Origin of the sequence: Sphingobium lactosutens DS20, from assembly GCF_000445105.1 — a bacterium.
GTDB lineage: Bacteria > Pseudomonadota > Alphaproteobacteria > Sphingomonadales > Sphingomonadaceae > Sphingobium > Sphingobium lactosutens.
This window is the reverse complement of record NZ_ATDP01000104.1, coordinates 1-54,795: the sequence shown is the minus strand read 5'-3', so window position 1 is coordinate 54,795 and position 54,795 is coordinate 1. Positions and strand designations below refer to the sequence as shown.

The window sequence follows — 54,795 nt, the reverse complement described above, 5'->3', positions numbered from 1 at the left end:
CCGGGCGATGATGCGAAGGGACTGCCGGTGATCGTGCTGGTCGACGCGGGTTCGGCATCAGCCTCGGAAATCGTCGCGGGCGCCTTGCAGGACCAGCATCGCGCGCTGGTGATGGGCGAGCGCAGCTTTGGCAAGGGCAGCGTGCAGACCATGCTGCCGCTGAGCAACACCACGGCGCTCAAGCTGACGACCGCGCGTTATTATACGCCATCGGGCCGCAGCGTGCAGGAAGGCGGCATCCAGCCGGATATTCGCGTGCCGCAATTGTCGGATCCCGATTACAAGAACCGGCCCAAATTCCGCGAAAGCGACCTGCGCCGTCACCTGATCAATGAGATCAAGACCGACGATGCGGCGCTGGAGGAGGATGTGAAGGATGATCCGCGCTTTGCCCTATCGGCCGAAGAGCTGAAAAAGCAGGGCATCGAGGATTTCCAGATGGACTATGCGCTCAAGACGATCGCGCGGCTCGCAAAAGCGCCTAGCGCGGTCGTGGCCCAGGCCGCGGCCCGCAAGCCGGGCGCAAAATAAGCGCGGACGCGGCAGGGCAAGTTCAGCATGACGAAAGGGCATGAAGGCTTTAAGCCCAAGGCATGAAGAGCCTGTCCCTCGCCCGCGCGCTTGCGCTCATTGTCCCGCTTCTCCTGCTCGCGGGAGCTTATGGCTTCCAATATCTGGGTGGGCTGCACCCCTGCGAGATGTGCTGGTGGCAACGTTATGCCCATTTCGCTGCCGTGCCACTGGCTCTGGTCGCCTTTGTCGCGCGCGCCCGCCCGTGCGTCAGCGCGCTGTTCGTGGGGCTTGCCGGGCTGGCAGTCGGCGTCAGCGGCCTTATCGGACTATTTCACGCCGGGGTCGAATATGGCTGGTGGGAGGGGCTGACCACCTGTTCAACGACGCCAGCGGCAGGCAATGCGGCCGATTTGCTCAGCCAGATCATGGCCAGCCCCATCACACGCTGCGACGTGGCGCCATGGAGCCTGATGGGCATATCCATGGCGGGCTATAACGGCCTCTTGTCGAGCGCGGCGGCGCTTGCCATCTTGGCGCTGCTGCTGAAAGCGAGGAAGTCATGAGCGCAAGTCCCGATTATCCGCGCCCCACAAAGCGGCTGACCGACCCGGATCGCGCAGCAATGCTGCGGGTGGATCAGGCGGGCGAATTCGGCGCGACCCGTATCTACGCCGGCCAGCTGGCGGTGATGGGCGATCGTCATCCCTATGGCCGGGTGATCGCGGGCATGGCCAGCCAGGAAGAGCGGCATCGCCAGCTGTTCGACGCGATGATTGTGCGGCGCGGGGTGCGGCCGACGGCGCTGAGCCCGCTCTGGAATGTCGCTGGATATGCGCTGGGCGCGGTGACCGCCGCATTGGGTCCAAAGGCGGCGATGGCCTGCACGGCAGCCGTCGAAACCGAGATTGATCGCCATTATGCCGAACAGCTGGAGAGGATCGGCGGTGACGATCCGGAACTCTCCACCGCCATCGCGGATTTTCAGGCGGAGGAGGTGGAGCATCGCGACGCCGCGATCGCCCACGGCGCGGAGCAGGCGCCGGCCTACCCCATTTTGTCGGGCGCCATTCGCTTGGGCTGTCGCGCCGCCATCGCCTTGTCCAAGCGTATCTGACGCCGTGGCGCGTCTGCAAGAGGATCGACCGATGAAGAACAAGCTTATGATCGCCGCCATTGCGCTGACTGGCGCCATGACGCCCGCGCTGGCGCAGCAACCGGCCGCCGAAACGGGAAGCGCGGGATCGGAAAAGGTGAATATCGTCATCGTCTACGGCGATGATTCCTGTCCGCAGAGCCAGGGCGACGATATCGTCGTGTGCGCGCGCAAGGGCGAGGAGGAACGCTATCGCATTCCCGAACCGCTGAGAGGTGATCCCAACAAGCCCAGCAATCAGGCCTGGGGCGAGCGTGTACGATCCATGGAATATGTCGGCCGGTCCGGCACCGAAAGCTGTTCGCCTTCGGGCGCGGGCGGGGCGACCGGTTGTTTCGCGCAGCTGGCGCGGCTGGCCAAGGCGGAGCGGCAGCAGGCCGACAATGCCAGCTGGAAGGATCTGGTCGCGGCCGAACGCGAAAAGCGGCTGTCCACGATCGACGCCGACAGCGAGGCCATCGAGGCGCGGGTAAAGGCCGAGGAAGCGGCTGAGGCCAAGGCGCAGCAGCAGCCCGCGGCACAGGATACGACGTCGCCGCCGCAGCGATGATGCAGGGCCGTGACGGATCGGGCGGCGGGGCGTCGTCCTGATCCTGGCCAGCCATGCACTGCGCCAAGTCCGGGGTGGACGTTCACAGGGGATGGAAGAAGGATCACTGCCATGCGCCACGGCGCCATTCCCCTGATCGGCCTGATGCTGATGCCTTTGCTACCCGTCCCCGCCCTGGCGCAGGCGGAGCCGCCGCCAGAGCGGATCATCAACCTGCTGGTCTATGGTGACGATCCGTGCCCGCAGAGCCAGGGCGACGAGATCGTCGTGTGCGCAAGGCGACCGGAGGCGGAGCGCTATCGCATTCCCAAGAAACTGCGCGAAAAGCCCGCCCCGTCCGGCGGACCGGGCTGGGGCAGCCAGGTCGCGACGATGGAGCAGGTTCAACGGTCCACTCTGCCCAACAGCTGTTCGGTCAATGGCAGCAACGGCTTTACCGGCTGCACCGCCAAGATGCTGGAACAATGGTTTGCCGAGCGCCGCATGAACCAGAGCGCCGGCATTCCTTAAAGCAATGGCGCGGCCGGCTCGCGGTCGGCACCGTTTTCCCCTTCAGCGACAGGCGCGTCGCGCTCGGTCGCCTGGCGCGCCCACATGGTCGCGTAGAGCCCGTCGGCGCGCACGAGGTCGGCATGGGCGCCACGTTCGACGATGCGCCCCTGATCCAGCACGATGATTTCATCGGCATCGACCACGGTCGAGAGGCGATGCGCGACGACCAGAGTGGTGCGCTTGCGGCTGATGTCGCGCAGCACGGTCTGGATTTCGGTTTCGGTGCGGCTGTCGAGCGCGCTGGTCGCTTCGTCGAGCACCAGCACCGGCGGGTCCTTGAGCAGGGTGCGGGCGATCGCGACCCGCTGTTTTTCCCCGCCCGACAATTTAAGGCCGCGTTCGCCCACCCGCGTGTCATAGCCCTGGGGCATGCCGAGGATGAAGTCGTGAATCTGCGCCGCGCGGGCCGTCGCCTCGATCTCCGCCTGGCTCGCGCCTTCGCGGCCATAGGCGATATTATAGCCGATCGTGTCGTTGAAGAGGACCATGTCCTGCGGCACGATGCCGATGGCGGCGCGCAACGATTGCTGGGTCACGGCCGCTATGTCCTGCCCGTCGATCGTCACCGATCCCGACTGAATGTCGTAGAAGCGGAAGAGGATGCGCGCGATGGTCGACTTGCCCGCGCCTGACGGGCCGACGATCGCCAAAGTGCGACCGGCGGGCACGGTGAAGCTGATACCGTGCAATATCTCGCGCTGGGGATCATAGCCGAAATGCACCTGATCGAACTGAACCGTTCCGCCGGTCACGGCCAGCGTGGGGGCACCGGCGCGGTCGGCGACTTCGGTCGGCGTGTCGATCAGCGCATACATCGCCTCCATGTCGATAAGGCCCTGGCGGATGGTGCGATAGACCATGCCGAGCAGGTCGAGCGGACGGAAAAGCTGGGCCAGCAGGGTGTTGACCAGCACCACGTCGCCGGTGGTGAAGCGCCCCACGCTCCAGCCCCAGACGGTATAGGCCATGGCCCCGGCCATCATGAGGTTGGTGATGAGCGACTGGCCGATATTGAGCCAGGCCAGGCTGTTTTCACTCTTGATCGCGGCGCGCGCATAGTTGCGCATCGCGGTGCCATAGCGGTCGGCTTCGCGCTGTTCCGCGCCGAAATATTTGACGGTTTCGAAATTGAGCAGGCTGTCGACCGCATGGGCGACGGCGCTGGTGTCCATGTCCACCATGTCGCGGCGCAGCTGGTTGCGCCATTCGGTAATGGTGCGGGTGAACCAGATATAGGCCGCGACCATCGCCAGCGTGGCGGCGACCAGGCCGGGCCCGAATTTCACGAGGAAGATGACGCAGACCGCCAGCAGTTCGATCACGGTCGGCGCGATGTTGAACAGCAGGAAATAGAGCATCGTGTCGATGCTCTTGGTCCCGCGCTCGACGATCTTCGTGACCGCGCCGGTGCGCCGGTCGAGATGGAAGCGCAGCGACAGACGGTGCAGATGGACGAAGACGTCGTCGGACAGACGCCGGCCCGCTTCCTGCCCTACCCCTTCGAACACGGCGTTGCGCAGATTGTCGAACAGCACGCCGGCAAAGCGTGCGCCGGCATAGGCGACCACCAGGGCGAGGGCGAGGCCGACCGCCGGCTCCAGCCCCGGCGCCATCCGGTCGATCGCGCCTTTATAGGCAAAGGGCATGATGAGCGTCACCGCCTTGGCCAGGGCCACGAGCAGCATGGCTATGACGACGCGGCGGCGCAGCGCGGGCGCGTCGGCCGGCCAGAGATAGGGCAGGAACCGGCGGAATGTCGCCCAGACGGGCGGGAGCGGCGCTGTAACGGGATTTTCGGGAGGCATCCCATGCTATTTAGGCAATCTGGCGCGGCAATCCAGTGCCCGCGCCGCCCGCCGCCAGGGCCGCGCAGCCGCAAAACGCAATATCCCCCCTTTAACTTTGCCGCGCGTATGGGCATGTTGACCCCATGCAACGCGACGCAGGAGGCAGGACGGCGCATGTTCGAGGCTTTGTGGAAACGGATTTTCGGGACCAGAGCAGCGAAAGCGGAGCCGCAACGGCCCGCCCCCACGGCGGAGACGCCCTATGATCCCGTGACGGCGCTGCGCGACCAGATGCGGCGCGACGTGCTGGGCGGCTATTTCGACGATGACGCGATCCTGACCAACGCGCACGATCTGTTCGAGGAAGAATTGCCGCGGCCGACGCTGCGCCGCGAAGCGTCGGCGGCGCTGCGCGAGGCGCTGGCCGAGCATCGCGCCGCCGAGCAGGGATGGACGCAGATGACCGATTGCGACCGGCTGGAGCTGGCCTTCGCCGCACTGGAGGCCGAGGGCATCATCGCGCGGCAGAACTTCACCTGCTGCGCCAATTGCGGCGCGAGCGAAATCTGGGAAGAGATAGAGGCGGCGCAGGCCGAGGATATCGCGGTCCAGGGCTATGTCTTTTTCCATATGCAGGACACCGAGGCGGCAGTCGAAGGCCATGGCCTCTATATGAGCTATGGCGCGTGCGAACAGGGTGAGGCAGCGGCGATCGCGGTCGGTTATCGCATTGTCGCGCAGCTGGAGGCGCATGGCCTGGAAACCCGGTGGGACGGCAGCTGGAGCCAGCGGATCGGCGTGCCGATGAACTGGCAGAAGCGCCGCAGCGCGGTGCTGCTGGAAGAGTGATCCGGCGCGCCGGCCCTGCCTGTCGAAGTTCAATCGATATGCGTTTTTTCGGCCTGAAGCGACCGTGAGACGACCATAAGGCGACCGCGAAGCGACCACGAAGCGACAGGTGGTCGACCGGTGAAACCGGCCGGATTTGCCGGTTGGCGCGGGCGATCGCCATCAGCGCCCGGCGGTATCCATGGAGGCGCGGGCGGCGGTCCAGACCATCGGGTCCGCCGTCAATCCGGCATGCATTGCCAGCGCCTCTTCCCATTGCCGATCGAAGGCAGTGCCGGCGAGCCGGTGGCGCAGGCGATGCGCGCTGGAGCGCGACATGCCGACCGCGCGCGCCGCGCGCGCGACGCTGCCGCTTTCCATCAGGGCAGCAAGGAACTGGCATTGGCGCGCGGGCGTCCAATAGGCGCGGCGGCGGCGCGCGGTCGCGCGCGAGTGGTCAGGCATCTGGTCCATCGACAAGGATGAACCAGAAGGAGGCGCAATAGGAAAGAGATTTCCGGCCCTGCCCATGCCCTTGCCGACTTGCCGACTTGCCGGCGGCCCTAGACCACCGGCGTCGGCAGGGCTTCGCCCGCAAACCAGGCATCGAGATTGGCGATCACCAGATCCGCCATCGCCGCGCGCGTGTGCACGGTCGCGCTTCCCTGATGGGGTTGCAGCACGACATGGTCCATCGCCAGCAGGGCGGGCGGCACATGAGGTTCGTGCGCGAACACGTCCAGCCCCGCGCCAGCGATGCGCCCGTCCGCCAGCGCGGCGACCAGCGCATCTTCATCAATCACGCTGCCCCGGCTGATATTGACGATGACGCCCTGCGGCCCGAGCGCGTCCAGCATGGCGGCGTCGACCAGGCCGGCGGCTTCCGGCCCGCCGGAGGTCGCGACGATCAGCATGTCGCTTTGCCGGGCGAGGTCGATCGCGTCGGCGACATAGCGATAGGGCGCGTCCTGCGCCTGGCTGCGATTATGATAGAGAATCTCGCCGGCCTGCCGCTCCAGCCGCCAGGCGATGGCGCGGCCGATACGGCCCAGGCCCAATATGCCGATGCGTGATCCGGTGACGCGCGCGGACAAGGGCGGCTTTTTGCCACGGGCCCAGCCGCCGGACCGCACCAGCCGGTCATTGGCGGGGATGTTGCGCACGGCGGCATAGAGGAGCCCCACGGCAAGGTCGGCGACATCGTCGGTCAGCACATCGGGCGTGTTGGTGACGCGAATGCCCCTGGCGCGCGCATGATCGACATCCACCTTGTCATAGCCGACCGAAAAGAGCGCAACGATTTCCAGCGCGGGCAGCGCGTCCATGATCGCGGCCGGCGCGCCGACGGAGCCGAAGCTGACCAAAGCGCGCGCGTCCCGCACCCCGGCCGGCAGAGCGTCAAGATCGGCGTCGGCGGCCACGGCATGGACGGTGAAGCGGCTTTCAAGCTGCTGCGTCAGATAGGGGTAAAGCGGGCCATAGGCGACGATGGCGGGGCGTTGGGTGTCGGTCATGGTCATCCATCCAGGCAGTGTCGCGCCGCCATGCCAGATTGACAGGCCATCGCGCCAGCCCTAGCGCGGGCCAACCATGGCCAGCCTTCCCCGATCCGATGACAGCCGTTTCGGCCTGCGCCGGCAGGTTCGCCTGGCAGGGCCGATCGCCCTGTCGAGCGGCGCCAGCCTTGGCCCGGTCGACATCGCCTATGAAACCTATGGCGCGATGAATGCCGACGCGTCGAACGTCATCCTGATCTGCCACGCGCTGACCGGCGACCAATATGTCGCATCCGACCATCCCGTGACCGGCAAGCCGGGCTGGTGGTGGCGGATGGTGGGCGCGGGCAAGCCCGTCGACCCGGCGCGCCATTTCATCATCTGTTCCAACGTCATCGGCAGCTGCATGGGATCGTCCGGCCCGGCGAGCGTCGATCCGGCGACGGGCGAGCCGCATGCGATGCGCTTTCCGGTGCTGACCATCGCCGACATGGTGCGCGCGCAGGCAGCGTTGCTGGATCATCTGGGCGTCAAGCGGCTGGCCGCGGTGATCGGTGGGTCGATGGGCGGCATGCAGGCGCTGACCTGGCCGACGCTGTTCCCCGACCGGGTCGAAAGTTGCGTCGTCATTGCGTCGACCGCGCGGCACAGCGCGCAGAATATCGCCTTTCACGAAGTCGGGCGGCAGGCGATCATGGCGGACCCGAACTGGCGCGGGGGCGATTATTATGCCGACGGGCTGGTGCCGAGCGCGGGGCTGGCGGTCGCGCGCATGGCGGCGCACATCACCTATTTGTCCGAAGCGGGCCTCACGGAAAAATTCGGGCGGCGATTGCAGGGGCGTGACGCCAAGACATTCGGGTTCGACGCGGATTTCCAAGTCGAATCCTATCTGCGCCACCAGGGGTTGAGCTTTGTCGACCGGTTCGACGCCAACAGCTATCTCTACATCACCCGGGCGATGGACTATTATGACATTGCCGAGGACCATGGCGGATCGCTGGCGCGCGCCTTTGCCGCGACGCGGGCGCGGTTTTGCCTGGTGAGTTTCGACACCGACTGGCTGTACCCCACCGCCGAATCGCGCGCCATCGTCCATGCCCTCAACGCCGGGGGCGCGCAGGCGAGCTTCGTCGAATTGTCGAGCCCGTTCGGGCATGACGCCTTCCTGCTGGAATGTCCCGAACTCAACCGGGTGGTGGACGGATTCCTGCGCGGGGGCCGGGCGTGAGCGCGCTGCGCCCCGACCTGGCGCTGATCGCGCGAACGGTGCGGCCGGGGGCGCGGGTGCTGGATGTGGGCTGCGGCGACGGCGCGCTGATGGCCGAATTGCGCGACCGGGCGCAGGTGGATGCGCGCGGGCTGGAGATCGACGCGTCCAACGTTGCCGCCGCCGTCGGACGCGGCCTGTCGGTGGTGCAGGGCGACGCGGACACCGACCTCATCTATTATCCCGACGCCAGTTTCGACTATGCGATCCTGAGCCAGACGCTCCAGACGACGCGCCGCCCCGACCTGGTGGTGGAGGAATTGCTGCGCATCGCCACCCAGGCGTTCGTGTCCTTCCCCAATTTCGCGCATTGGCGCGGGCGGCTGTCGCTGATGTGGGGGGGGCGGATGCCGGTGACGCGGCTGCTGCCCGATAGCTGGTATGATACGCTCAACATCCACCATGTGACGGTGGATGACTTTCGCGCGCTGGTGAAGGAGCGCGGCTGGCATATCGACGGCCAGTGGTTTTTGAAGGGCGACCGCGAAACCACCCATGCGAACGCCAACCTGTTCGCCGAACATGCGGTGTTCCTGCTGCGGCGATAGGGGCATGCGACACCCGGCTCCTCTGCTGGGGAACCGGGCGTTTCAGAGGCGATTAGCTGCCGTTGGGGCCGCCACCCGCGCCGCCGCCGCTACCACCGCCCATGCCGGCCGCACCGACCGCGCCGATATTGCCGAAGATTTCGTCGAACAGGCTGCGATGGCGGCCAAGCGTCGGCGTCGTGGCGCCCATGGGCGAGATGTTGGCGACCTTTTCCAGGCCCATGCGATCGACCGCGACGACATTGCCGGCGGGATCGAAGCGGACGCGCAAGATGGTCTGATCGACCGGCTTGGGGCTGGAAAAGGCAAGGGCGCGCATGTCGCGCGACACATAATACCAGTCCTTTTCTCCGAACTGCGACACGAAGCTGGGGCGACCCAGCGTTCCTTCGACCGAGGCGCGATTGTCGATGCCGGGTTGAACCGAATCGACCAGCAGCTTGTCGACCTGATAACCCTGATGCGTGCGGATGCGGGTGCAGGCCGATGTGCCGACCAGCAACGCGCCAAGCCCGATGGCGATCAGGATGCGCCCGCGGCGGGAATGGCGGCTGAACTGGGGCATGAACGTCTCCTGCGGGGGCATGGCCCGCGAACCCGATAAAAGTGACGCCGCCATTGCATTGGGCGGCGCTGCGATCAATATGGAAATGCGCGGGGTCCGGCAAGGGGCGAGCGCACACCGGTCGCCGCGCGCGCCCATTCCATCCGTCACGAAAAGCCGATCGCCATGCCCAATGCCCCCTCCTTCCTCCAACGCCTGCTGGGCCGGTCCGACCCGCGCGAGGGGTTGGCGCCGCTCTACCGCGCCATCGTGGACGAAGGACGGCGGCCGCACTGGTATCTGGACGGCGCGGTGCCCGACACGATCGACGGGCGATTCGACATGATCGTGGCGATTTTGGCGCAGGTGCTCATCCGGCTGGAGCAGCAGGGCGCCGCGCAGGACAGCGCCTGGCTGACCGAATTGTTCGTCGACGATATGGATGGGCAGTTGCGGCAGGAAGGGATTGGCGACGTGGTCGTGGGCAAGCATGTCGGCCGGATGATGAGCGCGCTGGGCGGCCGGATCAGCGCCTATCGCGCGGCGTTGACCGGCGGGGCCGATCTGGGCGAGGCGCTGCGCCGCAATCTGTATCGCGGCGCGGAGGTGCCCGATGCTGCGGTGGCCCATGTGGAGGGCGCGTTGCGCGAACGCTGGGTGCGGCTGGGCTGCCTGTCGCGCGACGCGCTGCTGGCAGGAGACATAGGATGACGACACCCGAATTTTCGCGCCCGGTGCGCGCCGAACAGATTCGCCGCATGACCGGCGAGGTCCATATCGAGGCCGACGCCGAAGAGCGGGCGGCGCTGGCGAAGCGCTTTGGCCTGGTGACGCTCGACCGGCTGGAGGCGGACTATGCGCTGAGCGAGGAGGACGGCATCATCCTGGCGCGCGGCCGCGTGCGCGCCAGCCTGGCCCAGCCTTGCGTCGCCACCGCCGAGCCGGTTCCCGAGCAGATCGACAGCGATTTCGCGCTGCGCTTTGTCGTCGAAGACAACAGCGCCGCCGACGGCGAGGAACTGGAGTTGGACGCGGAGGATGTCGACACGATCGGCTATGACGGGCAGCAGATCGACATGGGCGAAGCGGTGGCCGAAACCATGGCGCTGGCGATGACGCCCTATCCCCGATCGCCGCAGGCCGACGTCGCTCTCAAAGAAGCAGGCGTGCTGAGCGAGGAGCAGGCCGGTCCCTTCGCCGCTCTGCTGGCGCTGAAAGGCGACAATTAAGGAACTTTGCCGCCCGTCCCTGCGTCGATGGGCCATGCAACGCGCGCTCGCCCTTATCATGCTGATCGCTGTTGGCGGATGCCATGACGGGCCTGCGCGCCATCAGGATGGCGCGACGGTCGCGCGGATGACGGCGGCGTCTGCGGTTCCACCATTGCCAGCGTCGCAGCCCGTGCAAGCGCCGCCCGCGCCTGCGCCCGCACTTGCGCCTGAGCTGGTCGGCGCGGACGTGGCGCGCGCGCAATGGGCGCGGTCGGACGATGGCAAGAGCGGGAAGACGCCGCGTTGCGCGCCGCTGGCGCTGGCGAGCGCGGCCGGGGCCGATGGCGTGCCCCGCGCCGCCGATTTCAGCGGCGGCTGGGGCGTGGCGTTCGACCTGCCCAATCTGCGCAGCGCCTATGGCTTTGCCGGCCCTGGTGTCCTGCCCGACGACGAGACCCCGCCCGAGGCGCAGCGCATTCGGCTGGCGCGGCAATGGCCCTATATGCAGGAGCTGGACCAGCTGCCCGCCCCCTCCTTTGCCGGATATGGCCTGTCGGGCGCGGAGCCGTATCCGGAAGACAATCCCGAAGGCCATGGGCTGCAATCCATCGCCTATGTCCATGTCGGCGGCCAGACCTGCACCTATAATGTCTGGAGCCGGATCAGCCGCGCGCATTTGCAGGCGCTGCTCGGCAATCTGCGCCTGCTGGACTGACGTTTCCCTTTCGTTCCTGTCTGTGGCATGAGATGGGCCATGGACTCGCCTGCGCCGCGCAAGATCATCCATGTCGACATGGACGCCTATTATGCGTCGGTCGAACAGCGCGACGACCCGTCGCTGCGCGGCCTGCCGATCGCGGTGGGCGGCGGCGGTCCGCGCGGCGTGGTGGCGACATGCAGTTATGAGGCGCGCGCATTTGGCGTGCGATCGGCCATGCCGGGCGCGCGGGCGCGGCGGCTGTGCCCCGACCTGCTGTTCGTCAAACCCCGGTTCGAGGTATATCGCGCCGTATCGGGCCAGATTCGCGAGATTTTCGCGCGCTTCACCGACATCATCCAGCCCTTGTCGCTCGACGAAGCCTATCTGGACGTGACGGTGAACAAGCCGGGCATCGCGTCGGCCACGCGGGTCGCGCAGGAGATACGGCGGATGATTCGCGCGGAAACCGGGCTGACCGCATCGGCCGGCGTGTCCTACAACAAGCTGATCGCCAAGCTGGCGTCGGACCAGAACAAGCCCGACGGCATCTGCGTCGTCCCCCCGGCCGAGGGCGCCGCCTTCATCGCCGCCATGCCGGTGCGGCGCATCCATGGCGTGGGGCCGGTAACGGCGCGGCGGATGCAGGCGCTGGGCATCGAAACCGGCGCGGACCTGCGCGCGCGCGACCTGGCGTTCCTGCAGGCGCATTTCGGCAGCGCGGCGGATTTCTACTATCGCGCGGCGCGGGGCGAGGATGATCGGCCGGTGCGCGAACGCCAGTCGCGCAAGTCGGTGAGCGTGGAGGACACATTTTTCGACGATCTCATCGATCGCGATGCGCTGGTGACGGAGCTGGACCGGATCGCGGCCAGCCTGTGGACCCGGATCGAAAAGGCGCAGGCGTGGGGCCGCACCGTGGTGCTGAAGGTCAAGTTCGCCGATTTCCGCATCATCACCCGCTCGCGCAGCTTCGCCGCGCCGGTGCGATCAGCCGAGCAGCTGGCGCAGGCGGGGCGCGAATTGCTGCTGGCGCAATTGCCGCTGCCGCTGGGCGCGCGGCTGCTGGGGCTGGGCGTGCATAATCTGGAGGCGGAGGAGGAGAGCGAAGACGGCGCGCAGTTCGCCCTCGCCCTCTAACCCACGCCCTGTAATCCGCGCCCCATAACCCGCGCGTCAGAAAGGCAGCCAGTTCCGCTTTTCGCTGAACTTCATATAGCCGGCGTTGACGCCAAGCCGATAGCCGACACCCAGACGGATCGGGATGAGCACCACATCGCCCCAGCGCAGATAGGAGGCGGTGAAGCCGCCGACCAGATAGGCGGTGCCCTCCGCCGCCGGGAAGCGATGATAAAGGTCCTGCGTGTCGTAGAGATTATAGACGAGGACGAAGGTGTTGGAGGCATTGCCGCCAACGTCGAAGCCGATCGACGGGCCGGTCCAATAGACTTCGCGCTTGCCCTCCACCTTGTGATTGAGCGTGCCCGATCCGTAGCGCAGGCCGACGACGAACGCGCCCGACGCTTCGCGCCCGGCGATATAGGCGTTGGGCCGGCCCTGATCCTTCAGGATTTTTTCGATGATGCCGGCCAGTCCTTCCGCGCCCTTGCCGAACACGCCCTCGGCCGCGCCGATGAGGTCGTCTTCCTGATAGGATTCGCTGGGCGAAGGAGCTGCGGGCGGCGACGCCTGCGTCACCGGCGCGCCGGTGGCGGTGGTGCCTTGCGATGGCGGCGGCGCGCTGCTGACCGGCGGAGGCGCACCGGCGGGCGCATTATAGGTCGCGCCTGTGCCCTGATTGACCGTGGGGTCGACGCCAGGATCGGTCGGCGTGCTGCTGGCCGCAGGCGGCGGCGCCAGGTCCGCGTCGATGGCGGTGTTGGGGTCGATCGTGCGCACCTGCGCCGAGGCGGCGAGCGGCGTCAGCGCCATGCCGGCGACCGCCGCCACCAGTCCCGCCGCGCGCGCGAAGCGGGCGCCCATGCGCCCAGAAATGCCGATCATGCCCGAAGCTCCCCGAAAATCCGCTCTCACTATCATCCTGTAGAGTATCAGCCGCCAAGCTGAAACGACAATGAACGAACGGCCAATCGAGTCGATTCCGGGCCGGATCGAATCCCCGCCGGCGGGGGCTGCAAAAATCGTCATGCGGACCCGTTGCCATGGCGCAAACCGCTCGCTATAGGCCCTTCCCTAGCCACTGCCCGCCTTTCCCGGTGGGCAAATTCGTGCGGAGACGTGGGTGAGTGGCTGAAACCAGCGGTTTGCTAAACCGTCGTAGCCTTAAGGGGCTACCGAGGGTTCGAATCCCTCCGTCTCCGCCATTTTTCCCTGACATCCTGTCGGGGTGACAGGTTCATTGCTGTATTGTGCGAGCGGAAGTTGAGGCAGCGGGGCGCTGCTCAAGCCGAAATCCCGATCACCCCTCGCCGGCGCGGCAGACGGGGCCAGCCCCCCCTTGTCCCACCATGGCTGGCTGAAACGGAGACGCCGCCTCCGTTATGGAAACAAAGGCGGCGCAGCCAATCAGGCTCCCTTGAACACGGGTTTTCTCTTTTCCAGGAAAGCGGCGATCGCGCCTTTGGAATCAGCGTCATTTGCGCTGTTCATGATGCCCCGCACCTCCTGTTCAAGATGTGATTCCAGACCGTCGGCATAGCTGTCCAACAGGAGGTCCCGGACGCGACCAAATGCCCTTGTGGGGCCGGATGCCAGCTGCTGTACGACCCGCTGCGCCTCTTCCTTGAGCTCCAGGTCCGGAACCACGCGTGTGATCAAGCCGGACTCAAGCGCCTGCTGTGCGCTGAGCCGGGGGTTGAGGAGGATCATTTCCTGCGCCTTCCGCAGGCCTACCAGCTTTGGCAAGAGCCAGCTCGCACCGCCATCCGGCGTCAGGCCGATGCCGGTATAGGCCAGGGTGAATTGCGCGCCCTGGGCCGCGATCACAATGTCGCCGAGCATCGCCAGACTGAAACCCGCCCCCGCCGCGAAACCCTGAACCGCGACCACCAGAGGCTTGTTCATCCGCGCCAGGCGCGACACCGCTCCATGAAGATAGGCGGTTTCCATCGACACCAGTTGGGCGACCCTGTCCCCGGCCGACGCGAACCCGGAAATATCCCCTCCGGCACAGAACAACTTGCCTTCCGACGCCAGGAGCACGGCCCTGACCGTGTCATCGCAGTCGACGGCAACGGCGGCATCCAGCAATTCCCTGCTGGTATCCAGATCAAGCGCATTGCCCGCATCGGGCCGATTCATCAATATGGTCGCGACGGCGCCGTCGCGCAGGATCTGGACGCCGCTCTTGTAATCCTGGGTCATGAAAAACTCTCCGCTGTCAGGCGTGAACATATCTGTTTACGTCAGGAAGGCCGGGACGCGCTGGCGATCTGCCATCCCAGTTCGGCCAAGGGCTTGGCTCTTGCGCCCACCACAAGGCCATCGTCACTGCTGCCCTGGCCATCCAGGGCGCGTTTCCAGACCCCTTGCAGGATCGCCGCCACGCGAAAAAGGCTGAAGGCGAGATAGAAATTCCAGTGTGGCGCGGCGTCCAGTCCGGTGCGTTCACAATAAGTGCGGACATAATCCGCCTCTTCGGGAATGCCCAAGGCGGCCCGGTCAAGGTCGGCAAAGCCGCGAAACACGTCCGCGCCGACGCGCCACGACATTGCGTGATAGGCGAAGTCGGCCAAGGGATCGCCCAGGGTCGACAATTCCCAGTCCAGTAGCGCGATCACCCGAGGCTCTGTCGGATGAAAAATCATGTTGTCGAGCCGAAAATCGCCGTGGAAGATACGGGTCGGCTGTTCGGGCGGAATATGATCGGGCAGCCAGGCGATCAACCGCTCCATCGCATCGGACCTTTCGACCTCGCTGGCGCGATATTGCCGGGTCCATAGGGCGATCTGCCGCGAGAGGAAGCCGTCGCTACGGCCATATCCTTCCAGTCCGATGGCAGCTGGATCAATTGTGTGCAGGCCCGCCACGGTCCTGTTCATCGCGTCGAAAATGCCCGCACGTTCCTCTTTCGTCATTGATGGCAGGCGATGGTCATAGAAAATGCGGCCGGCCACAAACGCCATCACATAAAATTCTGCTCCGATCACATCCGCATCAGCGCAATAGGCAAGCGCTTGCGGCACCGGCACGTCGGTATCCTGCAGGGCCCGGATGATCCGATATTCCCGATCAATCGCATGCGCCTTGGGAAGCAGCGCGCCAAATGGCTTTCGTCGTAGGACATATTCGCCCGATTTTGCCGACAGACGAAATGTCGGATTCGATTGACCAAAACCGAATTTGTCGAGGCGCGCCGGACCTTCATATCCGGCTACATTCGCCTGAAGCCACGTATCAAGGCGTTCGGACACATGGCTTTCGTCGGTGGAATCAGGCCTTTTCCCAGCGATTTCGTCTTGTGCGGACATTGCTGACACATACTCCCCTACAGTTAGCCTGGCCCATCGCCTGAATTTTCCCCAAGCCATTTTGCCAGCTTGCCGGTTGCATTTTACCTGCCAGATTGTAGGACAATCCACAACGAGAAATCACGGGAGTCGGATTATGCTTCAGCCCAGCAAACGCAGCGCCGCATTGGCCGAGCGCATCAAGGCCTTCATGGCTGAGCATATTTATCCCAATGAGCGGCAAATCTATCTGGATGCGGAGCGGCTTGGCCCCTGGGCAAGCTATCCCCAGATTGAAACGCTCAAAGCCAAGGCGCGGGAGGCCGGGCTGTGGAACCTGTTCCTGCCAGCGCATGAGACACCCGATGGTCTTTCCAATGTCGATTATGCGCCCTTGTGCGAAATCATGGGCCGCAGCCTGCTGGCGGCGGAAGCCTTCAACTGCTCGGCGCCCGACACGGGCAATATGGAAACGCTGCTCCGTTACGGGTCGGAAGAACAGAAGGAACAATGGTTAAAGCCGTTGTTGAACGGCGAAATCCGTTCCGGCTTCGCCATGACCGAACCGGAGGAAGCATCGTCCGACGCGACCCGGATCGCCAGTTCGATCGTGCGCGATGGCAATGATTACATCGTGAACGGGCGCAAATGGTATACGACCAATGCCACCAACCCCGCCTGCAAGATTTTCATCTTCATGGGCCGCGTGCAGCCGGAAAGCGACGATCCCTATCGCCGCCAGTCGATGATCCTCATCCCGCGCGACACGCCTGGCGTCAGGGTGGTCCGCGCTTTGCCCGTCATGGGCTTCTATGGCGTACCCGATCGCGCGGCCGAAGTCGTGTTCGACAATGTCAGGGTGCCGGCGACGAACATGCTGCTGGGTGAAGGGCGCGGGTTTGAAATCGCGCAGGGACGGCTTGGGCCGGGGCGCATTCATCACTGCATGCGGCTTATCGGGCTGTCCGAGCGCGTGTTGGAGCGGATGTGCCGCCGGGCGGAATTGCGCACACCTTTCGGACGCCCCCTCATCGAACAGACGGTGACGCTGGAACGGATAGCCGAAGCCCGCATCATGATTGAGCAGGCACGCCTGCTGACCATGAAAGCTGCCTATATGATGGACACGGTAGGCAACAAGGAAGCCCGGCAGGAAATCGCCATGATCAAGGTGGCGGCCCCGCGGATGGCGCAGCAGATCATCGACTGGGCGATACAGATGTTCGGCGGCGGCGGGACCAGCAACGACCATTTCCTGGCCGCCGCTTTTGCCAATGCCCGACTGCTTCGGCTGGCGGACGGCCCGGACGAGGTCCATCGCAACCAGATTGCCAAGATGGAATTAAAGCGCCTCAACGGGACGGATCCCGCGCTTACCGGTGGCGATGCCACGGTGCTGACCCTCGCCGAAGCTGAACATATGAACCGCGACAGCCTCTGGCCCAAGCCGGCTGGCTTTGATGCATGACGATGGCGCTGGCAGGTCGTCGCGTCAGCGCATCGGCCGTGTCATTGTCCAGCCGCCGCGCTTGTTAGAGGACCGTTACCCCTATGCCATCTCTCACCCCTGATCTGGCCGGAAAAGGCGCCATCGTCACCGGTTCATCCCGCGGTATCGGCAAGGCGATTGCGCAAACCCTTGCGGCCAACGGAGCGAATGTCATCATTTCGTCCCGGACGCAGGAGGCCTGTGATGCGGTAGCGCAGGAGATCAACGGCCGGGAAGGCGGGCGCGCTACGGCCATTGCCGCCTCGATCGGGTCGAAGGAGGATATCGAATCCCTGGTTGCCGCTGCCCGCGAGGCATTGGGCACGATCGACATTCTGGTCTGCAACGCCGCGTCGAACCCCTATTACGGACCGATGCGGTCCATATCCGACGGGCAATTCGAGAAGATATTGCGCAACAACCTTCTGTCGACGCATTGGCTGTCGGCGATGGTTTCCGAGGAGATGATGGACCGGGGTTGGGGGTCGATCATCGTCGTTTCCTCCATCGGCGGGTTGCGCAGTTCAACCACCATCGGGGCGTATAATATTTCCAAGGCCGCTGATTTCCAGCTGGTCCGCAATCTTGCGGCGGAATATGGGCCGCACGGCGTCCGCGTCAACGCCATCGCACCGGGCCTTATCCGCACCGATTTTGCCAAAGCCCTGTGGGAAGACGAGGACAATCTCGCGCGGGCGCTTTCGGGCACGCCGCTGGGGCGGATCGGCGAACCCGATGATGTTGCCGGCGCGGCCCTGTTTCTTGCCAGCGACATGGCGCGTTATATCACCGGGCAGACGATCATTGTTGATGGCGGGGCGACTGTGACGGTAGGCGGCCTTTGAAACCGGGATTTCATCATTGGCACCAGCGGAGCAGAATGTGATCGACGCCCCTGACGGCAGCCAGACCCTGTCCCGGATCGCGGCTGACGAGCAAGGCAGGGCGCAAAGTGGCAGCGCGCGCGACTGGGTCGTCCGGGACATTATCCAGGGATTATATGACGGTCGCTACGAGCCGGGGCAGCGGCTGCAGGAATCGCAGTTGACAGCGGCTTACGGACTGAGCCGCGGGCCGGTGCGCGAAGCGCTCAACATGTTGACGGCCATGGGCGTCGTCGAACTGACGCCCCAGCGTGGGGCGCAGGTGCGAGTGCTGCGTATCGACGAAGCGATCGATACGCTGGTCGTCGCACAAAATCTGTTGGGATTATCGGCTCGGCTTGCTGCGTCCAGATCCGCCGGACATCAGGGGCGGGGCCGGCTTGAACATTGTCTCAATACGCTTTTGTCCTTCAGCGGCACCATCAGCCAGGCTGAATTCGCCGTTGCCCGTGACAGTTTCTATGGCGCCATCACTGCGATCGCCGGCAATAGCGAATTGAGCCGGGTTCTGCCGACGGTGCGCATCCATCTTATTCGCGTGCAGTTCGGGTCCGTGCTCAATGCGCAAGGCCCCAGTTGGCGCAACGACTATTGCCGGATTGCGCGGGAAATTCTGGATGGCCGCGCCAGGCAGGCGGAGGCCGCCATCCAGGCGCATCTTGGGCGGGCCATAGATGGTCTGGCGTTCCTGAAGGAAGACAGCGCCCCGCTGCCATGACGATGGCGGGGATGGCGGATTGTGGCCGCCCCCCCCACAGCGTTATACCGATGCGGCGCAGACCGTCTGGTCGATCACGCCAAACAGCGCCTCGTCATCATTTGCCAGCATCCGGACGCGGTCGCCGAACCGGAGGAAGCCGGTGGAGGGCTTCCCATCCGCGATCATCTCGATCGCGCGGCGCTCGGCAATGCAGGTCGACCCGACGCTGGCATAATCGCTGTTCGATACGGTTCCCGACCCGATGATTGTGCCCGCGCACAGGGAGCGCGTGCGCGCCGCATGGGCGATCAATTCATGAAATCCATATGCCATCGCCGCGCCGTTGGGATGACCGAACCACGCGCCGTTCACCTCCACCCGCAGCGGCAGGCAGACGCGGCCATCGCGCCAGCCATCCCCCAATTCGTCGGGGGTCAGGGCGAAAGGCGCGATCGAACAGGCGGGTTTGGCCTGAATCCAGCCAAATCCCGTCTTCATTTCCGCCGGCGCGACCGCGCGCAGGGACCAGTCGTTCAGCAACAGGACCAGTTTGATATGGCCCATGGCCTGATCCGCCGGGCAACCCATCGGCACATCGTCGGTGACGATGGCAAACTCCCCTTCAAAATCGATATAATCATCTTCGGTCGGAAAGGGGACATCGGCCACAGCGCTCAGAAACTGATGGCTAAGGCCCTGATACATCAACGGCTTGTCCGTTTCGATCGGCGGCAGGTTGAACGCCGTCTGCATGAGATCGCCATGATTGGGGAAGGCGGACCCGTCGAGCCATTGCCAGCTGCGCGGCAAGGGAGCCAGCAACGACGCGGCATCAATGGCTTCCCCCTGCCCTTCTGCCAGGCTGTTCGCCAGAGCGCGCGCCTCTTCCAGGAACAGGGGCCATTGGGTCAGAGCGGCGAGGAGCGTGGGCCAGCGCGGCCCGGCCGGAAGCCCGCGACGGCCATCCTGGCTCATCACAAGCAATTCGCCATCGGGAGTGCCATTGTGGCGGGTGGCAAAGCGCATTCGTCAATCCTTATCAATCATGATGCATGGCCGCCCGAAAGGTCAGGGCTGCACGTCGGGCTGGAAGGCGCCATCGATCAGGATGAAGGCGATGCGGCAGTTCCGGTCGGAACGGTTTGCCCAGCCATGGTTGGTGCCGCGCTGAATGACGATGTCGCCGGCCCGCACCGTGGTTTCGCCTTCGTCCATGATGAGGACCAGTTCACCCTCCAGCACGATGCCGTAATCAATGGTTTCGGTGCGATGCATCAGCGCGTGGCGCGATCCTTCGCCATGATGGGCGGATGCGCTGCCGGCGCCCACCTCCGCAAAATGCGCCTGCGCCTCTTCCGGCGTCATCGAGCGGATGCCATCGCCTTCAGGCGGGATGTCGAGAATGCGGATGCGGGTGCCGCCCTTGGGCGGGGCCAGGATGATGCCCGATTCGGCCGGTTCCCCCGATGCGGCATCGATGGGCGCGGGCGTCGCCTGCGTGTTCCAGACTTCGTGGAAGATCGGGCCGATATCGCCGCCGATCCGCTGCACGCGCGGAACGGCGCCATCTTCCTGGATGATGGCGCGGCCGGCGGCGTCATGGCCGGTCACGACGCGGCGAACAGGGGTATAGTCCATGAAAGATCAATCCTTTGCGATGGGAAAAGGGCGCAGCATATGGTGCAGCATGCGCCGCGTGACGAGCGCGCCGAGCAGGGCGCCATAGCCGACCTTGATGAGCAAGGCAGTCACGGGGTTGAGCGAGACGAGCCCGCTCATCGTCCACAACCATGCCACCGCACCGCCAAGCAGCGCGGCAAGCACGGCGCAGGCCAGCGCCAGCCTCACCAGCCCCATGCCGGTGTGGCGCAGGCTCGCGCCCAGCCGCCCACTCCTGATCGCACGGCGGGCCATCAGCGCCGGGACGAGGCAGGCCATCAGCGCGACGGGCGCGCTTTGCGGCACGAAATCGGCCGCAAAGCCGGTCCAGCCGCGAACCGGCACGACGCCATCCAGCCCGAACAACCCGAAGAAGAAGGCTGCGCTGATGGCGCCGCTGATGACCGCGCTGACCACCGTTTCCCGTGCGATGTGGGCGGCAAGGCTGCTCACCCCGTTACGCCATCCAGTGTTTCTGCGAACCAGTCGGCGATGAGGTCGCGGCCATAGGACATATTATCCGCGCCGACATGCTCCACCCCGCCCTCACGCGCGGTGAAGATCACCTTTTCGCGGCGCGGCGAGTTGACAAGCTGGTCATACAGGTCGTCGGCATAGGACAGGCTGATTTGCCGATCGTTCGCGCCATGGGTGACGAGGAAGGGCACCTTGATCCGGTCCATATGGCCGTTCAGGTTCATGTCCTGGGACTTGGCGAGGAAGTCGTCCTGATCGCTCGCGCCGAAAGCCCAGTGAACATGCGCCCAATAATGCGGGACCGGATTTTCGCCCTCGCGCGCCATGCGCTTGTCCTGCACCTCGCGCCAATTGTGGTTGGCGCCCCATACCGCCCCGGAGGCGAAGCGCGGTTCATAGGCAACGGCGCGCGGCGCGAAATGGCCGCCCAGCGAAATGCCGGTCATGCCGATGCGCTTGGGATCGACATCGCTCTGCTGCTCCAGCCAGTCTACCGCCTTGCTGGCCCAGCTTTCGCTGTGCGGATCGACGGGAAGGTTCTGAAGGCGCAGCGTTTCGCCCGCCCCCGGCTGATCGACGCACAGCGTGGATACGCCGCGCCGCGCGAGCGCTTCGGGCAGGCCCGACCAATAGAGCAGTTCCTTGCAGCTATCGAGGCCGTTGCAATAGACGACGACGGGCTTGGGACCATCGCCAGGCGCGCGGGTGAACAGCGCGGGCATGGTGCCGTTCGCCAGCGGGATTTCCACCCGATCCCGGTTGATCTTGCCCAGAGCCGTGGAACGGTCGAAGGCATCGCGCGCCTTGGCGTAGGTTTCCTTGCGGCCGGGCGCGCCATGGCCCTGCATCCGTTCGGCGACAAACAGGTAAAGCGCCGCGCGCTCCAGCTTGTTCGACGCGGAAAAGGCGCGGCCCTTGGCTTCGTCCTCGGCCGCCAGTTCCAGCAGCTTTGCGCCCATGGCCGCCCATGCCTGCATGAATTGCGGCGTGCCGGCGTCTCCGCCATTGGCGGCAGCGTCCTTGATCGGCTGGCACATATCGACGATCTCGCCGATCCGCCCGCCGCTTTCCATCGCGATCGCGACCGACAGGTTCCAGATATAGTTGGGGAAATATTCAAATAGCGCCACGGGCTTAAACCTCCACCGCCTGGAACAGGCCCTTGTCGGCCTCCGGATGCGGCATGGTCTGCGGGCCGCCTACGCCAACGCCCCACTGATCCATGACCTTGGGGCCGGGCACATGCACCTTGGCCTCATGCGTTTCGAAATCCACTTCCTCCAGTTCCGACGTATATTCGACCGCAAAGCCCGCCGGCGTCGTGAAATAGCTGAACGTGTTGTTGCCCGCCGTATGCCGACCGGGACCCCAGCGGATATCGGTGCCCTTCTGGCGCAGGCGATTGATGCCGACCATCATGTCATCGACGCTCAGCATGTCGTAGGCGACATGGTTGAGGCAGGGCGGTCCGGGCAGCACAGCCAGGCGGTGATGCGCCGAATTGCAGCGCAGGAACCCCATGAAATCGCCAAGCCAGTCCGAAATCTTGAAACCCAGCACGTCGCAGAACCAATCCGCCAGCGCCTTATGATCGGGCGAATGCAGCACGATATGGCTGATTTTCTGCGGGATGCCCTCCCAGCGTTCGAGCTGGCGCGGGACGCGGACATGGACGTCGCACGACACTTCAAACGGCAGGCCATCGGGTGAAAAGAAGCGGAAACCATAGCCGCCGCCCAGCGTGTCGAGATCCTTGGGTGCGAAGATGATCTTGCAGCCCGATGCCGCAACCTTGTCGTGCAGCGCGTCGACATCAGCGCGGGTGTCGGCCGCCAGCGCGATCACGTCGATCCGCTGTTCATCGGCCTGGCGCAGCCGAACGACATAATTTTCCGCGCCGCCATCGGCCGCGAAATAGACCATTCCGTCCTTTTCGCCCGCTTCCACCAGTTTCCACTGGTCGGCATAGAATGCGCGCTCCGCCTCCAGATCGGGCAAGGCATAGCCCACATAACGAATTTCCGTAACACGGCTCATGACAGATTCCTTCAGATAGGCTGGGAAACCATCGCGAACATTTCCGCGGTGGCCTTGTGATTGTCGACGGCCGGCCCCTTGCCGAGCTGGCCCATGCAGATGGCGAGCGATTGTTCGACGATATAGCGGCACCGCTCGTAACGCCGATCGCGATAGGCGGTGAAGGCGGCTTCGGGCGTATCCGCCTTCGCCAGTTCTTCCGCCAGCACGATGCTGTCTTCGATCGCCATCCCGGCGCCCTGCCCCAGATGCGGCGTGGTCGCATGCAGCGCATCGCCGAGCAGGACGACGCGCCCCTTGTGCCATGGTCCATGCACCATCAGCGCTTCGAGCGGGCGGTAGACGACGCCGTCATTGTCGGTGATGTCTTCGCCCAGCGCGCGAATGGCCGGGGAGCAATTCGCGATCTTCTCCCGCATCGTCGCTGCCAGATTGTCACGGTCATACCAGGGATTTCCCGGTTCCGGCGTGGTCACGAACATATACATGAGATCGTTGGAGATCGGCACCAGCCCGACCCCGATCGGCCCGTTATAGGCCTGGAGCGAATCCATGCCCTCGCGACGGGGCAGATTGTAGCGCCACACCGACTGGCCGGTGAATTCGGGCTTGGGCGCGTCGGGGAAAATCGTGGAGCGGGTCTGCGAATAGACGCCGTCGGCGCCGATCACGATGTCGAACCGTCCGCTCGACCCGTCGGAAAATTCGACAGCGACGCCATCGCCCTGATCATTGATGCTGGTCGCTGTCACGCCCAGCTTGACGGTCGCGCCGGCTGCAATCGTGCGATCACCCAGCACCTTGTGCAGCGCAGGGCGGCCCACGCCCATATTGGCAGGATAGCCTTCCACGAGCCTGGGCGACGGCACGCGCGCCACCTTGGTGCCATCGGGGGCGAAGACTTCGACCGTGTCAAAGCCCGCGCCGGCGGCGACATATTCATCGAGCAGGTCGAGATGATGCATGGCGCGCAGGACATTGGACTGCTGAATGATGCCGACGCCATAGACCGACCAGTTGGGGTCGCGTTCGATGACGGTGACGTCAAAACCGTGTCGGCGCAGCGCGATGGCGGACGTCAGGCCGCCAATGCCGCCGCCGATAATCAGGATAGTAGCCTTTTCCATGAGGGATGCGTCTTCCAGAACGAGAGGATTAAAAGCGGTCCAGATCCTTGGCGATCGTGACCGGCCCCTTGAAGCTTTGGTGAATGGTCGATTGATAGGCGTTCAGCCGGCTGTCGTTGGGCGCGCCGCCCGCCAGATGCGTGACCACGACTGCCTTCACCCCGGCGCGTGCGGCCAGTTCCCCGACCGCCTGCGGCGTAAGGTGATGCGTGGTAAGATGCTGGGTCATGGTCGCCTTGACCGCGGCTGGCATGTTGGGACTGACATGCGCCACACGGTCCAGCGTAGCGTCGATGTCGATCATTTCGCTTACCAGCAGATCAGCGTCCTTCGCCAGCGCCTCCACCTTGGCGCTAGGTCCTGTGTCGCCAGTATAGGCAATCGAACGGTCCGGCATATCAAAGCGATAAGCGTAGGATTTGAAGGCCTTGTCCTCCGCGCTGCCGGGCGGGAAGTCATAATGGGTGTTTTGCGCCACGCGGACCGTGAAGTCATCGACGCCGATGGTCTGGCCGTCAGCCAGTTCGACAACCTTGACCAGGCTTTCAGGCGGCGCCCAAGGCCTGCCGACGATGCCATAGCCAGCCTTCGCCGAAGGCTGGAGCGCGGCGACAAGGCCAGCAACCATCTCCTGTGTTCCAGGCGGCCCGTAAATCGTCAGAACCTCACGCGCTTCGGTCTGGTTGCGCAGCCCCAATATGGCGGACACGCCGCCGACATGGTCGACATGCAGATGGCTTATGAAAAGCGCGCGCACCCTGTTCAGCGGGATGCCGGCGCGACCCAGTTGCTCGACCGCGCCATCGCCAGCATCCACCAGATAGACGCGATCCCCCCGCACGATCGCGTTGGCCGGTTGCGACCGCTGGCCATCGGGCACCGGACCACCCATGGTGCCCAGGGTGATGAACTGCGACGCTACGGGCGCGGTCGCCGCCTGCGCTGGCAGCGATGCGGACAGCAGCAAGGCGACGACCAGACGAACAGTGCGGATCACAGGCTGAACCCCAGGCGCACGCCATAGGTGCGGGGCGGGCGCAATGTGCCCACCGGAAAATCGAGAATGGGACGCGTGCCGGCGCGGGCGAGCACTTCCTTATCCTCGATATTATTGATGAAGGCGGTCACGTTCCATTTTTCCTGCGGGCCTTGCAGGGTCAGGAAGGCGTCGGACATCATGAAGCTGCCCTGCTTTTCTTCTGGACGGAAATTGGCGTTCATGAACCGGCTGCTTTCGATGTTGGAGCGCACGCCAGCGGTCAGCGCCATGTCGCCGCCCAGTTGGAAACTGTGCTGATAACCGATGTTGAGCGCCCATTTGGGTGAATTGACGGTCGGCTTGCCCGAACAGTCGATGTCGTAGAAGCGCGCGCTGTTGATGCCGGGATTGGCAAGCCTGGAACCCGTAACCGTGCAGCCAGTGCTGACCGGTGCGCCGGTGGGCGAGAAGTTGGCGGTCTGAAGGCTCTTATATTTGCCGTTCAGATATTGCAGGTTGGCGGTGAAAAGGTCGTCGCGGGTGGGCGCGAAGCGCGCGTCGATTTCCGCGCCGTAAATGCGCGACTTGCCCGCATTGGTGGTGAGCGACCCTTGCGCGAAAATGCCGTCCCCGGTCTGCACGCCGCCGACGAACGTCACCTGCTGATCCTTGTAGTTCCAGTAAAAGGCTTCGATGTTGAGTTGCAGCTTGTTGCCGAAGAACCGATTTTTGGCGCCCAGCGTGTAGGCCGTCAGCGTTTCGGGCGCGAAGCTGTTATTGGGCGGGGACGCTACGAAAAAGCCGCCCGATTTGAAGCCGGTCGCGACATTGGCATAGAGCAGGGAAGCTGGCCCCGCGTCATATTCCACGCCCGCCTTCCAGGTGAATTTGGTGAAGGTCAGGTCGCCGGTGATCGGCGCGCCGAGCGGCGGATCAACCTGCCTTGGCAAGCCGCCCGACACCGATGCGGTCAGTTGCGACTTGTCTTCGCGCGTGTAGCGGCCACCGCCGATCAGGCGCAGGCTGTCGGTAAGATCGAAGGTGAGCTGGCCAAAGGCGGCCAGGCTCTGCGTCTTGAGCAACGGCGCGAAGCGCGTCGTCGACAACCGGCCCTGCCGGAAATAATTCAGCGTATCCTGCTCTTCGTTGAAGAAGAAAGCGCCCAGCACATAGCGCAGCCGTTGATCATTGGCCGACGTCAGTCGCGCTTCCAGCGACATCTGTTCCGCGTCATCCCGGATTTCGCCGCGGAAGCCGGGAAGATAGGTGCGGAAGTTCGCCTTTGACTTGCGCCATGCGGGAATGACGGTGAGCGTGGCGAAATCCATATCGCCTTCGATCTGCGCGCTCAGGCCGTAGAATTTATTGTCCAGATATCCGTCCGTCCCGGCATTCTCTATGCAGCCGCTCGCGATGAACCCGCCAGCGCAGAAGGGCGGCGCGAACAGGGTCGAGGCATAGCCGTTGATCGCCGCGATGGCGCGCGGATCGGACACGCTGACGCGGTCTTCCAGCGAAGGAACGGCAAAGCTGCCATTGGGCAGCAGCACCGCGCCAGCGCCCTTGCCGCCCTGGTGATAAAAATCGCCGACAAAGGTGATCGACCACAGATCCGAAGGCTTCAGCAGGAAGGAAGCGCGAACGGCCTCGCCCTTGTCGTCGTCATAGCCATCGGAAATATAGCCGTCACGGTCGACAATCTGGCCCGCGACGCGCAGGGCGGCCGTGTCGCCGATCGGCACGTTGACGGCCAGAAACCCCTTCTTGCTGTCATAATTGCCATATTCGGCGATCCCCTCGGCCGAAAAACGGCCAAGCACCGGCTTTTTGGGCAGCACGTTGATCGCGCCGCCGGTCGCGTTGCGGCCATAAAGCGTGCCTTGCGGCCCCTTGACCACCTCGACCCGTTCCAGGTCGTAGAAAACGCCGGCAGGCGCGGTCGGGCGACCGACATAGACGCCGTTGAAATTGAAGGCGATGGCGTTTTCGGAAAAGCTGTTCTGCGAATTGGTCCCGACGCCGCGCAGGAAGAAACTGGTCGTGCCACCTGTCGGCTGGACCACCAGCGCGGGCACCAGCTTGCCAAGATTGGCCGTTTCGGTGATGCCGGAACGGACCAGATCGCCGCCCGTTACAGCCGTCACCGCGATCGCGGCCTTTTGCAGGCTTTCCTCCCGGCGCTGTGCGGTCACGATGATTTCGGTGAGGCCGCCATTGTCCGCCTGAGCATCCTCCGCCTGAGCGCTGGCCCCCTGCGGGACAAAGAAACCGCTCAACATCGTGGCACCCAATATAATCCGTTTCATTCAGGTCCTCCCATCTGATCTGTGTCAGTTGAGACAGGAGGTGACATGAACCAAAAAAGATGTAAAATGCATGGTATGTTTCAATAATGACAAATGAGAGTGATGATAGGTGCGGCTGGACCGGTTCGATCTCAATCTGCTCGTCGCGTTTGACATTCTGGTCGAGGAACGCAACGTCACCCGCGCGGCCCGGCGGCTCAACCTCACCCAGTCAGCGATGAGCGCGGCATTGCGACGGCTGCGCGAGGCCTTTGCCGATGACATATTGGTGCAGCACGGCAAAAAAATGATCCCGACGGCCGCCGCGCTGTCGCTGGCGCCGGAAATTTCAACATTGGTTGCCGATTTGCGCGGCCTTATCGCGCGGGGATTGACGTTCGATCCCGCCGAAAGCCAGCGCCTGTTCCGCATCGTGGCGTCGGATTTCGTGACGACCGTACTGATCGGGCCATTGATCGAACAATTGCAGAAAAGCGCGCCGCATGTCCGCATCGAAATCACCCTGCCGCGCAACGACATCAAGGAGCGCCTGGAGGATGGCGAGATCGACCTCATCATCTCGCCCGAAGAATTTCTGGACGGTCCGCACCCGACCGAACTCCTGTTCGAGGAACGCCATGTGGTCGTTGGCTGGTCCGGCAATCCCTTGACCGCCAAGGGCCTTGATCCAGATATTTATTATCAGGCCGGGCATGTCACCGTCAGCGTATCGCGCGATGGGACATTCATCGAAAATCATCTGCGAAGCCGCGGCGATCGCCGCCGTATCGAAGTCGTGTGCGCCGCTTTCAGCCAGGTGGCGTGGATGTTACCGGGGACGACGCGCCTGGCGCTGATGCATGAAAGGCTGGCCCGTGTGATGGCCAGGGCTCTGCCGCTCGCCATCTTTGACGCCCCCATCCCGTTGCCGACCATGCGGGAAATGATGCAACACCATCAGGCGCGCGCAGCCGATCCCGGCCTTAACTGGCTGCGGCAGCAACTCAAGCAGGCCGCGTCCATGCCGCCTGACGCGGGGCCTGTGCCGGCGTAATCATCCTTCCCGCTTGGGTGCAAGCAGCGACGCCTGACCCCGGCATATTGCAATAGAGGTGCATGACGATGTCCGTTTCCTTGATCGATGACCTTGCGGTCCTGCCTGGACTGATGTGCGATTCGCGTATGTTCACCCAGGCTCTGCCGGATGCGCTTTTCGTCGACGGCTTCTATGGCGGAGCCAACAGCCTGCCCGACATGGCGCGCTACAGCCTGTCCCGCCTGCCATCGCGCTTTGCAGTGCTGGGCCATTCCATGGGTGGCCGCGTCGCCCTGGAGATCATCCGCATGGCGCCAGAGCGGGTTTCGGCGCTGATCCTGTCAAGCACAGGCGTTCATCCGGTGCAGCCCAACGAAGCCGAAAAGCGTTTCGCCCTGCTCGATATCGGGCGCCAGCAGGGTATCGAGGCGCTGGTCGACCAGTGGCTGCCACCCATGATCGCGCCCGATCGGCGGAACGACAGCGACTGGTTTGCTCCCTTGAAGTCCATGTGCGTCGATGCCGGCTTGGCGACGTATGAGGCCCAGATGACGGCCCTGCTGTCTCGTCCCGAACTGGATGACCTGCTGCCCACCGTGGCATGCCCTACGCTGGTCATGACCGGCGAGTTGGACCAATGGTCCCCGCCCGCACAGCATCAGGCCATCGCCGCCGCCATACCGGGCGCTTCGCTTCATATCGTGGAGGGCGCAGGCCATATGCTGCCCGCAGAGCAGCCGGACATGTTCGGGTCGGTCATCCAGACCTGGCTTGCGCAGACTGGCTGAGCACCATCGTATGCGGGCGGGCCGGCGCCTGACCGGATGGCAGGTGCCTGGCACCGCCCGCAAGCCTAGGGACGGCCGAACCAGCCCTTCATCCGGCGGAACAGGCCACGCTCGCTGATCGGTTCGAACATTTCCTCCGGGCCCTCGGGGTCCAGCACCTCATTGTCGGCCAGCCATTCCTGCACCGCGTTGAGATCGGGCGTCCGGTAGGGGCGCAGGGTCCGGCCCGGCTTCTGCCGCAGTTCCTCGATACCCGCGATCAGGCCCCGTTCGGCGATCACCGCCGCCACCCGCTCCAGCGGCAGGTCGAGATGTTCGGCGATCAGGTCGTCGCGAATGCGCAGGATCGTCTGTTGCCGCCCTGCATTGGCCGGGAGCGCGGTGTCGATGCAGATGTCGCATTCGGTGTCGAGGCGCAGCGAGCGGTTGTTCATGTTTGACGATCCCACCCGGATCAGCCGATCGTCGACGATCAGGATCTTGGCATGGACATAGATGGGCGCCCCGCGCTGGGTGAAGGGGTGATAGAGGCGCAGGCGGCCATGCGGATCGCGCGCCTTCAGCGCCTCGACCAGCCGTGCGCGCGCCGAATCCATCGCCTGACTTTCCAGCCAGCCATCGGCCTGCTGCGGGTTGATGATGACGAATTCCGGCCCGTCCGGCTCGGCCAGTCGCCGCGCGATCGCCTCGGCTATGCGGCGCGAGGCGAAATATTGGCTTTCGGCATAGACATGCCGCTTCGCCAGCGCGATCTGGTTGAGGTAGAGCTGCTCAATCTCGGTCAGGCCTTCCTGATCGTCCATTTCGGGAGCGGTGCGGGCAATGGCGACGTCGACATTTTCAAACTGCACCGGCAGGGCTTCGGGCCAGCATTCATAGGCGCCCTTCACCGGTTCCAGATCGTCGCCGCCCGCCCCCTTCCAGCGCGCGCGGGCATGGTCGCCCAAGGCCGCGGCCACCGGGCCTTTAAGCGCAGTGGTCGCATCATGCCAGGGGCCATAGGGCGACCCGTCGGGATGATGCCGGCCATATTCCTCGTCGCGATGATGGCGCGTGTCCCACCGGTCGCCGGTCATGTCGATGCCGCCGCAAAAGGCGAAGCAATCGTCGATGACCACGATCTTCTGGTGATGCGAGGCGGCGGGCGGATGATGACTGTCCAGCTTCACGGTGACGCGCGGATGGGCCATCCATTTGAGCGTCGTGAAGAAATTAGTCGGCCGCGCCATCGCCTTGATCGCGCCCACGTCCCAGCGCAGCAAATAGATTTCCAGCTCCGGCGTCTGATCGACCAGCCAACTGATGAACTCGCCAATCGTGGTCGGCGCGCCATCATGCGCGTCTTCCTCGCGCACCAGGCTGATCGCGGCGTCGAAATCCCACCCGATCAGCATGATGCGGCGCTTCGCCTTCATCATCGCGGCGCGCGCGTGGCGGAAATAGGTGTCCGCGTCGATGACCACGCTGGCCCTGTCGGCCCGTTCGATCCGCCAGCAATCGGCGCCAGGCTGCGGCGTCATGCAGCGGTCCCGACGGTAAGACATGCCAGAAACATCAGCAAACCGGCGAAGCGGTTGGAGCGGAATTTGCGCAGCGGGTCGATCCCGTCCTCCTTCAACGTGCCGACCTGCCACATCAGATGCGCCGCCATCGGCAGCAGCGCCGCCAGCGCAAGCCCTTGCCCGCGCACCTGCCAGATCGCAGCAGCCCATAGCGACAGCGCGATCAGATAGCAAAGCGTGACGCCCGGCCGCACATAGCGCCCCATCGACAAGGCGCTGGACCCGATCCCGATAAGGGCGTCATCCTCGCGATCCTGCAAGGCGTAAATGGTGTCATAGCCGATGACCCAGAAGATGGACCCGGCATAGAGGAGCAGGCCCGGCATCGTCAGTACGCCTGAAACCTCGCTCCATCCCACAAGGGAGGCCCAGGAAAAGACCAGGCCCAGCCATATCTGCGGCCAGCCGGTGATCCGCTTCATGAAGGGATAGGCGGCCACCAGCGCCAGACTGCACAGCGCGACGATCTGCGCGTAGAGCCGCAACTGCGCCAGCACGACCAGCCCGACCAGGCACAGCGCCAGCAGCCAAGCCCATGCGACCTTGAGCGACAAGGTTCCGCTCGCCAGCGGCCGGGCGGCGGTGCGCGCCACTTTCCGGTCCAGATCGCGATCGACGATGTCGTTGAACACACATCCCGCCCCGCGCATGGCGATGCTGCCCAGCAGCAGCCAGGCGATCAGCGGCCATCGGGCAAAGCCTCCGCCGGCCAGCGCCACGGCCCAGGCGCCCGGCCAAAAAAGCAGCCACCATCCGATCGGCCGATCCAGCCGCGCCAGTTGCGCCAGCATCCGGGGTGTCTGGGGCAACCGCGCCAGCAGGCTGCGCGCCTGGCTGTCGGGAACGATCATATCGCGCAACTTTTTTCACTCCGTCCGGCCGAGCTTGTCGAAGCCCCTTTCTTCTCTAAAGAACGCAAAGGCTCATGGGCAAGCCGGACATGAAGGAAGAGATGAATTGACCGCCACCCCCGCCTGGCCACCGCAAAGCGCCCCGCGTCTGCATGTCGAAACGCAATTGGGCGATGGCGTTGCCGTGCCGGTGGACGGCAATCCGGCCCATTATCTGATCAGCGTCATGCGGGTAAAGCCTGACGATATCGTGCTTCTGTTCGATGGACGGTCGGGCGAATGGGCGGCGCGCGCGCGTGACATCCGCAAGCGGGACCTGGTGCTGGAATGCGTGGCGCAGACAAAGGCGCCCGAACAGGTGCCCGATTATTGGCTGTGCTGCGCACCGATCCGCAAGGGCCGCATCGACCTGATCGCGGAGAAGGCGTGCGAACTGGGCGTGGCGAGATTGCAGCCGGTGCTGACCCGCCGCGCCGTCGTCGACAAGCTGAACCTCGACAGGCTGCACGCCCATCTGGTGGAGGCGGCCGAACAATGCGGGCGCACCGCCCTGCCCGACCTTGGTTCACTGATGAAGCTGGACGCGCTGCTCGGCGACTGGGACGCCAGCCGCCATCTGTTTTTCGCGGATGAAAGCGGCGGCGCGCCGCTGGAACAGACATTGCGCGCCCATCCCGGCCCCGCCGCCTTTCTGGTCGGGCCGGAAGGTGGATTTGACGCACAGGAGCGGGACGCGATCCGCGCGACGCCGGGCGCGGTGGCCGTATCGCTAGGACCGCGCATCCTGCGCGCCGAAACCGCCGCCATCGCCGCTACATCGGCCTGGATGGCGATCAATGGCGACTGGAACTAGTTTCGTTTCGCCATCTTCTTGCCTTGCGGGCAATGGCAACTTATCTGATCGCGGCGGGTCCGGTTTGACGCGCCGAGGGGAAGCACTAAGGGCGGGGCATGAGCACAAGAACCGACTCAGCGGGTCATGATCCCGTCATCGAAAGCCGCGACCAGCTGATCGCGGCTTTTGCCAAGGGCGAAAAGCCCAAGGACCGCTGGCGCATCGGCACCGAGCATGAAAAATTTGTCTATGATCGCGGCGATCATCATGCGCCCTCCTATGAGGAAAAGGGCGGCATCCACGCGCTGCTGATCGGCCTGACCCGCTATGGCTGGAACCCGGTGTATGAAGGCGGCAAGATCATCGCGCTGTCGGGCAGCGACGGCACGATCAGCCTGGAGCCGGCGGGCCAGCTGGAACTGTCGGGCGCGCCGCTGGAAAATCTGCACCAGACCTGCGCGGAGACGGGCCGGCATCTGGAACAGGTTAAATATGTCGGCGACCAGCTGGGCCTGGGCTTCCTTGGCCTTGGCATGTGGCCCGACAAGAGCCGGTCCGACCTGCCGATCATGCCCAAGGGCCGCTATGCGATCATGCTGCGGCACATGCCGCGCGTCGGGTCGCTTGGCCTCGACATGATGCTGCGCACCTGCACCATCCAGACCAATCTGGATTATGGCAGCGAAGCCGACATGGCGCAGAAATTCCGCGTCAGCCTGGCGTTGCAACCATTGGCGACCGCGCTGTTCGCCAATTCGCCCTTCACCGACGGCAAGCCCAACGGCTTCCTGTCCTATCGCAGTCACATCTGGTCGGATACCGATCCGGCGCGCACCGGCATGCTGCCCTTCGTGTTCGAGGACGGCTTTGGCTATGAACGCTATGCCGACTATGCGCTCGATGTGCCGATGTATTTCGTCTACCGCGACGGCCGCTATATCGATGCGGCAGGCCTGAGCTTCCGTGACTTCCTGGACGGAAAATTGTCCGTCCTGCCGGGCGAGAAGCCGACGGAGAAGGATTGGGAGGACCATCTGTCCACCGCCTTCCCCGAAGTGCGGATGAAGAGTTTTCTGGAGATGCGCGGTGCGGACGGCGGGCCGTGGAACCGCATCTGCGCGCTGCCCGCGCTGTGGGTCGGCCTGCTCTATGATCAAGGCGCGCTGGACGCCGCCTGGGACGTGGTGAAGGACTGGAGCATGGAGGAGCGGCAGATGTTGCGCGATTCCGTGCCCAGGCTGGGCCTGGACGCGCCGGTCGGCGGCGGCCGCAAGTTGCGCGACATAGCGCGCGAGGTGATCGGCATCGCCCGGTCGGGCCTTGCGGCACGCGCCCGCCTCAACGGCTCAGGCGACAATGAAACCGGCTATCTGTCCTTTCTGGAAGAGGTTGCCGCGTCGGGCAAGACCAATGCCGAACGGCTGCTCGATCGCTATCATGGCGAATGGCAGGGCGACGTCAGCCGCGTCTATGCGGATGAAAGCTTCTGACCTTTATTCGGCCGGCTGCTGGCTGATCTGAACCTGTCGCTTGCGCCCCGTAGCCCAGGCGAAGAAGCGGGGGACGGGCGCGTTGCGCTCCATCCAGTCGCTATAGGCGCGGTAAACGGGGTCGGCCGACAAATGCCGCTCCTCGGTCTTGGCGCGCCAATAATAGACCGCGTTGGTGAGCGCCAGCATCGCGCAGTTGCGCACCATGTCGGTGACGGACCCCGTGACCGTCAGGAACGGCAGCGAGGCGAACCACCAGAAGAGATTTTTTGACAGATAAGCCGGGTGTCGGGTCCAGCGATAGGGGCCATGGGTCAATATGCCGCGATGGGTGAGGTTGGAAAAGCGGATGCCGAACGCAACGGTCGCCCAGGCATAGATGCCGGTCAGCAGGACCAGCCAGCCGCCCAGGATCCATTGCAGCGTCGTCGCCCCTTGCGTCCACACATCCCATTCCGCGCCGCCCGCATGATAATCGAGCGGACCGCCATTGCCCATCAGAACGAAGGGCGGATAGCAGATCAGCGCCGCAAGCCAGCCGCTCAGATAGGGATTGGCGGTGCGAATATGGGAATCGAGCGGTTTGAAGGTCAGGATATAGCCGACCGTCGCCAGGCACACGTCGACCATGAACATGATCGCGATCAGGAAACCGGCAAGCGCGACCGGATGCGCGATCGCATCGCTGACCCGCCATTCGACCACGCTCGCAAAATTGCCCGGAACGATCGAGATCATGAAGGCGAGGAAGAAGCCCTTGACCGCCCAGGCGCGGGCATGGTTGGCGACCTGCCCCATGTCCGCCGCGCCGGCCGCGCCGCCGATCACCCACTGCCCGAAGCTGTAGGTTGCATCGCGTGGCTCGGTCAGCCGCCTGTCGACCCAGAGGATATAGGGAATGGACGCCGCCAGCATCCAGGGCGCGGCGTTCATGAACAGGTCCATGGAAAAGCGGTAATTGCCGCTCCAATACCAGCGCGCGATGCAATAGAAGATGGCGAGGGCCAGCCATGTGGCCCACAGCCCGGCGATCTTGACGATGCTGATGTCCAGCACGTCGCGGACCGGCCGGGGCGGCGCGGACCAGTCGATGCCGGTCGATGCGTTGCGATGCACCTTGTCGACGATCAACGACCACAGCACCATCGGTACGCCGCAGGCCACGACTGCCGCCAAGCCGGCATTGGGACCATTCATGCCATAATGGCGGGCGACGAGCGTCCACAGCGCAAGGCCCGCAAGGCCGGCGAGGCCGACCCCATGGCTGACGGCGGACCGGGGACAGGAATCAATCTTCGACATGGGCGCCATGCCTAGCAGAAAAGCGTAAGCAAGCGATGAAGGCGATCGCGCGTTCAGGCGAGCAGCCACGCCTCCGCCGCTGCCATATCGTCGAAAAAGGCAACGCCGTCCCGATCGGTCAGGCGTTGCGCCTGCAGCCGGGCGAGCGTCGATCCGCACAGGAAGGCGAGCTTGCGCGACCGTATATCAGGCGACGCCATCACCGCGCCGAACGCCGCGACGATGTCCTGCGCCTGAATCTTCATGTCGCGGATATCAACCAGCGTCAGCTGACCAGGATGCGCGACATGGCGCAGTTCGGCGCGGTAGCTGGCGGCAAAGGACTGAACATCGGCCTCGCTAAAAAAGCCGCCCATGCGGATATGGATCATGCCCTGCGCGGGGTCGGCCCTGATGTCATAGCGCGCGTCCACACCGCTCTCCTGTCCTGCGCAATGTCCGGGGCGTCGGGCCTGCCCCCCTTAAAGGACCGCAGCCACCAATCCCCTGGCCTGTGCTTCATTGGCTTCCAGATACCAGTTTTCCGGCGCTTTTTGTAGCACTTCATCCATCGTGACCTGCGACCCCAATATCAGGTTCTGGAACCCTTCATTCTGGATCGCGATCGACGTCTCGATCTCGTGGATATTGGCCTTGAGCGTGGCGATGCAGGTCGATAGCGGGCCGGACAGGTTCACCGTCTTGGTGATCAGCCGTTCATGGATCATCAGCCGCGTGCCCCGCGTCAGATAGCGATTTTCCGTCGCGAAGAAGCTCATGAAGGTCGCGCCTGCGGAATAGACGGCTGTCTTGCCCAGGAAAACGAGACGCCGGTCGGGATAGAGGTCCGAATGGAAGCGGATATCCTCGCCCATCATCCGCGCGATTTCCGGATCGCCGCCCAGTGTCGAGATTTCGACCACCACCAGCCCCTGTTGCGGCGCGCCGGTGAGGCAGTTTTTAAAATGCAGATACATGCCGTGATCGACCACGCCCGACAGGGCGATGGCGGGAAATTCGAAGTCCTTGGGCGACAGCAGCGGAGCGTTCATGGGATTATCCTTGGGTGAAGATCGGGAGGGTCGGTGTCAGCGTCGGGCTGCAATACGCGCGGGCGTGCAAAAGGTGCCGCGCTTTGGGACTGGTATGTGATGGCGCAGCCTGTAAAGAACAGATCATGACCATGGGACAGCGGGCATGATTGCGAAACTCAAGGGGCTTCTGGACAGCACCGGCATCGACCATGCGGTGATCGATGTGGGGGGCGTCGGCTATCTGGTCGGCGCGTCGTCGCGCACATTGGCGGCGCTGGGGCCAGTGGGTGAAGCGGTGACGATCCACACTGAAATGCTGGTGGCCGAAGATTCGATTCGGCTGGTCGGCTTCGCCCGCGCGGATGAGCGCGACTGGTATCGGCTGCTGACCCATGTGCAGGGCGTGGGATCGCGCGTCGCGCTGGCCATCCTGTCGGCGCTGGAGCCGGCCGAACTGCATCGCGCGGTCGCGACCGGGGACAAGGCGATGGTCGCACGCGCCAATGGCGTCGGGCCCAAGCTGGCGCAGCGCATCGTCAATGAACTCAAGGACAAGATCGGCGCTGCGCCGACCGGCGGGCCGATCGGCACGGGCGGCGCGGTGGCGATGCCGGTGGGCAATATGAGCGCCGACGCTCTGTCCGCGCTCCAGAACCTGGGCTTCAAGCCCGCCGAAGCCAGCGCCGCCGTCGCCGCGGCCGAAGCAGACCTGGGTGAAGCCGCCAGCCTCGACGCGCTGGTGCGCCTGGCGCTGCGAAAGGCGGCGAAGTGACGGACGACCGCCTGCTTACCCCCGCCCGCCGGCCCGAGGATGTGGACGCCGCGCTGCGTCCCAAGTCGCTGGACGAATTTGTCGGCCAGCAGGCGGCGCGGGAAAATCTGCGCATCTTCATCCAGGCTGCCAAGTCGCGCGGCGATGCGCTCGACCATGTGCTGTTTTTCGGCCCGCCGGGCCTTGGCAAGACCACGCTGGCGCAGATCGTCGCCAAGGAAATGGGTGTCGGCTTTCGCGCCACATCCGGCCCGGTCATCGCCAAGTCCGGCGATCTGGCCGCCCTGCTCACCAATCTGGATGAAGGCGACGTTTTGTTCGTCGATGAAATCCACCGTTTGAATCCGGCGGTCGAGGAAGTGCTCTATCCGGCGATGGAGGATCGCGCGCTCGACCTGATGATCGGTGAAGGGCCGTCGGCGCGCTCGGTTCGGATCGACCTGCCGCGTTTCACGCTGGTCGGCGCGACTACGCGGCAAGGGCTGCTGACGACGCCACTGCGTGACCGGTTCGGCATTCCCGTCCGGCTGCAATTCTACACGGTCGAGGAACTGGAGCGGGTCGTGCGCCGCGCGGCGCATCTGCTCGACCTGTCCATCACGTCCGACGGCGCGGTCGAAATCGCGCGCCGCTCGCGCGGCACCCCGCGCATCGCCGGGCGCTTGCTGCGCCGGGTGCGGGACTTCGCCAATGTCGCGGGCGCGGCGGCCGTCGACCGGCAGGTCGCCGACAGCGCATTGCAACGGCTGGAGGTCGACCAGTTGGGCCTTGACCTCATGGACCGGCGCTATCTGATGATGATCGCCGACATTTATCGTGGCGGCCCGGTGGGCGTCGAAACGCTGGCAGCCGGCCTGTCGGAAGCGCGCGACACGATCGAGGAAGTGATCGAACCCTATCTGATCCAGCTTGGCCTCATCGCCCGCACCGCGCGCGGGCGATGCCTCAATGGCCCGGGCTGGAAGCATCTGGGCCTCCACCCGCCGCAGGATGTGCAGAACGGCCTGTTCGACTGACGCAACCGCGCAAAAGGCATAGCCGTTACGGCAGGGCGCAGCTATAGCCTTGAAAGATGCTCAGGCGCGCACCAGACGCGCCGAAAACCGCAGGAGTCGAGCCTTGAGGGCGATCGAGAAATTTCCCAACCTTGTCACCATGTTCTTCACCCGCGCCAAGGAAAAGGGCGACAAACCCTTTCTGTGGCGCAAGAGCGATGGCGAATGGCGATCGCTGAGCTGGGCCGAGGTCGCGCGCCAGGTCGCCGCTCTGGCCGCCGCGCTCAAGGCGAAGGGGTTGAAACCGGGCGATCCGGTCATGCTGGTCAGCGAAAACCGGCCCGAATTCTGCATCGCCGACCTGGCGATCATGGCGGCCGGCTGCGTCACCGTGCCGACCTACACCACCAACACCACGCGCGATCACCAGCATATCCTGACCGACAGCGGCGCGCGCGCGGTCATCGTGTCGACGGCCAGGCTGGCGCAGGCGCTGATGCCCGCCGTCATTCGATCGCAGGCGGATTTCGTCATCGGGATGGAGCCGCTGCGCGGCGCGCAGGGCAGCTGCGCCTGCCATTTGTGGGCCGATCTGATCGCGGCACATGCGGGCGACCCCGCCGCCGATGTCGACATTGTCGCCGCAACGCAGACCGCGACCCGCGAGGATCAGGCCTGCATCATCTACACCAGCGGCACGGGCGGCGCGCCGCGCGGCGTGATGCAGCATCATGGCGCGATCCTGCTCAATTGCGAAGGCGCAGGCGCGGTCGTGACCGAGGATTTCGGCTGGGGCGACGAAGTATTCCTGTCCTTTCTGCCGCTCAGCCACGCCTATGAACATAGCGGCGGCCAGTTTCTGCCGATGCTGCTGGGCGGACAGATTTATTATGCCGAAGGGCTGGAGAAGCTGGCCAGCAATATCGAGGAAGCGCGGCCGACCATCATGGTCGTCGTCCCGCGCCTGTTCGAAGTGCTGCGCGCGCGGATCATCAAGTCGATCGAGAAACAGGGGAAATTCCCCACCTATCTGCTCAATCAGGCGCTACGCATCGCCGCCAAGGAACAGGCCGGCAAAGGTTCCATCCTCGACGCCCCGATGAAGGCGTTGCTCGCCCGCACCCTCATCCCCAAGGTTCGCGCGCGCTTTGGCGGACGGATGAAGGCGCTGGTGTCGGGCGGCGCGCCATTGAACCCGGACGTCGGCCTGTTCTTCCAGGCGATGGGCCTCACCCTGCTGCAAGGCTATGGCCAGACCGAGGCAGGTCCGGTCGTCAGCTGCAACCGGCCGCGCGCCGGCATCGCCATGGATACGGTCGGCCCGCCGCTCGACGGGGTCGAGGTCAGGATCGCCGAGGATGGCGAAATTCTGGTGCGCGGCGAGCTTGTCATGCATGGGTATTGGCGCAATCCGGCCGAAACCGAAAAGGTGCTCAAGGATGGCTGGCTTCACACAGGCGACATTGGCGAGATTGACGATCGCGGCCGCATCCGCATTACGGATCGCAAGAAGGACCTGATCGTCAATGACAAGGGCGACAATGTCTCTCCGCAAAAAGTGGAGGGCATGCTGACCCTTCAGCCGGAAATCGGGCAGGCCATGGTCCATGGCGACCGCCGCCCCTATCTGGTCGGCCTGGTCGTGCCAGACGCCGAATGGACGCGGGAATGGGCGGACAAGCAGGGCGTAGCGGCCGATGCCGCAGGCGCCCTGCCCGCCTATCAGGCGGCGTTGCGGGCGGCGGTCGATCGCGTCAATGACGACCTGTCCGTGATCGAGCGGGTGCGCCGCTTCATCGTGGCGGACGAACCCTTCGCCATCGACAATGAAGAACTGACCCCCTCCATGAAAATACGGCGCCACGTCATTCGCAAACGCTATGCCGACCGGCTGGACGCGCTCTATAAAAGCTGATCGGGAGCGGCGGGACGCGCACCGTCGCGTTATTTTTTCGGCGTGCGATAGGGGATGAAGTCGCCAAGCGCGCAGGCGCCGGATGCGATGCCCGACATCGGGCTGACGGTCGTCGTGATATCGCCCCGGCACATTTGCGATCCGAAACTGCGGACGACCATGATATCTCCGCGGGTCAGGCCGTTGCAGCTGCCGATCAGTTCATTCTTATAGGTCAGCTTGCTGCTGACGCGATACAGCAGCACATTATTGCTGATGACGCGCAAATTGGTCTGCGGCACGCGGCTGATGCAAGTCTGCGGTTCGCCCGCCACCTTCCCGGCCAGGGCCTCGTCCAGTTCCGCCAGCTGCTTGGGCGTCAGCGGCTTTGGCTCGTACGTGCCGGCGCACCCCGCCAGCAGCAACGGCATCATCATGAACGTCCAGTTGCGCATCTCCGTCTCTCCTTCTTGGCCATATTCAATGACGGAACCGGGGTTTGTGATCCGTCAGACCGCGTCCTTGGCGGCGCGACGCTCCGCCAGCTGTTCCGCATCGCGCGCGCGCATGAAGATGTTGGTCTGGCGCTCAGCGCCAATGCTGGTCGGCACCGTTGCCTCGCCGCGCACGCGGGCCGCTTCCACCTGCTCCATTCGCTGCTGCAATGCGGCATTGTCAGGTTCGACGCCGAGCGCAAAGCGCCCGTTCGACAGCGTATATTCATGGGCGCAATAGATTTGCGTGTCGTCGGGCATGGCCGCCAGCCGCTGCATATTGGCGAACATCTGCGCCGCCGTTCCTTCAAACAGCCGCCCGCATCCCATCGCGAATAACGTGTCCCCGACAAAGGCGATCCGGTCGTCGGCCAGATGGTAGACGATATGACCGGCCGTATGCGCGGGCATAGCCATCACCTGCGCGACATGATCGCCGATGCGAACGCTGTCGCCCTCCCTCACCAGCCGGTCGAGCGTGTCGATCCGTTCCGCTTCGGCCGCGGGACCGGTCACGATGCATCCCGTCGCCGCCTTGATCGCGGCATTGCCGCCAGTGTGGTCGCCATGCCAGTGCGTGTTCCAAATCTGCCTGATCCGCCAGCCGCGTGCCTGCGCCGCCTCCAGCACGGGGTCGGCAAGGGCGGGGTCGATAACCACCGTATCGCCGCTCACGGCGTCGTGCATCAGCCAGATATAGTTATCGGACAGCGCCGGGATGCGAACGACCTCCAGCACGGCTTACCACACCCCCGTATTGGGCATGGATGCCCACGGTTCGGCCGGCGGCAGATGGCCGTCCTGCAGCAGTTCCACAGATATGTTGTCAGGCGATCGCACGAAGGCCATATGCCCGTCGCGCGGCGGCCGATTGATCGTGACGCCCGCGTCCATCAGCCGCTGACAGGTTTCGTAGATATTCTCGACCCGATAGGCCAGATGACCAAAATTGCGACCGCCGTCATAGACTTCGGCCGGGCTGCCGTCTTCCGCCGGCCAGTTGTAGGTCAGTTCTACTTGAGCGTCTTCATCGCCCGGCGCGGCGAGGAACACCAGCGTGAAACGGCCCTGTTCATTGTCGAAGCGACGCACTTCGCGCAGGCCGATCAATTCGAAGAAGGCCTTGGTCTTTTCGACGTCCGCTACGCGAATCATGCTATGCAGATATTTGGGCAATTCAGCCTCCGTTCGTCGCTATAAAGCAACGGTTCATCTTCAGGGTGACAGTTTCCATTTCAAGATAAGAACGCGGCCGGTTGAACGAAAGGGGCAGCATCATGGACATGCGGGACAAGGTGTTTCTGGGTAGCGCGGCGCTGCTCGCTTTTGGCGCGATCGCCGGGGGCTATCTGCTGGGCGACGGGTTGCGGCGCGCCAAGGCGGCCGACCGGTCTGTCACGGTCCGGGGCCTTGCGGAAAAGGACGTCACCGCCGACCTCGCCACTTGGTCCATCAGCTATTCCGCGACCGGCTTTGACCTGCCCACCGTCCGCAACGAGATTGACGCCAACACGCGCGAGTTGCGCGCCTATTTCACGCAGTTGGGCTTCAAGCCGAATGACCTGACGCCCGTTGGCGCGGGCGTCAATCAATGGCTGAACAATGGCGTCAACACGATCACCATCACGCAGCGGATGCTGTTGCGCACGACCGACATCGTGCGTGCGCAAAAAGCCGTTGCGCAACAATTCGACCTGGTACGTCGCGGCGTGACGCTGCAGGAAGGATCGGGCATGCGCTACAGCTTCACCAAACTCAACGATATCAAGCCGCAGATGGTGGCGGCGGCGACGAAGGACGCACGCGCTGCGGCCGAGCAATTTGCCAAGGATTCAGGCGCCGGGGTGGGCGGCATCAAAAGCGCCACACAAGGCTATTTTTCGATCGACGCCCGCGATGGCGAAAGTAGCGAGGGCGGCAGCGACACGCCCTACAAGAAGGTCCGTGTCGTCACCACCGTCGACTTTTACCTGCGCTAAAGAGCCTTATTTGCGGTCGTCACCGATGATCGCGCCGGCCGTGCCGCCGATCACTGCGCCCTCGGTCGTGCCGAGCCCGGTCGCCTTCCCGACGACCGCGCCGCCCGCGCCGCCGATCAGCCCGCCAGCGGTCGCGCCGCGCGAGCAGGCGCCGGTTGCGAGCGCGCCCGTGACCAACAGGCCGATCGCCATGCCACGCTTGATATTGCTGTTCATGTCGCTGTCTCCTCTGTCCTGCCCGCCGCCCATCGCGAACGGCCCGTGAGCGGCAGCGGTTCCGTGACAAAGTCTTGCTGGGGCCCGCCGCCTGCCTGCTAGGGCGCGGACGCGGCCGGCGGGGCCAAGCGGGACAGATTGTCCGCCGCCGCTTTCCCGGCGGCAGCGTCCGGCGCAATCTTGACTGCCCGCTGCCATGCCGCCCTGGCAATATCCTCATGGTCGGTCAGAATGGCGATATTGCCCTCCTCCAGCGCCACGGACGCATCATCGGGCGACAATTGCACCGCACGCGCGATATGCGCCTGCGCCAGTCGCATTTCCCCCTGCCGCCGCGCCAAGGTGGCCGACAGGAGCCAGGCCAGCGGGTCCTGCGGCGCCTGCGCCAGCGCGAAATCGATCGATTCCCGCGCCGCATCGGCGTCACCCAGCGCCACCAGGGCGCGCGCCCGGTCCAGATGCACTTCGCCTTTTTCCAGCCCGTCGGGCATGCCTCGCGCCAGCGCGGCGTCGAAATCCTGCCGCGCCTTTGCGGCATCCCCGCTCGCCAGGGCGGCATTGCCCGCCTGCGCCCACAGCCGCGCACTTTGCGCCACCTCGCCTTCGCGCTCCGCCTCTTCGGCCGCCTGTTCAAAGGCGACGATCGCCGGCGCCCAGCGCTCTGCGCGCGTATAGGCAAAGCCCATGCAGTCGCGCGCATAGAAGCTGCCGCCGTCGATCCGCCATTTCTGCGCAAAGGCGACTCCGGCTTCCGGCGACTCCAATGCTGCGTCCAGACAGGCCTGAAATGGCGCGGCATATTTTTCCGGCACCGGTATCTTGCCATCGCTGCGCGCGTCCGATGCGCTGGACGCCGCCGCGGTGGCCGCGCGTTCCTGCTGCTTTTCCTGGCGGCTGCGGTTCATCACCGCCTCGATCTCGGGATCATAGGCCTGGAGCAGCAGAGGCAGAAAGAAGGGCATCATCATATGTCCAGAAGGCTGGCGACAGTGCGGATCAACACAGCGATATCGCTGTCGCGCGAGAGGCGATGGTCGCCGTCCTTAATCAGCAACGTCTGCACATCGGATGAACGCAGCCGCCCGGCGGTTTGCAGCGCAATATCCCATGGCACATCGGGATCGCATTGCCCGTGCAACAGCCGCACCGGGCAATCGATGGCGATGTCATCCTCCAGCAGCAGCAGCGCCTGCCCCGACTGCCAGAAAGCCAGCGTCGTCACATAGGGCTGATCGCCATAAGGCGTAGGCTCCTCGATGCGTCCTTCCGTATGCAGCAACGCCTTGTCCGCATCGGTAAAGCCCCATATCGTGAAATCGGGCGCCGCGGCGATGCCGACGATGCCGGCCACCCGGTCTGGCCGCGCCAAGGCGACCAACAGCGCCAGCCAGCCGCCCATCGACGACCCCACCAGCACCACCGGGCCTTCGACCAGCCGGTCGATCAGCAACAGCACGTCGTCGCGCCAGCTCGCCAGCGTGCCATCGACAAAGCGCCCTTCGCTCGCGCCATTGCCGGCATAATCGAGACGCAGCATAGCCCGCCCCTGCCCTCTGGCCCAATCATGCAGCGCAACCGCCTTGCCGCCTTCCATGTCGGACATATAGCCCGGCAGGAAGACGATGGTCGGCCCCACGCCCCGGCTGTGCCGATAGGCGAGCCGCAGCCCATCGGGCCGGGCAAAATAGGCCGGCGGCGCGGTATCAGCATGGGTCATGGGCAATGGCATCCTCTTCAACACGAGTCACGGAGGCCTTACCCGTCCTTTTGCATGAACCGCAAAAAATAATGCCGCCTTCGCGTTGACAGCCCCCAAGCCACCAGCTAGAGGCGCGCTCCTACCCCGTGCCCAGATGGCGGAATTGGTAGACGCACCAGCTTCAGGTGCTGGCGATCGCAAGGTCGTGGAGGTTCGAGTCCTCTTCTGGGCACCATTTGTTCTCAACATGTTGAGAATGCTGGGGGACCATCGGAAGATGGTCCCCCAACGCGTATCTGCTACACAAAGCTGCTACACAATCATGGCCCCGGACCAGCCTCAATCCCGCAGAATACCGGGAAAAATGGCCGCCGTTGCTGCTACACAAAGCTGTTACACAATCGACCATCCGGGCTGATTATCCGGCAGGGTAGATATTATCTGCGACGCAGAGTTCCTCGCGACCTTCGGGAGCCGATGGGGCGAGCAGAAATATGGCGATCGCTCGACACTGACAGCCTTCAGATCGCACGGCGACGATTGCCAGCAGCGGCCGCCCGACTGGAATTGATGTTCGAAGATGCCCGGTCGAAAGGCGGCAAGGATATCGACCTGACGCTCCTCAAACCGCTCGACGCCGATCTTCCCGATATCAGTCCGCGCGCCATCATTGCCCCCAAGGACGAAGAGGCTCCCCCTCCCGGCGTGACGATTGGAGAGGCATATGAGCGATATCTCTCCGATCCGACCCATCAATGGTCGGCGCGAACGCGAGAGACCTACGACACCGTCCGCAAACTCGCGGTTTCCGTGATCGGGGCGGGAACCGAGATGCGAAGCCTGTCTCGCAGTCACATGCGCCATCTGATGGAGGTTCTGCGCTACCTGCCCCGGAACGCGACGAAGCTCTTCCCCGACCTCTCGCCCGAACAGGCGTCAACCCGGCTGAAGGAAACCGGGAAGGGCGTGCCCATCAGTGTGGCGAACGCCAATGTCTATCTCAGCAGCCTGTCGAGCTTTCTCAACTGGGCGGTCGATGAAGAATTGGCCGACAGAAACCCGGTGAGAGGACTCCGTTTCGCCGACAGCACAGCCAAGAAGGATAAGCGCAATCCATTCTCACCAGAACAGTTGCGTCTTATCTTCCGCGCCCCTCTCTACACGGGGTGCAAGGATGGTGACCGGGGCTACGCGACGCCCGGTCACGAGCGCCCCCAGAATGCGCGCTACTGGGTCCCGTTGATCGCCCTGCACAGCGGGATGCGACTGAACGAGATATGCCAGTTGGACACGGCGGATGTGCGGATGATCGATGGCGTGTCCTGCATGGTGGTCACGACAGAGTCGCTGGTGGGCAGCACGGACAAGCAGCTAAAAACGGGAGCGAGTGAACGGCTGATCCCCATCCATCAGCGCCTTCTTGATCTCGGCCTGATGACATATGTCGCACAGAAACGGCGCGCAGGGGAGGCGAAGCTCTTTGCTGACATCGATCCCGGCACCAAGGGCGTCAGGGCGGTCGCATTCAGCAAATGGTTCACTCAGTTCCTTACCAGCATTGGCGCGCGACGCGAGAAGACGTGCTTTCACTCGCTGCGGCACTGTTTCCGCGATGAACTGAGGCATGCCCGAATCGACCACGACCTTGCGATGGCTCTTGGGGGATGGACAACCGGCCCCTCCGCGCATGGAAAGGTTTCGGAAAATTACGGGCGGGGGCATCGGATCGAGGTGCTGGCAGAAGCTGTGAACAAGCTCACCTTCGCCGATGTTGATCTCTCTCATCTCGGGCGGTGATCGGGAACATCAGGCCGTGATCCCGCCACTCGATGACATCGCAGGTGATCAGCAGTTCCTGTGTTGTTCTCTTTGCTCTACAGAGTAGGGCATCATGAGGAAGTCGATGAATCAGCTATCTGGGTATCGCACGAGAAGGCTCAACCATGTCCGGTGAGATGATTCTCTATAACACCGAGGATGGCACAACCGTCGTCCAACTGAAGGCGCGGGACGGGTCGGTCTGGCTCAGTCAGGCCCAGATCGCGGAACTGTTTGAGGTGACGCCGCAAGCCGTAACCCAGCATGTCAAAGCCATCTATGAAGATGGCGAACTGATCGAAACGGCAACTTGTAAGGAATTCTTACAAGTTCGAACCGAAGGAAATCGGGAGGTATCGCGCCAGATCGCGCATTATAGTCTGCCCATGATTCTCGCGATCGGATTCCGCGTTCGATCGGTGCGTGGCATGCAATTTAGGCGTTGGGCCGCGACCAGTCTGTCGGAATATCTGGTGAAGGGCTTCGTCATGGACGATGCCCGTCTGAAGGAGCCGGGCACCGACTATTTCGAAGAACTGCTGGCCCGCATTCGCGACATCCGATCGTCGGAGCGGATGTTCTACCAGAAGGTCTTGGACATCTACGGCACCAGCGTGGACTATGATCGGAATGCGGAAACGACCCAGCTTTTCTTCCAGACGGTGCAAAACAAGATGCACTGGGCGGCGCATGGCCACACCGCTGCCGAGGTGATTTCCGCCCGCGTCAGTGCCACCAAGGATCATGTCGGGCTCACCTCATGGGCGAACCAGTCCAAGGGCGGCCCGCCGCGCAAGACGGACGTGACCATCGCGAAGAACTATCTTTCCGAGGATGAAATACAGGCTCTCAACCGGATCGTGACGGCTTATCTGGAATTCGCCGAACTACAGGCGATGAACCGCAAGCCAATGACCATGCACGACTGGATCGCGAAGCTGGATAATTTCTTGGCGCTCAGCGACCGCGACATCCTGAGTCACGCAGGTAAGGTCAAAGCGGATGCCGCGAAGGCCAAAGCCCAGATTGAATATGACAAATGGCACGCGGAACAACTGAACAAGCCGAGCATGGTGGAGCGGCATTTCGTCGAAGCTACTACAAAGGCGAAGAAAATCGGCGCTTCTCGCCCCTCGCCGAAGCATAAAGGAACCTGACGCAACGGCGGCCATTTTTCCCGGTATTCTGCGGGATTGAGGCTGGTCCGGGGCCATGATTGTGTAGCAGCTTTGTGTAGCAGATACGCGTTGGGGGACCATCTTCCGATGGTCCCCCAGCATTCTCAACATGTTGAGAACAAATGGTGCCCAGAAGAGGAAAGCGCTGGTGGTCGAGATTCGGGTCCTCGATCGGGGTCAGATTTTCCCCTGTTGGATCATGCACATCGGTCTCTGCTGATGTGAGTCCCAGAAGAGGAACCGCATCACACCGCTCATGATCGAGAGCATCTGGTGCGGACGGAGGGGTATCGTCGGAGCGTGATGTCATGCTCGATCTCCATGGTGACGATGTTGATGAAGTGAGGGTGGACCGGCAGCGTCGATTGCCGATCGTAGGCCACGATGGTCAGGCGGCGATCGGTTGGGCCATTTGGGTCTTGATCCGGTGGACGGTGGCCACGCCGACCTTGAGCTTCTTCGCGGTGGCATTGATGCTGGTCCCGCGCGAGAGTTCCCGCCTGATCTTGTCGGCCTTGGCTGGGTCGAGTGATGGGCGGCCGCCCTTCTTCGTCGATCGGGCCAGACCAGCCATGATACGCTGCCTGAGTATGGACCTCTCGAACTCCGCGAACACGGACAGCATCGAGAACATCGCGCGCCCAGCAGGTGTCGAGGTATCGAGACCTTGGGTGTGGAGATAGAGGTCCACACCCCGATCGTTGATCTCGCCGAGGAAGCCTACCAGATGCTGGAGCGATCGGCCCAGCCTGTCGACGGACCAGCACGCGATGAGGTCGATTTCGCGGCGAGTGACCATCTGCATCAGACGGTCATAGCCGGGACGCTGATCCCGACCCTTCGCCCCTGAGATGCCTTCATCGGCCAGTTCGGCGATGATGGTCCAGCCTAATCGGTCGGCGACAGCCATGAGTTCGCGACGTTGGTTTTCGACCGTCTGGGTGTCGGTAGAGACCCGAAGATAGAGAGCGACGCGTTTCATGACCGCTGATTCTCACATTCGGAGAATGGACTCAAGCACTTCAAATACTTCGATATTTTCAAGTCCTGATGGTATGGCGGGCTATGGACTTATACCATCTCCGCGTCGGCGATCTTGTGATCCGCGAGACCGATACCGAGCGCGGAATGAAGCGGCATATCGGTGAGGTGATCTCAGTCCGAGCACGGGTTCGATATTTCCATCCCGAGCAGGACTGGCGCGAATGGTGGGACGTCCACTATGGCACTCAATATCCTTATGGGCCGTGGAGGGAGGATCGGCACTGCCGGTTGATCCGGGCTGAGGTCGACCAGTTGGACCGCCTCGGTCTGCGATGATGGGGATCAGCCGGATGGCTGGTCTGGATCGGTGTCACGGCCAAGCAGTTGTTCTCGCCATCGTTGCCGTAGAGGTTCTCGTTCGGCGATGAGGGCTTCCCGACGTTGGCGCTCTTCTTCCTGCCGCTGAGCCTCCTCAGCTTGTTGGGCGGCACGATACGCAGGAGATCGTTTCCACGCTTCTTCTGCTGCCTGACGTTCAGCAGCTTTCTTCTGGCGAATCTCTCGACCCGCCCTCCATGCAGCAATCTCGGCTGCTTTCTTCTCTTTCGCCGCCTGCTTTGCGGCCTGCTTCTTCATCTGCTTTGCCCGAGCCGCTGCCTTCCCCCGTGCGCGAGCTTCTTCACGCCGACGTTCGAAGGCTTCAAGGCGGGCCTTTTCCTTTGGCGTCAATTTACTGATGTCGACGATGACCGGATCGGGCGTGATGAAATCACGGACTTGCTGGACGCGGGCTGGTCCAGTTCGCGATGGCCTGCCTTACCCCAGTCGATCTTCGCCATGCTGTCCCCCTTCAGAGGTGAGAGCCTCTCCTACGGTCGCTCCGAAATCAACTGATTTACGAAGGGCAAAACAGCGATCATTGAAGTGGCGGGAATGGCCGACTTCGGAGGGGCTCGGACAGCCGGGTTTATGGAATGGCAGATCGGGGCTGAGAAGTTATCGATCATCCACACTACATCAGTGCTCGGGCAGCCCCCTGTCGTAGGCATAGTCGCTGCGATGGGCCGACATGTTTTGGGATCAGGTCGATAGACCGAAGTGTCATATGACCACGGGGCGGGCCGCCGCCGGGGCCGCTGCGCTTTGCGGGGACATTAGTGCCCCGTGCCTATATATTATAAGGTAGAGGCACTATTTTGCTCGGATCGCGATCAGCGAGGCGGTGACACTTCGGACCGCGCTGCCGCGTTAACCGACCGTGATCATGATCGGCGAGGACGCCAGTGCGGCCGAGAAAAATCTGATACACAGATGCATCTGATCTTGATGTCGCGATCACCATGGTTGGAGACGTTGATGTCCTGACCAGCATGGCACGGTGATCGATCGTCACAGCCATAGAGCACCGAAATACAAGGCTCCCCGCAATCAACATTGCAGACATCGTGCTTCCGCCATCATCGGTAGCGCTACGATCCGGCACGAAAGGCCCGTGCTGTTAAAGTAGCGGTTAAAGTTGCGCTATAAAATGAGAGGAAATGGCGGCAATCTGCGGAATTGAGGGTGTCAGGAGGACGGAGGCAGGAGAATATTGCGGCGGGAAGGTCGAGGTCAGTAGCCTTGGGGCATCGGCAATATCCGCCGACGGAGTGTAAATGATCGTGAACAATTACATTCAATCGTAAAACAAGCAGGAAGCATACAAAGGCAAGCACATCGATCCCATGTTCGACGATGATTGTGACGAAGAGGAGATGGAACACATCGGTCTGGACGAGGCGAGGTCGATAATGTTTTGTGGATGCAATTCCTACGATCGTCTGCCAACACTTATTGATATTTCGTCGCAGATGAATCCGGAAGAATGGTTTTCAGTTTTGGGTGAGTTTTGGGAAGTCTGCGACAACACCTCCTATTACCTCCCTGACCTCTGTTCGCAGACGCCATTCCTGCAATTGGTGCGGAACCCATTGGCATGGCGAGACCACATGATGACGACCAACGAGCGTGTCGCCTTGGCGGATTTGCCAGAATGCGTGACGATCTATCGTGGATGCTACATCCACAACATGGACGGCCTGTCTTGGTCGCTTGATCAGCAAATTGCTGCGGGATTTCCCGGCATGACCCATAATCGCTCGAAAGGGCCGCCGCTGCTGATCAAGGCTACGATCACGCGCGACCAGATTCTGGCGTTCAAAGACGGTCGGCGAGAGGCCAAAATCATTGCTTGGCTGCCAACTATCGAGGCCGTCGACCGTTTGAAGAAGCGCAGATGACGCGGGGGGGGGGCGGAGTAGGGCTACGGCCCTGCACCGCCTATGGGCGATGCCTCTGTTGGCATGGCGTCCAAAGCAATCACCGATGTCGCGGTCGCGCTTGCCTCCGTGGGTTCCGTTGTTAGGCGCGCCCACGTCGCTCCTTCCACCCGATGGAATTCGAGCGTCGTGGCTGGACGCAGTTGCTCATCGATCCACCTGCGCAACGGGTCGAACAGATGATCAATCCAAAGCGCCTCGATAGAGAGAAAAAGGCGACGATCATTTGGCTCACAAAAGGAGCAAAACCATTTCGCTCGATCATTTACCGGCACTACATCTTCGTCGAACAGAAAATCCCAGCATTCGTCGCCGAGCACGGCGGAAACGCTGATGCCAACGGGGTGGGCATATCCACGAATCGCGCCGCCGCCGATCAGGAAATTGATCTCCACGGCATCCCGGCCGACGCAGGGCTCGACTGCCATGATGTCGTGAAGACCAGCGGCGGCAAACCATGAAGCGAATGCCTCGGTGAACAGCCGCTGCTGCTGAGCGTGCGCCATCAAAACCCCCAATCGCCGTGGAATCTCCCCAGACGGCGGAGCGCCTCAACGGCTTTATCGCTTCGATCGGGCCTCCGATCCGGGACACCTTGGCGGGCGGCAAAGGCATAGGCCGCACGGGAAATGCCAGCATCCACATCGAAATTTCGGAAAGTGTAAACGCCATCGACGATCCACATGCCATCGGTCTTGTCGAAACTGATCAAGACCTCTCGTCCTTCGCAGCGAAACTCCCCGAAGGCGTGCGTGCCAACCATGACCGACGAGAAATAGCCGCGCGAGCAATTACGATATTTCCGCGCGATTGCTGCCAATTCGATGCCGGTCCTGATCGGTCGATATCCTTCAGCAGCGGGAATCGGCCCCGGCGGAAATGACATCCTCATCGACCAGTGCTTGATCGCATCATTGATGCCGTCGGACTGATGCAATGCATCGATCAGTGCCGCACGATCGACACCGCGCCGGGACAGCAGATCGACCGACAAGGCGACATCGGTTGCGTGCTTGCGATCCTTGATCTTGGTTAGGATTCGGGAATCACAAAGATCAGCCGGGACACCCGTGATAATGGTGAGGCGCTCGGGATCGAGCTTCGCAGACTGCCAGATCGCCTTGATGAGGTGGCGATCGCCGTGGGACATCAGATCAAACAACTGGCGGTAATAGGCTGGCTCGTGCGGCTGCGAGCCGCTGCGTCGCAACGCTGCCCGGAGACCGGGAGGCACCCTACCGAAAGCCCGATGAAGGATGGACCGATGATCGACGCGCATCAAAAACTCGGCCGTGTCGCCCGCGTCATCTCTATCCAGCTTGTTCGCCGACAAGAATGCAGCAATGACCTGTCGCCGCTCATCGCTTGCACGAAGATAATGGCCAGCAAATCCCGGCTTTGCCTCATCGAGCAGCGCGATGCGATCCAGCATCCATCCCGAAACCGGTGCGATGGACTTCATAACAATATCTCCTTTTCATCGGATCATATTGTCATGTGATCATTCTCCGTCCGTTCGGGGCTTTGCACTAAATACTTCATGCAAAAGGATAATTCACGAAGTTTCTTCAACGGCCTTCTAGAGCGCATGGCCCCGATCATCATCGAACGCCGCCTCGCTCTGGGTGACACTATAGATCAGGTCGAGGATTTTCTGACCCTGTTTTGTTGGAGCGACCCTCATTGTTGCCAAGCTCGATCGCCTCAAGCTACCACCGTCAAGCGCGTGCTCGACCATCTCGATAGAGAATGATGTGATGAAAATCGGCGGGCCAGCTAACTTTTCGCCGAGTCACTGCCACCCAACTTGGCCCCTCCCAATACTAGCGCTACTACGGTGAATGCGGCGAGGGCAGAGCCACCAATCTGCTGCCAAGAAATATTGTGTTGATTTCCACTGAGAAGTGACCCGGGTAGGGCGTAAATTTCCACTGAGAATTGACCCATGTTGAACTCGTCCCTGGCTTTGACAAGCGAGGGTATATGGAGTGTTGGACATGGCGTTATTGAGCGTTATCCGGCGCTGGCATTTTCGCGATCATCTACCGATCCGGGAGATAGCGCGGCGCACCGGACTATCACGCAACACGATCCGCAAATATTTGCGGTCCGAGACGATCGATCCGCGGTTCAAGGTGCCTGATCGACCAAGCAAACTGGACCCATTTGCTGAGCATCTGGCGGCCTGGCTGCGGCGCGATATGGGCCGATCGCGCAAGCAGAAGCGCACGATCAAGCAGTTTCACGCCGATTTGGTGAGCCTGGGTTATGAAGGATCCTACAACCGGGTTGCCGCTTTTGCTCGGGACTGGCGCGAAGATTATCGGCGCCAGCAACAGATTGGCGGGCGTGGGACATTCGTGCCCCTGTCGTTCGCGCCGGGGGAAGCTTTCCAGTTTGATTGGAGTGAGGACTGGGCAATCATCGCCGGGGTTCGGACCAAGCTGCAGGTCGCGCATTTCAAGCTCAGTTACAGCCGGGCATTCATCGTGCGCGCCTACCTGCTGCAAACCCATGAGATGCTGTTCGACGCCCATAATCACGCCTTCCGCGTGCTGGGCGGCGTGCCGCGCCGGGGTATCTATGACAATATGCGCACGGCCGTCGACAAGGTCGGGCGTGGCAAGGAACGCACCGTCAACGCACGCTTCCTGACGATGGTCAGCCACTATCTGTTCGAAGCTGAGTTCTGTAACCCGGCTGCGGGATGGGAAAAGGGGCAGGTCGAGAAGAATGTCCAGGATGCGCGGCACCGTCTGTGGCAACCCACGCCGCAGGTCGAAAGCCTTGATGCGCTGAACCTGTGGCTGGAGGAGCGCTGCAAGGCGTTATGGGAGGACATCCCTCACGGGATCGAACCCGGATCGGTTGCCAATGCCTGGGCCGATGAATCTGAGTGTCTGATGGTTGCGGGCAGGCCCTTCGATGGTTTTGTGGAATATCGCAAACGGGTATCGCCGACGTGCCTCATCCACTTTGAGCGCAATCGCTACAGCGTACCGGCCTCTTTCGCCAATCGCACTGTCAGCCTGCGCGTCTATCCTGATCGCTTCCAGGTCGTCGCCGAGGGGCAGCCAATCTGCGCACATCAGCGCATCATCAACCGCTCTCACGACGGTCCAGGTCATACGGTTTATGACTGGCGCCATTATCTGGCGGTCGTGCAGCGCAAGCCCGGCGCCCTGCGCAACGGTGCGCCCTTCCTTGAGCTACCCGATGCGTTCCAGCGTCTGCAGCGACATCTGTTGCGCAATCCCGGCGGCGACAGGGAAATGGTCGAAATACTGGCGCTGGTTCTTCATCATGATGAGCAACTGGTGCTGACGGCGGTCACCATGGCGCTGGAGGCTGGCGTTCCGACCAAGACCCATATCCTCAATCTGCTCTATAGGCTGGTCGACGGAAAACCGATCTCCACGCCGCCGGTGACGGCGCCCCAGGCGCTCAAGCTGGTCAGCGAACCGATGGCCAATGTCGAACGCTATGATGATCTGCGCAAGGAGAAGCGTCATGCGTCATGACCCTGCCAGCGGCGCCATCGTCGTCATGCTCCGCAGCCTCAAGATGCATGGCATGGCGCAGGCCGTCACCGATCTCATGGAACAGGGATCTCCAGCGTTCGAAGCCGCCATCCCGATCCTCTCCCAGTTACTCAAAGCCGAGACAGCAGAACGGGAGGTTCGGTCTGTGGCCTATCAGCTCAAGATCGCGCGCTTCCCTGTCTATCGCGATCTGGCCGGCTTCGACTTTACCAGTAGCGAGGTCAATGAAGCTCTGGTGCGTCAGTTGCATCGCTGCGACTTCATCGACATCGCCGACAATATCGTGCTGGTCGGCGGTCCTGGCACCGGCAAGAGCCATGTGGCAACGGCGCTGGGCATCCAGGCCATCGAACATCATCGAAAGCGCGTCCGCTTCTTCTCGACGGTCGAACTGGTCAATGCGCTCGAGCAGGAAAAAGCACAGGGCAAGGCCGGTCAGATCGCCAATCGCCTCCTGCACTCCGATCTCGTTATCCTGGATGAGCTTGGATATCTGCCGTTCAGTGCTTCAGGTGGCGCGCTGCTCTTCCACCTGCTGAGCAAACTCTACGAGCGCACCAGCGTCATCATCACCACAAACCTGAGCTTCAGCGAATGGGCCACCGTGTTCGGCGACGCCAAAATGACCACGGCGCTCCTCGATCGGCTTACCCATCACTGCCACATCCTGGAGACCGGCAACGATAGCTTCCGCTTCAAAAACAGCTCTGCCAAGCAGGCCAGAACCCAAAAGAGAAAACCACGGGTTGACCCACCCGTGACACCCGAAACATAATCCGCAGACGGGTCACTTCTCGATGGAAAACCCGGGTCACTTCTCAGTGGAAATCAACA

Annotated in this window: 59 protein-coding genes and 2 tRNA genes (1 of these 61 only partly in view); 32 read left to right on the top strand and 29 right to left on the bottom strand. The window is 63.2% G+C overall.

Annotation, left to right across the window (positions count from 1 at the left end; all coding sequences use genetic code 11):
- The 5 genes from RLDS_RS48575 to RLDS_RS48555 all read left to right on the top strand — a co-directional run.
- A protein-coding gene (locus tag RLDS_RS48575; protein WP_021227663.1) for a S41 family peptidase crosses the window boundary here: on the top strand, positions 1-531 show its 3' end. Its footprint begins 816 nt before the window's first position; only the last 531 of its 1,347 coding nucleotides appear in the window; the start codon falls outside the window, past its left edge; its stop codon occupies positions 529-531.
- Between the two features lie 62 nt (positions 532-593).
- Entirely contained in the window at positions 594-1,076 is a 483-nt protein-coding gene (locus RLDS_RS48570) for a disulfide bond formation protein B (protein ID WP_021227662.1), read from the top strand.
- Positions 1,073-1,627, top strand: coding sequence for a demethoxyubiquinone hydroxylase family protein (locus RLDS_RS48565; protein WP_021227661.1), 555 nt, complete (start codon positions 1,073-1,075; stop codon positions 1,625-1,627). The genes RLDS_RS48570 and RLDS_RS48565 overlap by 4 nt, the downstream gene beginning before the upstream one ends.
- 31 nt (positions 1,628-1,658) lie before the next feature.
- Positions 1,659-2,216, top strand: coding sequence for a hypothetical protein (locus RLDS_RS48560; protein WP_021227660.1), 558 nt, complete (start codon positions 1,659-1,661; stop codon positions 2,214-2,216).
- 111 nt (positions 2,217-2,327) lie between these two features.
- Complete coding sequence (locus RLDS_RS48555) at positions 2,328-2,726, top strand: hypothetical protein (RefSeq protein WP_021227659.1); 399 nt, start codon at positions 2,328-2,330, stop codon at positions 2,724-2,726.
- Here the strand turns inward: RLDS_RS48555 and RLDS_RS48550 are convergent.
- Positions 2,723-4,573 carry an ABCB family ABC transporter ATP-binding protein/permease gene (locus RLDS_RS48550; protein WP_021227658.1) on the bottom strand — a complete coding sequence of 617 codons (1,851 nt, stop codon included), beginning with the start codon at positions 4,571-4,573 and terminating at the stop codon, positions 2,723-2,725. The genes RLDS_RS48555 and RLDS_RS48550 overlap by 4 nt on opposite strands.
- Before the next feature lie 156 nt (positions 4,574-4,729).
- Between RLDS_RS48550 and RLDS_RS48545 the strand changes: the two genes are divergently transcribed.
- Positions 4,730-5,404 (top strand): DUF6891 domain-containing protein, encoded by a 675-nt coding sequence (locus RLDS_RS48545; RefSeq protein ID WP_021227657.1) that lies wholly within the window; start codon positions 4,730-4,732, stop codon positions 5,402-5,404.
- Between the two features lie 162 nt (positions 5,405-5,566).
- Here the strand turns inward: RLDS_RS48545 and RLDS_RS48540 are convergent, their stop codons facing one another.
- Positions 5,567-5,857, bottom strand: coding sequence for a helix-turn-helix domain-containing protein (locus RLDS_RS48540; RefSeq protein WP_021227656.1), 291 nt, complete (start codon positions 5,855-5,857; stop codon positions 5,567-5,569).
- Positions 5,858-5,946: 89 nt separating this feature from the next.
- Positions 5,947-6,903 carry a 2-hydroxyacid dehydrogenase gene (locus RLDS_RS48535; protein WP_031298798.1) on the bottom strand — a complete coding sequence of 319 codons (957 nt, stop codon included), beginning with the start codon at positions 6,901-6,903 and terminating at the stop codon, positions 5,947-5,949.
- A gap of 70 nt (positions 6,904-6,973) precedes the next feature.
- Between RLDS_RS48535 and metX the strand changes: the two genes are divergently transcribed.
- Together metX and metW are read left to right on the top strand one after the other, a co-directional pair.
- Complete coding sequence (metX, locus tag RLDS_RS48530; protein ID WP_021227654.1) at positions 6,974-8,110, top strand: homoserine O-acetyltransferase MetX; 1,137 nt, start codon at positions 6,974-6,976, stop codon at positions 8,108-8,110.
- Positions 8,056-8,697: a methionine biosynthesis protein MetW gene (metW, locus tag RLDS_RS48525; RefSeq protein WP_052034189.1), complete on the top strand. Its 642-nt coding sequence runs from the start codon at positions 8,056-8,058 to the stop codon at positions 8,695-8,697. The genes metX and metW overlap by 55 nt, the downstream gene beginning before the upstream one ends.
- A 52-nt stretch (positions 8,698-8,749) precedes the next feature.
- Here the strand turns inward: metW and RLDS_RS48520 are convergent, their stop codons facing one another.
- On the bottom strand, positions 8,750-9,262 hold the full coding sequence (locus RLDS_RS48520) for an outer membrane protein assembly factor BamE (RefSeq protein WP_021227652.1): 513 nt from the start codon (positions 9,260-9,262) through the stop codon (positions 8,750-8,752).
- A gap of 165 nt (positions 9,263-9,427) precedes the next feature.
- Here RLDS_RS48520 and RLDS_RS48515 point away from each other — a divergent pair, with 165 nt between their 5' ends.
- From RLDS_RS48515 to dinB, 4 genes are read left to right on the top strand one after another with little or no spacing between them, the layout of a single operon-like run.
- Complete coding sequence (locus RLDS_RS48515; protein WP_021227651.1) at positions 9,428-9,952, top strand: ubiquinol-cytochrome C chaperone family protein; 525 nt, start codon at positions 9,428-9,430, stop codon at positions 9,950-9,952.
- A complete protein-coding gene (locus RLDS_RS48510) occupies positions 9,949-10,470 on the top strand; it encodes a YceD family protein (RefSeq protein WP_021227650.1) in 522 nt (173 codons plus the stop codon). The genes RLDS_RS48515 and RLDS_RS48510 overlap by 4 nt, the downstream gene beginning before the upstream one ends.
- Before the next feature lie 34 nt (positions 10,471-10,504).
- Positions 10,505-11,167: a hypothetical protein gene (locus RLDS_RS48505; RefSeq protein ID WP_021227649.1), complete on the top strand. Its 663-nt coding sequence runs from the start codon at positions 10,505-10,507 to the stop codon at positions 11,165-11,167.
- A gap of 39 nt (positions 11,168-11,206) precedes the next feature.
- Complete coding sequence (gene dinB / locus RLDS_RS48500; RefSeq protein ID WP_021227648.1) at positions 11,207-12,289, top strand: DNA polymerase IV; 1,083 nt, start codon at positions 11,207-11,209, stop codon at positions 12,287-12,289.
- Positions 12,290-12,325: 36 nt separating this feature from the next.
- Here dinB and RLDS_RS48495 read toward each other — a convergent pair whose 3' ends face one another.
- Complete coding sequence (locus RLDS_RS48495) at positions 12,326-13,153, bottom strand: DUF1134 domain-containing protein (protein WP_021227647.1); 828 nt, start codon at positions 13,151-13,153, stop codon at positions 12,326-12,328.
- A gap of 228 nt (positions 13,154-13,381) precedes the next feature.
- Between RLDS_RS48495 and RLDS_RS48490 the strand changes: the two genes are divergently transcribed.
- Positions 13,382-13,473: transfer RNA gene (locus RLDS_RS48490), tRNA-Ser, on the top strand.
- Between the two features lie 202 nt (positions 13,474-13,675).
- Here the strand turns inward: RLDS_RS48490 and RLDS_RS48485 are convergent.
- Positions 13,676-14,473 carry an enoyl-CoA hydratase/isomerase family protein gene (locus RLDS_RS48485; protein WP_031298796.1) on the bottom strand — a complete coding sequence of 266 codons (798 nt, stop codon included), beginning with the start codon at positions 14,471-14,473 and terminating at the stop codon, positions 13,676-13,678.
- Between the two features lie 41 nt (positions 14,474-14,514).
- On the bottom strand, positions 14,515-15,522 hold the full coding sequence (locus RLDS_RS48480; protein ID WP_236616905.1) for a phosphotransferase: 1,008 nt from the start codon (positions 15,520-15,522) through the stop codon (positions 14,515-14,517).
- Between the two features lie 193 nt (positions 15,523-15,715).
- Here RLDS_RS48480 and RLDS_RS48475 point away from each other — a divergent pair, with 193 nt between their 5' ends.
- The 3 genes from RLDS_RS48475 to RLDS_RS54715 all read left to right on the top strand — a co-directional run bounded on the left by RLDS_RS48475 (position 15,716) and on the right by RLDS_RS54715 (position 18,649).
- Complete coding sequence (locus RLDS_RS48475) at positions 15,716-17,026, top strand: acyl-CoA dehydrogenase family protein (protein ID WP_021227644.1); 1,311 nt, start codon at positions 15,716-15,718, stop codon at positions 17,024-17,026.
- 83 nt (positions 17,027-17,109) lie between these two features.
- Positions 17,110-17,892 (top strand): SDR family NAD(P)-dependent oxidoreductase, encoded by a 783-nt coding sequence (locus tag RLDS_RS48470; RefSeq protein WP_021227643.1) that lies wholly within the window; start codon positions 17,110-17,112, stop codon positions 17,890-17,892.
- A gap of 37 nt (positions 17,893-17,929) precedes the next feature.
- Positions 17,930-18,649, top strand: a complete 720-nt coding sequence (locus tag RLDS_RS54715; protein WP_021227642.1) for a GntR family transcriptional regulator — start codon at positions 17,930-17,932, stop codon at positions 18,647-18,649.
- A 42-nt stretch (positions 18,650-18,691) separates the two neighbouring features.
- Here RLDS_RS54715 and RLDS_RS48460 read toward each other — a convergent pair whose 3' ends face one another.
- From RLDS_RS48460 to RLDS_RS48430, 8 genes are read right to left on the bottom strand one after another with little or no spacing between them, the layout of a single operon-like run.
- Entirely contained in the window at positions 18,692-19,657 is a 966-nt protein-coding gene (locus tag RLDS_RS48460) for a fumarylacetoacetate hydrolase family protein (RefSeq protein ID WP_021227641.1), read from the bottom strand.
- 42 nt (positions 19,658-19,699) lie between these two features.
- A complete protein-coding gene (locus tag RLDS_RS48455; RefSeq protein WP_021227640.1) occupies positions 19,700-20,269 on the bottom strand; it encodes a cupin domain-containing protein in 570 nt (189 codons plus the stop codon).
- A gap of 6 nt (positions 20,270-20,275) precedes the next feature.
- Complete coding sequence (locus RLDS_RS0128710) at positions 20,276-20,743, bottom strand: hypothetical protein (protein WP_021227639.1); 468 nt, start codon at positions 20,741-20,743, stop codon at positions 20,276-20,278.
- Positions 20,740-21,897, bottom strand: coding sequence for an alpha/beta hydrolase family protein (locus RLDS_RS48450; RefSeq protein ID WP_021227638.1), 1,158 nt, complete (start codon positions 21,895-21,897; stop codon positions 20,740-20,742). Before RLDS_RS48450 ends, RLDS_RS0128710 begins: the two co-directional genes overlap by 4 nt.
- Positions 21,898-21,901: 4 nt before the next feature.
- Positions 21,902-22,804 carry a VOC family protein gene (locus RLDS_RS48445; protein WP_021227637.1) on the bottom strand — a complete coding sequence of 301 codons (903 nt, stop codon included), beginning with the start codon at positions 22,802-22,804 and terminating at the stop codon, positions 21,902-21,904.
- Positions 22,805-22,815: 11 nt separating this feature from the next.
- Positions 22,816-23,931: an FAD-dependent oxidoreductase gene (locus RLDS_RS48440; RefSeq protein ID WP_021227636.1), complete on the bottom strand. Its 1,116-nt coding sequence runs from the start codon at positions 23,929-23,931 to the stop codon at positions 22,816-22,818.
- Between the two features lie 28 nt (positions 23,932-23,959).
- Positions 23,960-24,928 (bottom strand): MBL fold metallo-hydrolase, encoded by a 969-nt coding sequence (locus tag RLDS_RS48435; RefSeq protein ID WP_021227635.1) that lies wholly within the window; start codon positions 24,926-24,928, stop codon positions 23,960-23,962.
- Positions 24,925-27,216 carry a TonB-dependent receptor gene (locus RLDS_RS48430; RefSeq protein ID WP_031298788.1) on the bottom strand — a complete coding sequence of 764 codons (2,292 nt, stop codon included), beginning with the start codon at positions 27,214-27,216 and terminating at the stop codon, positions 24,925-24,927. The genes RLDS_RS48435 and RLDS_RS48430 overlap by 4 nt, the downstream gene beginning before the upstream one ends.
- 109 nt (positions 27,217-27,325) lie before the next feature.
- Between RLDS_RS48430 and RLDS_RS48425 the strand changes: the two genes are divergently transcribed.
- Both RLDS_RS48425 and RLDS_RS48420 read left to right on the top strand, forming a co-directional pair.
- Positions 27,326-28,249, top strand: coding sequence for a LysR family transcriptional regulator (locus RLDS_RS48425; protein WP_021227633.1), 924 nt, complete (start codon positions 27,326-27,328; stop codon positions 28,247-28,249).
- Between the two features lie 68 nt (positions 28,250-28,317).
- Complete coding sequence (locus RLDS_RS48420) at positions 28,318-29,019, top strand: alpha/beta fold hydrolase (protein ID WP_152528113.1); 702 nt, start codon at positions 28,318-28,320, stop codon at positions 29,017-29,019.
- A 65-nt stretch (positions 29,020-29,084) separates the two neighbouring features.
- Here RLDS_RS48420 and RLDS_RS48415 read toward each other — a convergent pair whose 3' ends face one another.
- Together RLDS_RS48415 and ubiA are read right to left on the bottom strand one after the other, a co-directional pair.
- A complete protein-coding gene (locus RLDS_RS48415; protein ID WP_021227631.1) occupies positions 29,085-30,539 on the bottom strand; it encodes a phospholipase D-like domain-containing protein in 1,455 nt (484 codons plus the stop codon).
- Positions 30,536-31,441 carry a 4-hydroxybenzoate octaprenyltransferase gene (ubiA, locus tag RLDS_RS48410; RefSeq protein ID WP_152528110.1) on the bottom strand — a complete coding sequence of 302 codons (906 nt, stop codon included), beginning with the start codon at positions 31,439-31,441 and terminating at the stop codon, positions 30,536-30,538. Before ubiA ends, RLDS_RS48415 begins: the two co-directional genes overlap by 4 nt.
- A 97-nt stretch (positions 31,442-31,538) precedes the next feature.
- Between ubiA and RLDS_RS48405 the strand changes: the two genes are divergently transcribed.
- Positions 31,539-32,285 (top strand): 16S rRNA (uracil(1498)-N(3))-methyltransferase, encoded by a 747-nt coding sequence (locus tag RLDS_RS48405; protein WP_021227629.1) that lies wholly within the window; start codon positions 31,539-31,541, stop codon positions 32,283-32,285.
- A 98-nt stretch (positions 32,286-32,383) separates the two neighbouring features.
- Entirely contained in the window at positions 32,384-33,757 is a 1,374-nt protein-coding gene (locus tag RLDS_RS48400; protein ID WP_021227628.1) for a glutamate--cysteine ligase, read from the top strand.
- Between the two features lie 3 nt (positions 33,758-33,760).
- Here RLDS_RS48400 and RLDS_RS48395 read toward each other — a convergent pair whose 3' ends face one another.
- From RLDS_RS48395 to RLDS_RS48390, 3 genes are read right to left on the bottom strand one after another with little or no spacing between them, the layout of a single operon-like run.
- Entirely contained in the window at positions 33,761-35,068 is a 1,308-nt protein-coding gene (locus RLDS_RS48395; protein WP_040603894.1) for a methyltransferase family protein, read from the bottom strand.
- 44 nt (positions 35,069-35,112) lie between these two features.
- The gene (locus RLDS_RS54710; protein WP_021227626.1) at positions 35,113-35,472 is read right to left on the bottom strand and encodes a hypothetical protein; all 360 of its coding nucleotides are present in this window, start codon (positions 35,470-35,472) and stop codon (positions 35,113-35,115) included.
- Between the two features lie 48 nt (positions 35,473-35,520).
- Entirely contained in the window at positions 35,521-36,090 is a 570-nt protein-coding gene (locus RLDS_RS48390) for a hypothetical protein (RefSeq protein ID WP_021227625.1), read from the bottom strand.
- 145 nt (positions 36,091-36,235) lie between these two features.
- Between RLDS_RS48390 and ruvA the strand changes: the two genes are divergently transcribed.
- The 3 genes from ruvA (at position 36,236) to RLDS_RS48375 (ending at position 39,754) form a co-directional block, all read left to right on the top strand.
- Positions 36,236-36,844: a Holliday junction branch migration protein RuvA gene (ruvA, locus tag RLDS_RS48385; protein ID WP_021227624.1), complete on the top strand. Its 609-nt coding sequence runs from the start codon at positions 36,236-36,238 to the stop codon at positions 36,842-36,844.
- On the top strand, positions 36,841-37,860 hold the full coding sequence (gene ruvB / locus RLDS_RS48380) for a Holliday junction branch migration DNA helicase RuvB (protein WP_021227623.1): 1,020 nt from the start codon (positions 36,841-36,843) through the stop codon (positions 37,858-37,860). The genes ruvA and ruvB overlap by 4 nt, the downstream gene beginning before the upstream one ends.
- Positions 37,861-37,999: 139 nt before the next feature.
- Positions 38,000-39,754: an AMP-dependent synthetase/ligase gene (locus tag RLDS_RS48375; protein ID WP_052034188.1), complete on the top strand. Its 1,755-nt coding sequence runs from the start codon at positions 38,000-38,002 to the stop codon at positions 39,752-39,754.
- A gap of 29 nt (positions 39,755-39,783) precedes the next feature.
- On the opposite strand, the gene RLDS_RS48370 is transcribed toward RLDS_RS48375, so the two are convergent.
- Genes RLDS_RS48370 through RLDS_RS48360 form a run of 3 tightly spaced genes read right to left on the bottom strand, consistent with a single transcriptional unit; the run spans position 39,784 to position 41,403 of the window.
- Positions 39,784-40,188 carry a hypothetical protein gene (locus RLDS_RS48370; RefSeq protein ID WP_021227621.1) on the bottom strand — a complete coding sequence of 135 codons (405 nt, stop codon included), beginning with the start codon at positions 40,186-40,188 and terminating at the stop codon, positions 39,784-39,786.
- A 54-nt stretch (positions 40,189-40,242) separates the two neighbouring features.
- Positions 40,243-40,965 (bottom strand): hydroxyacylglutathione hydrolase, encoded by a 723-nt coding sequence (gene gloB / locus RLDS_RS48365; RefSeq protein WP_021227620.1) that lies wholly within the window; start codon positions 40,963-40,965, stop codon positions 40,243-40,245.
- 3 nt (positions 40,966-40,968) lie between these two features.
- Positions 40,969-41,403 (bottom strand): VOC family protein, encoded by a 435-nt coding sequence (locus tag RLDS_RS48360; protein ID WP_021227619.1) that lies wholly within the window; start codon positions 41,401-41,403, stop codon positions 40,969-40,971.
- 101 nt (positions 41,404-41,504) lie between these two features.
- On the opposite strand from RLDS_RS48360, the gene RLDS_RS48355 reads away from it, so the two are divergent.
- Positions 41,505-42,206, top strand: a complete 702-nt coding sequence (locus tag RLDS_RS48355; RefSeq protein WP_021227618.1) for an SIMPL domain-containing protein — start codon at positions 41,505-41,507, stop codon at positions 42,204-42,206.
- A 6-nt stretch (positions 42,207-42,212) separates the two neighbouring features.
- Here RLDS_RS48355 and RLDS_RS48350 read toward each other — a convergent pair whose 3' ends face one another.
- The 3 genes from RLDS_RS48350 to RLDS_RS48340 form a co-directional block, all read right to left on the bottom strand.
- Positions 42,213-42,422: a hypothetical protein gene (locus tag RLDS_RS48350; protein ID WP_021227617.1), complete on the bottom strand. Its 210-nt coding sequence runs from the start codon at positions 42,420-42,422 to the stop codon at positions 42,213-42,215.
- Between the two features lie 98 nt (positions 42,423-42,520).
- Complete coding sequence (locus RLDS_RS48345; protein ID WP_031298784.1) at positions 42,521-43,384, bottom strand: tetratricopeptide repeat protein; 864 nt, start codon at positions 43,382-43,384, stop codon at positions 42,521-42,523.
- 2 nt (positions 43,385-43,386) lie between these two features.
- The gene (locus RLDS_RS48340) at positions 43,387-44,139 is read right to left on the bottom strand and encodes an alpha/beta fold hydrolase (RefSeq protein WP_021227615.1); all 753 of its coding nucleotides are present in this window, start codon (positions 44,137-44,139) and stop codon (positions 43,387-43,389) included.
- A 130-nt stretch (positions 44,140-44,269) separates the two neighbouring features.
- Between RLDS_RS48340 and RLDS_RS48335 the strand changes: the two genes are divergently transcribed.
- The 3 genes from RLDS_RS48335 to RLDS_RS48325 all read left to right on the top strand — a co-directional run bounded on the left by RLDS_RS48335 (position 44,270) and on the right by RLDS_RS48325 (position 47,096).
- Positions 44,270-44,356 (top strand) — tRNA-Leu (locus RLDS_RS48335).
- A complete protein-coding gene (locus tag RLDS_RS48330) occupies positions 44,347-45,918 on the top strand; it encodes a DUF6538 domain-containing protein (RefSeq protein WP_330217109.1) in 1,572 nt (523 codons plus the stop codon). The genes RLDS_RS48335 and RLDS_RS48330 overlap by 10 nt, the downstream gene beginning before the upstream one ends.
- A 260-nt stretch (positions 45,919-46,178) precedes the next feature.
- Positions 46,179-47,096, top strand: a complete 918-nt coding sequence (locus tag RLDS_RS48325; RefSeq protein ID WP_236616904.1) for a virulence RhuM family protein — start codon at positions 46,179-46,181, stop codon at positions 47,094-47,096.
- 409 nt (positions 47,097-47,505) lie between these two features.
- On the opposite strand, the gene RLDS_RS48320 is transcribed toward RLDS_RS48325, so the two are convergent.
- Positions 47,506-48,099, bottom strand: a complete 594-nt coding sequence (locus RLDS_RS48320; protein WP_021227612.1) for a recombinase family protein — start codon at positions 48,097-48,099, stop codon at positions 47,506-47,508.
- An 83-nt stretch (positions 48,100-48,182) separates the two neighbouring features.
- On the opposite strand from RLDS_RS48320, the gene RLDS_RS48315 reads away from it, so the two are divergent.
- The 3 genes from RLDS_RS48315 (at position 48,183) to RLDS_RS48305 (ending at position 50,380) form a co-directional block, all read left to right on the top strand.
- Positions 48,183-48,437 carry a hypothetical protein gene (locus RLDS_RS48315; RefSeq protein ID WP_021227611.1) on the top strand — a complete coding sequence of 85 codons (255 nt, stop codon included), beginning with the start codon at positions 48,183-48,185 and terminating at the stop codon, positions 48,435-48,437.
- A 105-nt stretch (positions 48,438-48,542) separates the two neighbouring features.
- A complete protein-coding gene (locus RLDS_RS48310; RefSeq protein WP_021227610.1) occupies positions 48,543-48,995 on the top strand; it encodes a hypothetical protein in 453 nt (150 codons plus the stop codon).
- A gap of 830 nt (positions 48,996-49,825) precedes the next feature.
- Positions 49,826-50,380 (top strand): hypothetical protein, encoded by a 555-nt coding sequence (locus RLDS_RS48305; protein WP_021227609.1) that lies wholly within the window; start codon positions 49,826-49,828, stop codon positions 50,378-50,380.
- A 23-nt stretch (positions 50,381-50,403) separates the two neighbouring features.
- Here the strand turns inward: RLDS_RS48305 and RLDS_RS48300 are convergent, their stop codons facing one another.
- Together RLDS_RS48300 and RLDS_RS48295 are read right to left on the bottom strand one after the other, a co-directional pair.
- Positions 50,404-50,925, bottom strand: coding sequence for a hypothetical protein (locus RLDS_RS48300; RefSeq protein ID WP_021227608.1), 522 nt, complete (start codon positions 50,923-50,925; stop codon positions 50,404-50,406).
- Positions 50,925-51,851 (bottom strand): hypothetical protein, encoded by a 927-nt coding sequence (locus tag RLDS_RS48295; protein ID WP_152528109.1) that lies wholly within the window; start codon positions 51,849-51,851, stop codon positions 50,925-50,927. The genes RLDS_RS48300 and RLDS_RS48295 overlap by 1 nt, the downstream gene beginning before the upstream one ends.
- Positions 51,852-52,416: 565 nt before the next feature.
- Between RLDS_RS48295 and istA the strand changes: the two genes are divergently transcribed.
- Together istA and istB are read left to right on the top strand one after the other, a co-directional pair.
- Positions 52,417-53,940: an IS21 family transposase gene (gene istA / locus RLDS_RS48290; protein ID WP_009823850.1), complete on the top strand. Its 1,524-nt coding sequence runs from the start codon at positions 52,417-52,419 to the stop codon at positions 53,938-53,940.
- Complete coding sequence (gene istB / locus RLDS_RS48285; RefSeq protein ID WP_009821099.1) at positions 53,930-54,736, top strand: IS21-like element helper ATPase IstB; 807 nt, start codon at positions 53,930-53,932, stop codon at positions 54,734-54,736. Before istA ends, istB begins: the two co-directional genes overlap by 11 nt.
- The last annotated feature ends 59 nt before the right edge of the window (positions 54,737-54,795 follow it).

What these genes read in the sequence shown, in the direction of transcription:
- RLDS_RS48570 (WP_021227662.1), top strand. Translation starts at nt 594, where the DNA reads ATGAAGAGCCTGTCCCTCGCCCGCGCGCTTGCGCTCATTGTCCCGCTT.
- RLDS_RS48565 (WP_021227661.1), top strand. Translation starts at nt 1,073, where the DNA reads ATGAGCGCAAGTCCCGATTATCCGCGCCCCACAAAGCGGCTGACCGAC.
- RLDS_RS48560 (WP_021227660.1), top strand. Translation starts at nt 1,659, where the DNA reads ATGAAGAACAAGCTTATGATCGCCGCCATTGCGCTGACTGGCGCCATG.
- RLDS_RS48555 (WP_021227659.1), top strand. Translation starts at nt 2,328, where the DNA reads ATGCGCCACGGCGCCATTCCCCTGATCGGCCTGATGCTGATGCCTTTG.
- RLDS_RS48550 (WP_021227658.1), bottom strand. Translation starts at nt 4,573, where the DNA reads ATGCCTCCCGAAAATCCCGTTACAGCGCCGCTCCCGCCCGTCTGGGCG.
- RLDS_RS48545 (WP_021227657.1), top strand. Translation starts at nt 4,730, where the DNA reads ATGTTCGAGGCTTTGTGGAAACGGATTTTCGGGACCAGAGCAGCGAAA.
- RLDS_RS48540 (WP_021227656.1), bottom strand. Translation starts at nt 5,857, where the DNA reads ATGGACCAGATGCCTGACCACTCGCGCGCGACCGCGCGCCGCCGCCGC.
- RLDS_RS48535 (WP_031298798.1), bottom strand. Translation starts at nt 6,903, where the DNA reads ATGACCATGACCGACACCCAACGCCCCGCCATCGTCGCCTATGGCCCG.
- metX (WP_021227654.1), top strand. Translation starts at nt 6,974, where the DNA reads ATGGCCAGCCTTCCCCGATCCGATGACAGCCGTTTCGGCCTGCGCCGG.
- metW (WP_052034189.1), top strand. Translation starts at nt 8,056, where the DNA reads ATGTCCCGAACTCAACCGGGTGGTGGACGGATTCCTGCGCGGGGGCCG.
- RLDS_RS48520 (WP_021227652.1), bottom strand. Translation starts at nt 9,262, where the DNA reads ATGCCCCAGTTCAGCCGCCATTCCCGCCGCGGGCGCATCCTGATCGCC.
- RLDS_RS48515 (WP_021227651.1), top strand. Translation starts at nt 9,428, where the DNA reads ATGCCCAATGCCCCCTCCTTCCTCCAACGCCTGCTGGGCCGGTCCGAC.
- RLDS_RS48510 (WP_021227650.1), top strand. Translation starts at nt 9,949, where the DNA reads ATGACGACACCCGAATTTTCGCGCCCGGTGCGCGCCGAACAGATTCGC.
- RLDS_RS48505 (WP_021227649.1), top strand. Translation starts at nt 10,505, where the DNA reads ATGCAACGCGCGCTCGCCCTTATCATGCTGATCGCTGTTGGCGGATGC.
- dinB (WP_021227648.1), top strand. Translation starts at nt 11,207, where the DNA reads ATGGACTCGCCTGCGCCGCGCAAGATCATCCATGTCGACATGGACGCC.
- RLDS_RS48495 (WP_021227647.1), bottom strand. Translation starts at nt 13,153, where the DNA reads ATGATCGGCATTTCTGGGCGCATGGGCGCCCGCTTCGCGCGCGCGGCG.
- RLDS_RS48485 (WP_031298796.1), bottom strand. Translation starts at nt 14,473, where the DNA reads ATGACCCAGGATTACAAGAGCGGCGTCCAGATCCTGCGCGACGGCGCC.
- RLDS_RS48475 (WP_021227644.1), top strand. Translation starts at nt 15,716, where the DNA reads ATGCTTCAGCCCAGCAAACGCAGCGCCGCATTGGCCGAGCGCATCAAG.
- RLDS_RS48470 (WP_021227643.1), top strand. Translation starts at nt 17,110, where the DNA reads ATGCCATCTCTCACCCCTGATCTGGCCGGAAAAGGCGCCATCGTCACC.
- RLDS_RS48460 (WP_021227641.1), bottom strand. Translation starts at nt 19,657, where the DNA reads ATGCGCTTTGCCACCCGCCACAATGGCACTCCCGATGGCGAATTGCTT.
- RLDS_RS48455 (WP_021227640.1), bottom strand. Translation starts at nt 20,269, where the DNA reads ATGGACTATACCCCTGTTCGCCGCGTCGTGACCGGCCATGACGCCGCC.
- RLDS_RS48445 (WP_021227637.1), bottom strand. Translation starts at nt 22,804, where the DNA reads ATGAGCCGTGTTACGGAAATTCGTTATGTGGGCTATGCCTTGCCCGAT.
- RLDS_RS48440 (WP_021227636.1), bottom strand. Translation starts at nt 23,931, where the DNA reads ATGGAAAAGGCTACTATCCTGATTATCGGCGGCGGCATTGGCGGCCTG.
- RLDS_RS48430 (WP_031298788.1), bottom strand. Translation starts at nt 27,216, where the DNA reads ATGAAACGGATTATATTGGGTGCCACGATGTTGAGCGGTTTCTTTGTC.
- RLDS_RS48420 (WP_152528113.1), top strand. Translation starts at nt 28,318, where the DNA reads ATGTCCGTTTCCTTGATCGATGACCTTGCGGTCCTGCCTGGACTGATG.
- RLDS_RS48415 (WP_021227631.1), bottom strand. Translation starts at nt 30,539, where the DNA reads ATGACGCCGCAGCCTGGCGCCGATTGCTGGCGGATCGAACGGGCCGAC.
- RLDS_RS48400 (WP_021227628.1), top strand. Translation starts at nt 32,384, where the DNA reads ATGAGCACAAGAACCGACTCAGCGGGTCATGATCCCGTCATCGAAAGC.
- RLDS_RS48395 (WP_040603894.1), bottom strand. Translation starts at nt 35,068, where the DNA reads ATGGCGCCCATGTCGAAGATTGATTCCTGTCCCCGGTCCGCCGTCAGC.
- RLDS_RS48390 (WP_021227625.1), bottom strand. Translation starts at nt 36,090, where the DNA reads ATGAACGCTCCGCTGCTGTCGCCCAAGGACTTCGAATTTCCCGCCATC.
- ruvA (WP_021227624.1), top strand. Translation starts at nt 36,236, where the DNA reads ATGATTGCGAAACTCAAGGGGCTTCTGGACAGCACCGGCATCGACCAT.
- RLDS_RS48375 (WP_052034188.1), top strand. Translation starts at nt 38,000, where the DNA reads ATGTTCTTCACCCGCGCCAAGGAAAAGGGCGACAAACCCTTTCTGTGG.
- RLDS_RS48370 (WP_021227621.1), bottom strand. Translation starts at nt 40,188, where the DNA reads ATGCGCAACTGGACGTTCATGATGATGCCGTTGCTGCTGGCGGGGTGC.
- RLDS_RS48355 (WP_021227618.1), top strand. Translation starts at nt 41,505, where the DNA reads ATGGACATGCGGGACAAGGTGTTTCTGGGTAGCGCGGCGCTGCTCGCT.
- RLDS_RS48350 (WP_021227617.1), bottom strand. Translation starts at nt 42,422, where the DNA reads ATGAACAGCAATATCAAGCGTGGCATGGCGATCGGCCTGTTGGTCACG.
- RLDS_RS48345 (WP_031298784.1), bottom strand. Translation starts at nt 43,384, where the DNA reads ATGCCCTTCTTTCTGCCTCTGCTGCTCCAGGCCTATGATCCCGAGATC.
- RLDS_RS48340 (WP_021227615.1), bottom strand. Translation starts at nt 44,139, where the DNA reads ATGACCCATGCTGATACCGCGCCGCCGGCCTATTTTGCCCGGCCCGAT.
- RLDS_RS48320 (WP_021227612.1), bottom strand. Translation starts at nt 48,099, where the DNA reads ATGAAACGCGTCGCTCTCTATCTTCGGGTCTCTACCGACACCCAGACG.
- RLDS_RS48315 (WP_021227611.1), top strand. Translation starts at nt 48,183, where the DNA reads ATGGACTTATACCATCTCCGCGTCGGCGATCTTGTGATCCGCGAGACC.
- RLDS_RS48305 (WP_021227609.1), top strand. Translation starts at nt 49,826, where the DNA reads ATGTTCGACGATGATTGTGACGAAGAGGAGATGGAACACATCGGTCTG.
- RLDS_RS48300 (WP_021227608.1), bottom strand. Translation starts at nt 50,925, where the DNA reads ATGGCGCACGCTCAGCAGCAGCGGCTGTTCACCGAGGCATTCGCTTCA.
- RLDS_RS48295 (WP_152528109.1), bottom strand. Translation starts at nt 51,851, where the DNA reads ATGCTGGATCGCATCGCGCTGCTCGATGAGGCAAAGCCGGGATTTGCT.
- istA (WP_009823850.1), top strand. Translation starts at nt 52,417, where the DNA reads ATGGCGTTATTGAGCGTTATCCGGCGCTGGCATTTTCGCGATCATCTA.
- istB (WP_009821099.1), top strand. Translation starts at nt 53,930, where the DNA reads ATGCGTCATGACCCTGCCAGCGGCGCCATCGTCGTCATGCTCCGCAGC.